This is a genomic window from Paenibacillus sp. AGC31 (assembly GCF_057334655.1).
Window position 1 is genome coordinate 230,685 of record NZ_JBHFJH010000001.1, and the last position, 49,069, is coordinate 279,753.

Annotated in this window: 43 protein-coding genes (1 of these 43 running past the window's edge); 14 read left to right on the plus strand and 29 right to left on the minus strand. The window is 45.7% G+C overall.

The features are described from left to right. Positions 1-1,209: the 3' portion of a right-handed parallel beta-helix repeat-containing protein gene (locus ACE04G_RS00925; RefSeq protein ID WP_449003477.1), read on the plus strand. 279 nt of this gene lie to the left of the window's left edge; 1,209 of the gene's 1,488 nt are visible here — the last part of the coding sequence; its start codon lies beyond the left edge, outside the window; the stop codon is at positions 1,207-1,209. A gap of 130 nt (positions 1,210-1,339) precedes the next feature. Here the strand turns inward: ACE04G_RS00925 and ACE04G_RS00930 are convergent, their stop codons facing one another. Then, the gene (locus tag ACE04G_RS00930) at positions 1,340-2,323 is read right to left on the minus strand and encodes a sensor domain-containing diguanylate cyclase (RefSeq protein WP_449003476.1); all 984 of its coding nucleotides are present in this window, start codon (positions 2,321-2,323) and stop codon (positions 1,340-1,342) included. A 25-nt stretch (positions 2,324-2,348) separates the two neighbouring features. Beyond that, on the minus strand, positions 2,349-3,155 hold the full coding sequence (locus tag ACE04G_RS00935; RefSeq protein WP_449003475.1) for an alpha/beta fold hydrolase: 807 nt from the start codon (positions 3,153-3,155) through the stop codon (positions 2,349-2,351). A gap of 218 nt (positions 3,156-3,373) precedes the next feature. Between ACE04G_RS00935 and ACE04G_RS00940 the strand changes: the two genes are divergently transcribed. Both ACE04G_RS00940 and ACE04G_RS00945 read left to right on the plus strand, forming a co-directional pair. After that, entirely contained in the window at positions 3,374-4,588 is a 1,215-nt protein-coding gene (locus ACE04G_RS00940) for an MFS transporter (RefSeq protein WP_221824451.1), read from the plus strand. After that, positions 4,581-5,144 carry a TetR/AcrR family transcriptional regulator gene (locus tag ACE04G_RS00945; RefSeq protein ID WP_221824453.1) on the plus strand — a complete coding sequence of 188 codons (564 nt, stop codon included), beginning with the start codon at positions 4,581-4,583 and terminating at the stop codon, positions 5,142-5,144. The genes ACE04G_RS00940 and ACE04G_RS00945 overlap by 8 nt, the downstream gene beginning before the upstream one ends. Before the next feature lie 85 nt (positions 5,145-5,229). Here ACE04G_RS00945 and ACE04G_RS00950 read toward each other — a convergent pair whose 3' ends face one another. Beyond that, positions 5,230-6,807, minus strand: coding sequence for a DUF1593 domain-containing protein (locus tag ACE04G_RS00950; RefSeq protein ID WP_397376295.1), 1,578 nt, complete (start codon positions 6,805-6,807; stop codon positions 5,230-5,232). 349 nt (positions 6,808-7,156) lie between these two features. Here ACE04G_RS00950 and ACE04G_RS00955 point away from each other — a divergent pair, with 349 nt between their 5' ends. Both ACE04G_RS00955 and ACE04G_RS00960 read left to right on the plus strand, forming a co-directional pair. Further along, complete coding sequence (locus tag ACE04G_RS00955; RefSeq protein WP_449003474.1) at positions 7,157-7,807, plus strand: hypothetical protein; 651 nt, start codon at positions 7,157-7,159, stop codon at positions 7,805-7,807. Positions 7,808-7,841: 34 nt separating this feature from the next. Beyond that, on the plus strand, positions 7,842-8,399 hold the full coding sequence (locus ACE04G_RS00960; protein ID WP_221824458.1) for a DUF1697 domain-containing protein: 558 nt from the start codon (positions 7,842-7,844) through the stop codon (positions 8,397-8,399). Between the two features lie 134 nt (positions 8,400-8,533). Here ACE04G_RS00960 and ACE04G_RS00965 read toward each other — a convergent pair whose 3' ends face one another. The 3 genes from ACE04G_RS00965 to ACE04G_RS00975 all read right to left on the minus strand — a co-directional run bounded on the left by ACE04G_RS00965 (position 8,534) and on the right by ACE04G_RS00975 (position 11,442). Further along, positions 8,534-8,977 (minus strand): Hsp20/alpha crystallin family protein, encoded by a 444-nt coding sequence (locus tag ACE04G_RS00965; RefSeq protein WP_221824460.1) that lies wholly within the window; start codon positions 8,975-8,977, stop codon positions 8,534-8,536. A 191-nt stretch (positions 8,978-9,168) separates the two neighbouring features. Beyond that, positions 9,169-10,371, minus strand: coding sequence for an MFS transporter (locus tag ACE04G_RS00970; RefSeq protein ID WP_221824462.1), 1,203 nt, complete (start codon positions 10,369-10,371; stop codon positions 9,169-9,171). Positions 10,372-10,482: 111 nt separating this feature from the next. Then, positions 10,483-11,442, minus strand: coding sequence for a helix-turn-helix transcriptional regulator (locus ACE04G_RS00975; protein ID WP_339305237.1), 960 nt, complete (start codon positions 11,440-11,442; stop codon positions 10,483-10,485). A 231-nt stretch (positions 11,443-11,673) separates the two neighbouring features. Between ACE04G_RS00975 and ACE04G_RS00980 the strand changes: the two genes are divergently transcribed. Further along, positions 11,674-13,260 carry a choice-of-anchor I domain-containing protein gene (locus ACE04G_RS00980; protein WP_449003473.1) on the plus strand — a complete coding sequence of 529 codons (1,587 nt, stop codon included), beginning with the start codon at positions 11,674-11,676 and terminating at the stop codon, positions 13,258-13,260. A gap of 136 nt (positions 13,261-13,396) precedes the next feature. Here ACE04G_RS00980 and ACE04G_RS00985 read toward each other — a convergent pair whose 3' ends face one another. Both ACE04G_RS00985 and ACE04G_RS00990 read right to left on the minus strand, forming a co-directional pair. Further along, entirely contained in the window at positions 13,397-13,609 is a 213-nt protein-coding gene (locus tag ACE04G_RS00985; RefSeq protein ID WP_237177136.1) for a hypothetical protein, read from the minus strand. Between the two features lie 146 nt (positions 13,610-13,755). Next, on the minus strand, positions 13,756-15,999 hold the full coding sequence (locus tag ACE04G_RS00990; protein WP_449003472.1) for a carboxylesterase/lipase family protein: 2,244 nt from the start codon (positions 15,997-15,999) through the stop codon (positions 13,756-13,758). Positions 16,000-16,722: 723 nt separating this feature from the next. Here ACE04G_RS00990 and ACE04G_RS00995 point away from each other — a divergent pair. Together ACE04G_RS00995 and ACE04G_RS01000 are read left to right on the plus strand one after the other, a co-directional pair. Then, positions 16,723-18,375, plus strand: a complete 1,653-nt coding sequence (locus ACE04G_RS00995) for an alkaline phosphatase (protein WP_449003471.1) — start codon at positions 16,723-16,725, stop codon at positions 18,373-18,375. A gap of 164 nt (positions 18,376-18,539) precedes the next feature. After that, positions 18,540-18,905: a VOC family protein gene (locus ACE04G_RS01000; protein ID WP_076328197.1), complete on the plus strand. Its 366-nt coding sequence runs from the start codon at positions 18,540-18,542 to the stop codon at positions 18,903-18,905. Between the two features lie 118 nt (positions 18,906-19,023). Here ACE04G_RS01000 and ACE04G_RS01005 read toward each other — a convergent pair whose 3' ends face one another. The 5 genes from ACE04G_RS01005 to ACE04G_RS01025 form a co-directional block, all read right to left on the minus strand. Beyond that, the gene (locus ACE04G_RS01005; protein WP_336765112.1) at positions 19,024-20,247 is read right to left on the minus strand and encodes a GNAT family N-acetyltransferase; all 1,224 of its coding nucleotides are present in this window, start codon (positions 20,245-20,247) and stop codon (positions 19,024-19,026) included. A gap of 58 nt (positions 20,248-20,305) precedes the next feature. Further along, entirely contained in the window at positions 20,306-20,995 is a 690-nt protein-coding gene (locus ACE04G_RS01010) for a DUF4274 domain-containing protein (RefSeq protein ID WP_221824475.1), read from the minus strand. A 138-nt stretch (positions 20,996-21,133) separates the two neighbouring features. Further along, positions 21,134-22,612 (minus strand): methyl-accepting chemotaxis protein, encoded by a 1,479-nt coding sequence (locus ACE04G_RS01015; protein WP_336765110.1) that lies wholly within the window; start codon positions 22,610-22,612, stop codon positions 21,134-21,136. Positions 22,613-22,913: 301 nt separating this feature from the next. Next, positions 22,914-23,957, minus strand: coding sequence for a pectate lyase family protein (locus ACE04G_RS01020; protein ID WP_036617386.1), 1,044 nt, complete (start codon positions 23,955-23,957; stop codon positions 22,914-22,916). A 286-nt stretch (positions 23,958-24,243) separates the two neighbouring features. After that, on the minus strand, positions 24,244-25,086 hold the full coding sequence (locus ACE04G_RS01025) for an AraC family transcriptional regulator (protein WP_449003468.1): 843 nt from the start codon (positions 25,084-25,086) through the stop codon (positions 24,244-24,246). 114 nt (positions 25,087-25,200) lie between these two features. Between ACE04G_RS01025 and ACE04G_RS01030 the strand changes: the two genes are divergently transcribed. After that, positions 25,201-27,186: a beta-galactosidase gene (locus ACE04G_RS01030; protein ID WP_449003467.1), complete on the plus strand. Its 1,986-nt coding sequence runs from the start codon at positions 25,201-25,203 to the stop codon at positions 27,184-27,186. Positions 27,187-27,308: 122 nt separating this feature from the next. Here the strand turns inward: ACE04G_RS01030 and ACE04G_RS01035 are convergent, their stop codons facing one another. The 7 genes from ACE04G_RS01035 to ACE04G_RS01065 form a co-directional block, all read right to left on the minus strand. Then, positions 27,309-28,451, minus strand: a complete 1,143-nt coding sequence (locus ACE04G_RS01035) for a DUF4179 domain-containing protein (RefSeq protein WP_449003466.1) — start codon at positions 28,449-28,451, stop codon at positions 27,309-27,311. After that, positions 28,441-28,989, minus strand: coding sequence for a sigma-70 family RNA polymerase sigma factor (locus ACE04G_RS01040; RefSeq protein ID WP_256720093.1), 549 nt, complete (start codon positions 28,987-28,989; stop codon positions 28,441-28,443). The genes ACE04G_RS01035 and ACE04G_RS01040 overlap by 11 nt, the downstream gene beginning before the upstream one ends. Positions 28,990-29,168: 179 nt before the next feature. Further along, complete coding sequence (locus ACE04G_RS01045) at positions 29,169-29,570, minus strand: hypothetical protein (RefSeq protein ID WP_221824485.1); 402 nt, start codon at positions 29,568-29,570, stop codon at positions 29,169-29,171. Between the two features lie 36 nt (positions 29,571-29,606). Further along, on the minus strand, positions 29,607-29,933 hold the full coding sequence (locus ACE04G_RS01050) for a hypothetical protein (protein WP_221824487.1): 327 nt from the start codon (positions 29,931-29,933) through the stop codon (positions 29,607-29,609). A gap of 14 nt (positions 29,934-29,947) precedes the next feature. Next, positions 29,948-30,592, minus strand: coding sequence for an SMI1/KNR4 family protein (locus tag ACE04G_RS01055; protein WP_221824489.1), 645 nt, complete (start codon positions 30,590-30,592; stop codon positions 29,948-29,950). 28 nt (positions 30,593-30,620) lie between these two features. Further along, complete coding sequence (locus ACE04G_RS01060) at positions 30,621-31,301, minus strand: hypothetical protein (protein ID WP_221824491.1); 681 nt, start codon at positions 31,299-31,301, stop codon at positions 30,621-30,623. 28 nt (positions 31,302-31,329) lie between these two features. Continuing rightward, entirely contained in the window at positions 31,330-31,797 is a 468-nt protein-coding gene (locus ACE04G_RS01065) for a DUF6386 family protein (protein WP_221824493.1), read from the minus strand. 188 nt (positions 31,798-31,985) lie between these two features. Here ACE04G_RS01065 and ACE04G_RS01070 point away from each other — a divergent pair, with 188 nt between their 5' ends. Further along, positions 31,986-32,363, plus strand: a complete 378-nt coding sequence (locus tag ACE04G_RS01070; protein ID WP_036617371.1) for a PilZ domain-containing protein — start codon at positions 31,986-31,988, stop codon at positions 32,361-32,363. A gap of 69 nt (positions 32,364-32,432) precedes the next feature. Here the strand turns inward: ACE04G_RS01070 and ACE04G_RS01075 are convergent, their stop codons facing one another. Further along, positions 32,433-33,776, minus strand: coding sequence for a uracil/xanthine transporter (locus ACE04G_RS01075; RefSeq protein ID WP_260632980.1), 1,344 nt, complete (start codon positions 33,774-33,776; stop codon positions 32,433-32,435). Positions 33,777-33,826: 50 nt separating this feature from the next. Further along, positions 33,827-34,414 (minus strand): ankyrin repeat domain-containing protein, encoded by a 588-nt coding sequence (locus ACE04G_RS01080; RefSeq protein WP_221824495.1) that lies wholly within the window; start codon positions 34,412-34,414, stop codon positions 33,827-33,829. 184 nt (positions 34,415-34,598) lie between these two features. Between ACE04G_RS01080 and ACE04G_RS01085 the strand changes: the two genes are divergently transcribed. Next, positions 34,599-35,501: a LysR family transcriptional regulator gene (locus ACE04G_RS01085; protein WP_221824498.1), complete on the plus strand. Its 903-nt coding sequence runs from the start codon at positions 34,599-34,601 to the stop codon at positions 35,499-35,501. Between the two features lie 71 nt (positions 35,502-35,572). Here ACE04G_RS01085 and ACE04G_RS01090 read toward each other — a convergent pair whose 3' ends face one another. The 6 genes from ACE04G_RS01090 to ACE04G_RS01115 form a co-directional block, all read right to left on the minus strand. Next, positions 35,573-37,477 carry a beta-glucoside-specific PTS transporter subunit IIABC gene (locus ACE04G_RS01090; protein WP_405130631.1) on the minus strand — a complete coding sequence of 635 codons (1,905 nt, stop codon included), beginning with the start codon at positions 37,475-37,477 and terminating at the stop codon, positions 35,573-35,575. Between the two features lie 128 nt (positions 37,478-37,605). After that, positions 37,606-38,457, minus strand: coding sequence for a BglG family transcription antiterminator LicT (licT, locus tag ACE04G_RS01095; protein ID WP_036668684.1), 852 nt, complete (start codon positions 38,455-38,457; stop codon positions 37,606-37,608). 233 nt (positions 38,458-38,690) lie between these two features. Beyond that, complete coding sequence (locus ACE04G_RS01100; protein ID WP_449003465.1) at positions 38,691-40,115, minus strand: glycoside hydrolase family 1 protein; 1,425 nt, start codon at positions 40,113-40,115, stop codon at positions 38,691-38,693. A 50-nt stretch (positions 40,116-40,165) separates the two neighbouring features. Continuing rightward, positions 40,166-41,848 (minus strand): S-layer homology domain-containing protein, encoded by a 1,683-nt coding sequence (locus tag ACE04G_RS01105; RefSeq protein ID WP_449003464.1) that lies wholly within the window; start codon positions 41,846-41,848, stop codon positions 40,166-40,168. A gap of 135 nt (positions 41,849-41,983) precedes the next feature. After that, positions 41,984-43,441, minus strand: a complete 1,458-nt coding sequence (locus ACE04G_RS01110) for a glycoside hydrolase family 1 protein (protein ID WP_169481317.1) — start codon at positions 43,439-43,441, stop codon at positions 41,984-41,986. Positions 43,442-43,730: 289 nt separating this feature from the next. Further along, the gene (locus ACE04G_RS01115; RefSeq protein WP_083657375.1) at positions 43,731-44,024 is read right to left on the minus strand and encodes an antitoxin Xre/MbcA/ParS toxin-binding domain-containing protein; all 294 of its coding nucleotides are present in this window, start codon (positions 44,022-44,024) and stop codon (positions 43,731-43,733) included. Between the two features lie 147 nt (positions 44,025-44,171). Here ACE04G_RS01115 and ACE04G_RS01120 point away from each other — a divergent pair, with 147 nt between their 5' ends. From ACE04G_RS01120 to ACE04G_RS01130, 3 genes are all read left to right on the plus strand, one after another. Beyond that, positions 44,172-45,236, plus strand: coding sequence for a suppressor of fused domain protein (locus tag ACE04G_RS01120; RefSeq protein ID WP_449003463.1), 1,065 nt, complete (start codon positions 44,172-44,174; stop codon positions 45,234-45,236). A gap of 26 nt (positions 45,237-45,262) precedes the next feature. Then, positions 45,263-46,024, plus strand: a complete 762-nt coding sequence (locus ACE04G_RS01125; protein ID WP_449003462.1) for a helix-turn-helix domain-containing protein — start codon at positions 45,263-45,265, stop codon at positions 46,022-46,024. Between the two features lie 112 nt (positions 46,025-46,136). Continuing rightward, on the plus strand, positions 46,137-46,916 hold the full coding sequence (locus ACE04G_RS01130) for a hypothetical protein (protein ID WP_449003461.1): 780 nt from the start codon (positions 46,137-46,139) through the stop codon (positions 46,914-46,916). Positions 46,917-47,023: 107 nt separating this feature from the next. On the opposite strand, the gene ACE04G_RS01135 is transcribed toward ACE04G_RS01130, so the two are convergent. Further along, entirely contained in the window at positions 47,024-48,775 is a 1,752-nt protein-coding gene (locus tag ACE04G_RS01135; protein WP_336765101.1) for an ABC transporter ATP-binding protein, read from the minus strand. Between the last annotated feature and the right edge of the window lie 294 nt (positions 48,776-49,069).

A 49,069-nucleotide genomic window follows, 5' to 3' on the forward strand; every position in this document is an offset into this window, starting at 1 on the left:
TCTTCCGCTAATCCAACCCTATTTTCAAGTTATCCTCAGGAGCAGGTTATCATTGATGGTAAGGGTTTATCTGTCCGGGGCATTGAAGGGTTAATTGAAATTGAAAATGCCAGTTATATCACGATTCAAAATCTCGAAATTCGTAATTTTACAACCACACTTGGGGGCCAAGTTCCAACCGGGATCTATGTCCACGGAGCAGGTGAGCATATTCAGCTGTTAGGCAACACCATACACGCGATTGCTAATTATGCAACTCCTGAAGGTCCCGATTTGCGGGGCAGGGATGCCCACGGGATTGCCATTTATGGCACAGAGCACCCTCAAGCATTACGCGATATCATTATCAAGGGTAATGAATTGTATGATCTTACACTTGGTTCAAGCGAGTCACTCGCAGTCAACGGTAATGTTGATACCTTTGCCATACAGGACAATATCATCCATGATTCCGACAATATTGGTATTGATCTGATCGGGTACGAGGGTACGTCCGAGGACGACACGTACGATCAGGCTCGGAACGGCATTGTACGAGGCAACGAAGTATACGATATTACGTCCAATAACAATCCCTCCTACGGTAAAGACCTGCCCAATGATACCAACTCGGCGGGCGGCATCTATGTTGATGGCGGGAAAGATCATATCATCGACCAGAACCGGGTATACCGGAGCGATATCGGAATTGAGATTGCCTCAGAGCATGCCGGACGTTCAACCAGCAACATTACCGTTCGTGATAACCTGATTTATTCCAACAGATTGACGGGTATTGCCATGGGAGGTTATGACGAGGAACGAGGAGCTACCGAGGATAGCAACATTATGTACAATACACTTGTGGGGAATGATACCCTGAATGCAGGCAATGGACAGTTATTCATGCAGTCACGGACAAAGAACAATACGTTCATGCGTAACATTCTCGTATCGGGCAGCTCGGAAGTACTGATATACAACGAATATACTAGCAATACCGGCAATGTGTTTGACCATAATGTCTATTACTCACCAGGTGAGCAGGAAGACGCCCTGTGGGTTTGGAAAAATAAATCCTACTCCGGCATCGCCGCCTACATCAAGGGATCTGGCAATGATGCACATTCCATATATGTGAACCCAGCATTTATGGATGAACCCAACGAAGATTTTCGTCCTCAGGCGAACTCTCCGGCTAAGGCGTATGGTTACCTTGCTCCGCGATAAATTAACCCTGAGTCTGCCATCTCAACTTAGTCAATCTGTGTCACGCAAATAAAAGGAGCCTGTGCATGTGGGATTATCTCCCTCATCATGCACAGGCTCCTTTTTGCTTTCTTTTGATGCAATCCAATCCTTAACTTCTTACCATCTGAGTTGCATGTGTCACCCGGTTTCGTCCTCCGGTTTTGGAGGCATACAGGGCGTTGTCCGCTCTTTGGAACAAGGTCTGTTCCGTATCTTCCTCTACTACAGTGGCCGCACCGATACTCACAGTAATGTTATATTCACCCCAGTCGGCTGAAGCAACCTGTGAACGATATCGTTCTGCAATACCAATCGCCTGCTCCTCTTCACAATCTGGAAGAATGACAACAAATTCCTCTCCACCGTAACGTGCAACCACATCCGTACTTCGCGATACCGTTTGCAGCAGCCCTGCCAGATTGCCGAGCACCAGATCTCCGATCGGATGTCCGTACGTATCATTAATGCTTTTGAAATGATCAATGTCCACAACGAGAAGGGAGAAATAACGTTGTTTCTCCTGGAACATCATTAAACTTTCAAGCATTTTTTCCTGGAAAAACCTGCGGTTCTTCAATCCTGTCAACAAGTCGGTGGAGGCCAGTGTCTCCAACTGATCATTCACTTTGATTAACGCCTGCTCTTTAATTTTATATTCCTCATGCAGTCGTTCAAGCTCCTTGTTCGCTTCTTGCGTCGCTTGATACAGCTCCTGTAGCTTCGTTTTGGTATGCAAAATATCCTTCTCATGTTCGATTCGCTTACGCATGACTACAACGACACAATCTACCACGCTTTCCCCGTTACGGGTCTGGCGAACACCGTTAAGCAGAACAGGAACAGCCTGCTGATCACGGGTACGGAACGTGAAGTACATCTCGTCCACATGTCCATATAACTGGATGTAGGGATAGAAATACGTATGGAAAAACACCTTGTTGCTCACCGACATGGTGGATTCAATATGTTGCCCTATGAGCTCATCGCGTTCATATCCAAGCATCGTAAGCATAGTTTGATTCATCGACTGTACGACACCCGAATCAGAGATAGAGAAGTATCCACAGGGAGCCAGATCTAATTGTATATCCATGGAATAACTGCCTTTCTTCCGCGTTTTATGCGCTCGTTAAATAATCCTTGATCATTCGGATGGTTTCTTCCGGTTGACTTAGATGCGGATAATGTCCCTTAGCCGTCATCTGTTGCAACCTACTATTCTTCAGATGAGCGTGTAAATAATCCCCTACTTCTACCGGGGCAATGCTGTCATCCGAGCACTGAAGAATCAATGTTGGCACAGTTGCCTGCTCCAGATCAATACGACAGTCAGATAAAAACGTCACTTCGGCAAATTGTCTCGCAATATGCGGATCTCTGGAGCAGAAGCTTTTCTCCAACTCTTCCGTCAGCTCTTTCCGTTCCGGATTGTTCATCACAATGGGTGCCAGATAACTCGCCCACCCAATAAAATTCATCTGCATCATCTCAAGCAATTCATCGATATCATTCCGATCGAAACCTCCATAATAATTCGGCAGATCATTCACGTAACGTGGGGAGGGCCCTAACATTATAATTTTTTTGAAATATTTGGGGTTCTGAATTGATGCCAGCATACCAATCATACTGCTGACGGAATGCCCTACAAATATGGTGTCCTTTAGCTCAAGCGCTTCCATAATTTCCAGCACATCCTGGGCGTATCCTTGAAGGTTGCTATATTTGATAGCATCATAATAGTTAATTTGAGATTCGCCAGATCCAACATAATCAAACAACACCACACGGTAGTTCTCCATAAAACCTGGAATAATGTAACGCCACATATCCTGATCACATCCAAAACCATGAGCAAATACAATCGTTTGGCTACCCGAGCCAAGTACCTTAACATTATTTCTTACAAGTATATCAACCGTCATTGCATATCACCTCTCCGAGGTAGTATTCACTTGAATCATTTTATCTGATTATTATACCGGAAAATGTTGGGATATGGTTTAAAAATTATTAATAACTTCTCTCACCTACCAAAAAATCATGAACCCTGCTCTGAATACGCACTTTACAATCTGACGATCGTCAGGTAAAATCGGTTCAACATGTCGCGCGACAGAGATCAACATTACGGAGGAAAACCATGATTACTTCAACACACAGCCCAACTCCTCAGCAACTCTGGGGTAGATCATTCCTATTTATCATGTTAGCCAACGCATTATTGTTTATGGCCTTTGAGATGTTGCTTCCCACCTTGCCTTTGTTTGTCTCAAGTCTTGGTGGCGAAGCCTCCCAAATCGGGCTTGTTACCGGCGTATTTATGTTTTCCGCCATCTTGATTCGACCCTTCACTTCGGTTTTGGCAGCTCGAATAGATAAAAAGGTTCTGTTAATTATCGGTATCACTATCTGTGCATTAATGACAGGCGCATACTACCTATCGTCAGGTATTTGGATGATTCTTGTATTTCGAGTAATCCACGGATTCGGATTTGGTTTGGCAACGACATATTTTGCAACGATTGCCACTGAAAACATACCAAGAGATCGCCGGGGAGAAGGTATGGGGTATTTCGGCGTAGGGGAGACGGTCGCTATATCCATCGGTCCATTGATTGGAACAAGCTTGTTGTTTAGGTACGACTACCAGAGCCTGTTTATGGGAGGTATGTGCATTTTGCTGTTAGCTCTCCTGATGACAGTGTTTGTATCCAGAAAGCCGAAAACAGGAGGTAGTAGCGAGTCCCTGCAAACTCATGTCCCTTCGGTGAAACTGATTGAAAAGAAGGTACTCTTCCCTTCCCTTCTCATTATGCTCGTTGGTATTGCAGCCGGTTCGATCATGTCTTTTGTGGCTTTATTCGCTGCGGAAAGAGGGTTTGAGAATATAGCCTGGTTTTTCTTCATCGTCGCCATTGCCAGCTTCGCCGTTCGACTGTTCTCGGGGAAAATGTTTGATCGATGGGGACCAGGTTCCGTGTTGTTACCTTCTGCCGTGTTTGCAATCGCGGGGCTACTGGTTCTGATTATCGCCCAGAGTGATGTGCAATTCCTGATCGCCGGTGCGTTATACGGCTTTGGTTTTGGTGCCATATTCCCGGCGATTCAGACCTGGTGTGTGAATCTTGTAGAAGAACATGAGCACGAAAGTGCGATGGCTTCCTTCTTTAACTTCTTTGACCTCGGAATTGGTGGTGGTTCGTTGATTCTGGGCGTGGTGGCTTCTGCATTTTCCTATACGGTGGTGTATGCTATCTCTATAGGCATTTTTGTGGTATATATCTTGTTATATTTGGTATACTCCCAAAAACAGCAGAGGTATACAGCTCGCCAACTGGAGGTAGACATTGAGTAAAAAACGAATCAAGGAAATTGCCATTCAACATTTTAATCGTCTGGGTTACGAGGGGACCAAGATGGCGCAGATTGCCGAAGAGGCAGGCATCCGCAAGCAATCTCTGGCTTATCATTATTCATCCAAAAAAGAGTTATTGCTGGAGTTATATGAGGAAGTTGTGCAGGAGGAACAACAGTTTGTACGCCAATTTTTCAGTAAGTCTGTTACCCAAACTCTGGATCAGCAGTTATATGCCTTTTTGCATGAACACAAAAATCGCTTTCTAACTCATCCAAACGTCGCTTTTATGTATATCCTGTCCTTTATCACACCACTGGAGGTGCATGATTTTGTACTGGCCCAGTATCGAACGTACCTCGGGACACTGAAGGAAGAGCTGGCAGCCGTATTTACCAGACATTCCGATATACGCCTGAGTCCGGAAGAAGCCACCGTAGCCTTTGTCACCGTGATGGATGGATTGGATGTACAGCTCGTGTATGAGACACGGCAATCCTATGAACTAGCTTTGGCGATCACCTGGAATGTCTTCTGGTCAGGCATCCAACGTTAATGAATCGATTACGATGAGATTACACAAATAAAAGGGGCGTCCCACCAGCCATGTTGATGACTTTTGGGACAACCCCTCTATTTCTTTATTTTACGGTTAGGATCACACGTTGATAATGCTTCAACTGATGCTCTCCATCATCTTGTACTTCGGCAACGATATGAAGGGTATCACCCGATTTGGCATCGTCAGGAACGGTAAATGTCACCGCTTCGGTGTCACTGCCCTGCAATTTTATCGTATCCACCTGCTCATCCTTGGCAAGTTCACGATGTAATCCAAGCTGCAGATCACCCGCCATTTCAGGCTGAACTTTGTTCGGTGTTACTTTGGAATCCTCATATGTGTCCGCTTCGAAATATCTCCACCACGTATACGTCAGTTGATCTCCATCCGGGTCTGTGCCTTCCGCGTGAAGAGTAACTTCCTCCCCAGGACTAACACTCAGATCCAACCCTTCTTTAATCGTTAATGACGGATTATGGTTGGCACCTTCGTAAGTGTCTGCAACTGCCCAATCTGCACGTGCTGCAAAATCATCCTGGATATCGTCAAACCATCTCATCAAAGAGTACTCGGCTTCATACCGTTTCGTATAGGGATCGTAATCAAGCACATTGTTTCTAAACAGCTTGTCGTTCACGACGCCAAAGCGTCCACCCCAACCGCCGTAGGAAGGGTCTTCCATACTGCGCAGCCCATTATCGATCAGATAAAAGAAGGAAGGAGAATCACCCTCGGATATAAAATCGTACTTGTCATATTGTGGATTGTTCTTGAGATATTCAGCACTTCCCCGCTGTTCTTCGGCCAGTTCGCCTTCGATCATTTTGCCGTCACCCATCGATGCATACATATCCATCAGCTTGCCATGTCCATTCAAAATATTCTTGATCATCCAGTCACCATGAAGTTTGCTGTTCACTTCTTCGGCATGCATCTTCCATGCATAGGCAAAATGCCAGAAGTTCGATTGGTCATTAAGAATGCGGATATCCGGCCAATTCTTCGCAATGTATTCGTTGTAGCTGTCATCCTGATCCAGAATGATATACAGGACCAGTTTATCACTGACTTTTTTGCGAATCGTTTCCCACTCAGCCGTGTCCTTGTACTGTTCCTCAATCGATTTCAGCGCTCGGGCTGTGGTATTGGTGCCACCCCAGGTCTGAACAATCAGATCACGGGAGTCATCGTCGAGGAAAAGAGTTTCGAGGAACTCGGAACCTTCGGTTTCCTTCTCCATCTCCCCTTTATCGGAAATATTACCGATCTTGGTCATCGCTCGAAGCTGTTCTGGCTCCGGATAGCCCTCCGCATGTTTGGACAAGTTGGGATATATCTCGCCATAGGCATCGATCATGTCGTATACCCACTGTGTGCCTGTCCACCGGAACGGTTTGATCCCCGCTTCCTCGTCTCCAGCATAATGATACACCGAACTGGTTAGTACAATTCCGGCGAGGTCCATCTCATTCGAATACAAGAGAAAACGAATGACCGAGTTCATATCATCCACTTCACCGTCGGTTGTAATCACTGTTCTGCCTTTGGCAGTTTGGTTGTTTGCAGGTTCCTGGGTTTCATTCTCTGTCTGTTCTGTCGGCTGATTCGGTGTGTCACTTGCGGTTTCTGGCGCTTTGGATGCGCATCCACTAATCACCAGGATTACACTGAGACAACCTGCGGCAAAAATATTAAACCATTTTCTCTTGTTATAATGCTCCCCTTTCTTCTGTACAGCGTGACGTTAGTTGGGTTGGGATCAATGCAAAAAAAACCCGAACAACAATATGAATGGAACAAAGTCCACGAATAGTGATGTTCAGGTTTTGCCTGCCCGAAGCAGTAACAATCCTTAATTGAGTGAAAGTATATCATGTCCACTCATGAATGTAAACGTATTCAAATGTTTTTTTGAATTTATCTTTGATATAGTATAATGCTTATAGCCAAGAATCAAACGAATCGGCCTGTTATTATATCAATGTTATTAGGAGGACTCAGACATCATGCAACAACTGGATGCGGCCTTGAGCCGTTTGGTGGAACAGCAGGATTTATATAATGAATCTTATGGACTTTTCCAAAATCATGATCTGCGTCCACGCGAACAACATCACCAGCCGGAAGTGGATACACGAATACCTCTTTCTCCAGAACTTCAGTATCTGTACAGTCATTATGAAATGATGGATGCGGATGCGGAAGGTACATTCAAAATGAAAAATGCCGCCGTCGAGATCGGTGATGCCGCAACTATTTCCTTTGTGGCACCTGAACATCTGCTTCGTCAGCAACTGGGGTTCCGCTGGATTGGCATGAATGAACCTTATGAGGAGTCCTCCACTTGGCCAAAAAATCACGTCGTCATCGCAAACTTTAACGATGATCCGTTAATTGTAGATACTGAATCGCCGAACTCTCCTGTATATGCGGCTTTTACAGGGGGAGAACCAAACCGTGTTGCTGATTCGCTGTCAGACTTTTTCAGTGCACTAGCCATCCTGATTGAAGCGGCGCGCACCTATGCCGGAGAAGTAAAAGATGAGGAAACCTATGAAACCAAGCCCGAGTATCTGGAGCAAGTTGAACCTTTATTGCAGGATCTATTGGGAGAAGAGTATACTGCACATCTGTTCGAGTATCTGTCCTTTTGTTAAAACAGTGAATTGAAGGAATTGGAGGGGCATCCCTATGAACTATGTAGCCTTGTTGCGGGGCATTAATGTAGGCGGGAACAATAAAATCAATATGAAGCAGCTGAAAGAAACGTTTGAACAAGCAGGCATGCTGGACGTCGTTACCTATATCAACTCTGGCAATATTATTTTTGCCGATCATCAGGAACGTGCCGATGCAAATAGGGAGATATCCCTTTTGTTAGAACAGGCCATCGCCGCTGATTTTGGCTTACAGATCAAGGTAATGGTGCGGAATATGGATGAAGTTCAATGCGTTATTCAGGCACTGCCAGAAGAATGGGTTAATGATGACACCGCCAAAAGTGATGTGATGTTCCTCTGGGACGAGATCAATGAGCCCACCGTGCTGGACCAGCTGCCCATCAAACCGGAAATCGGCACACTGATCTATGTTCCCGGAGCCATTTTGTATTCAGTCAGCAGAGAAGATGCATCCAAAAGTGGCATGAACAAGCTTGTGGGGTCCAAAGTCTATGCTTATATGACCGTAAGAAACGTGAATACCACACGTAAGATATATGCCCTGATGCAAGCAGCAGCAGAGAAATAACTCGGAACCAGCACAATGGATAGTCAGTTGTGTATCGTCCAATTCATATGAAAAAAAGCATGCAGAAAACATCCTTATGGATGTCTCCTGCATGCTTTTCACCATGTTAGGAAACTATTTTTTTCCACTGTGTATTAGTCAATCTGAATGCGTCTGCGAGATTGATCATCACCAGGACGTTTCGGAATCTCGAGCTTCAGCACACCTTCTTCCAATTTGGCCTTAATGTGCTCCTCATCAATATGATCAACATAGAAACGTCGGATAAATTCACCGGATCGGCGTTCCTGCCGAATGATGCGATTGGAGTCATCCTTCTGCTCCACCACATCATTGCGTTTGGCACGAATAATCAATTCATTACCTTGAACCTGAATGTCTATATCCTCTTTGGCGATGCCCGGCAGCTCGGCTTCAACCGAATATTTGTCTACTTCTTCACGAATGTCGGTCCGAAATGGCTGGGAGCCAGTTCCAAAAGGGGAGAGGAATGAGGTCTCAACCATGTCATTGAAGGATTTCAACATGTGTCCGAATGGGTCTTCATTTCGTTTACGAAACGGAATCAGATCAAACATGAAAATCAGCTCCTTTTGTGTGGTTGGTGTATTGTTGTTGCTTACATGGATTATTATAATACCAGCGCAAATCAGGCTCAAAGTCCGTAAAAGTCGAAATAAAACGATTATCTTACACCTTAGTTCACTATTTTAAAATAGATCCTTTTTTCTTTCGTTTTGACCTTTTTTGACCTTCTGACTTTTTCTGACTATACCGAATGAATGGCGTCCGCTACAGTATTGGATTCATTTTTCCGCATTCCCAGCATCATGATTGCCAGCAAGACGACCAGAACAGCTACGAACATAAATGGAATATGTCTATCCACCTGGTAGAGTGTCGTTGTAAGTAACGGAGTAATGACGGCAGATATCCCTTGAATCGCTGCTACCAACCCTGCCGCACCTCCCTGCTGTTCTTTGCTGACCGCGAGCGAAGCACCTGCCATGAACCCCGGCATCATCAGACCCGAACCCATGCCGAACAGGAAGAATGAGAAATAATACATGGGTAACACATTGAAGACCAGAAACAGGATCATACTTGCGATCAAGAAAAGGGACCCGAGCATAATCATTGGACGTGGCTGCCATTTCAACCATTTCATCTGAATGACCTGCATGATCAACATGGCTGCTCCAGAGAACATGAGTCCAAACGAAACCATTTGGGCCGTCGCGGCTGGTGATAGAGCCAGTTGATCCTGAAAATAAAATCCCCCGACAACTTGCAATGTCATGATGCCAATCATCGTAACCAAACCCGCAGCAAGATACATTCGTAATCCACGTTGAAACGGGTTGACTTTAGGCGGCTTTGCCTGAATGACCGGTTTGGCTGCTGGAATTAATAACAAAGCGATAATAAATGCAGCGATCGCTATAAAAATGCCAAAATAAAGAGGCCACAGCAGACCGATGATAGTAAATGCTCCTGCAATGGCGGGTCCAAATACAAGGCCAAGTCCATTCGCAGCGCTGATCATGGCCATCCCGCTTGCCCGCTCCTTCCCTTCTGTCACATCACCCATATAGGCCTGGGCAGAAGAGAGAACGGCCGGAATAAACATGCCGATCAGACTGCGCGTCACAATCAGAAGGGTAAGCAATACGCCTCCTCCGATCCATGCATTCAATCCTCCATACAATGCCATAGCAAATAACGCACAGCTAACAGCCATACCTATGAATCCAATCAATATGACGGGTTTTCTGCCCTTCAGATCACTGAATCTGCCCCATACCGGAGCCATAACAGCCATCATAATGGACCCCAGCGAAATAATAAGACCGGAATGGCTTTCTTTCATGCCTAACTCCCGAATAAGCGGTGGCATAATGGGTGCAATCAGCATCAGACCCAACATGGCTGCGAATACGCTAAAAAAAATACTTCCTCTGATTCTGTTCATGCTTATACACTCCTCTATATTTCAGTACAGTATCCACTGTACCTGGAGTATACAAGGCTGAGAGAATCCCCACTGCCTCTATACGGAAAAATTCACGGCAAGACGGATTTATTAATAAATCTTTTTCATTTCAGAGGGCTTCACGCCGAATTTGCGATAAAATTGCTGCGAAAAGGCACTGACATTACTATAACCGACCGCAATCGCGGCCTCGGTGACGTTGTTATCCTGATTGCGCAACAACTTCATGGCGTTGTCGAGACGAACCTGACGCAAATATTCGAACACCGTGCTTCCGAAAAGTGCCTTGAATCCTTTTTTTAATTTAAAATCGTTAAGACCCACCTGTCTGGACAATGCTAGCAAAGATGGAGGATCTACCATACTAGCCTCCATAATCTCCCGTGCCGTATGTAACTTCCGGATGTCCTCTCTGGAGAATCCCGCGGGAATTGGCGCCAGATCAAACAATTGGATCATAAATCGATTCAAGATCTCCAAGGCTGTCGCTTCCATCATTAAGGAGGATCGATAACTATTGTTTAATTCCACAATCAAACTGTCGATCATCGTTCGTATCCGATTATCCAATTGAAATACAATTGGCTTAAACACTTTTCGCCCTAACACCTGATTAAACGCAATCGACTTGAAACTGCCCAGTTGCGCCGCAGCATAATTGAACAGAGAAACCGGAATCCCCAGCGAAAAGGACGTATACAGCTCCCTTGCCGGAGGATGAAACCACGCTTTGAAATCATGCATAAAAATAAGGGCCCCTTGCCCTATCGATAATGAATAATCCTGACCGGATATATCCACATTTCGCTCTCCTGACAAGGCAAATTGCAATTCCACAATGGGTGTCTCGGACGCAAAATACGTTGGATACGGCTGATGATATTCAACCTGGGAATATAAAATCTCAATGCCACTGTATGTCGTTACTCTTTTAATATTACCACTGCCCGCCTTGGGAGAGAGCAGATACGTATGTTCATCCTGCTGACTGTAAGGTTCCTGGGTCAGGTAATGCTGATATACTACGCCTAATGCATCATCTGTGCGCATGGGTATTCACCTCGCCTATATCTTGATCAGACTTGTCAGTAAAGAATATCTGAATTAATTGATAATGATTCTCAATTAATTCTACAGCAATTTCTTCTTTTCGGCTAGTTGGAAAGGTAACATGTTTTACACAAATCGCAGACTTCTCTTACCTCTCCTTAACATAAGCTCCCTATACTAAAACAATTGTACAACTCATTACACACGAAACGATAAAGGGGATCTGGAACATTGAAAAAGAGAAATCAATGGCTCGCCGTTCTGTCGATGACTGCCATTCTTACCGCAGGAGCAACCAGCTACACATCAATGATTCATGCCGCTGACGCAACTAAAACCACCAATGATCATGTCGTACTGCGCACAGCCATCCAAAATATGCAGGGTACGGTCACATGGAACGGAAGCAGTCGCAGTGTTGATATCCAGATCGCAGATACTAAAGTACAACTTCCTGTAGGGACGTCTTCAGCCACCATCAACGGTGTGAAAACCCCTTTGGACAGTAAAAGCTACATCACCAAAGGTACAACGTATGTATCTTCACAAACGCTAAAATTAATTACGGATCAACTGATCCTGAAACAAAATAAAACCGGTTTTGAACAGACCGCATCGTTTCAGATGCCTGGTGGCAAAGCGGAAATATCAGCCTCTACGCCAGATGGACAGCGCCTGCTCGTAACCGAAGCAGACAATGGCAGCATTTCCGTACTGGACATTGCTGACTTGAAAAACATCAACGTATTAAAGACAGTCAGCTTCCATGACCTCTCCGCCAAAGCTGAAGTTACAAGCGTAACCGTGTCCAAAGATGGTAAATACGGTCTGGCTGTCATTCGTACAGGGGACACAGACAGTGAAGCAAACAAAGGGTTGCTTGCCATTGTGGATCTGACAACCTACAAAACCGTCAAAACGTATGAACTGGGCATTGGTCCTGACTCGATTGCACTGTCACCTGACGGTCTGCATGCGGTGATCGCGATAGAGGATGAGGAGCTGAATAAAGCTACCGATGAAATTGACTATGCCAACACTAAACGTCCGGGTAGCATTATGGTAGTATCTTTTGCTGGCGGGAATGTATTGGAGGGCGAGATCACCAACTTACCGGTCTCTCTGGACAATGTAAAAGGTGCCATCTATCCGCATGATCCACAACCAGAGTATGTTGCCATTAGTCCAGATAGTAAAACAGCAGCCATCACGTTACAGGAAAACAATGTCGTTGCCATTGTAGATCTGGAGACAAAAAAAATCAGCTCAATCTTCGCTCTGGGTACCACTTCACATCATGCAGATCTGAAAGATGATGGTATCGTTCAGTTTAAAGAGACGTTGACCGCTCGTTATGAACCGGATGGAATTGCTTTCTCGGCAGATGGTAAATACCTGCTGACAGCCAATGAAGGGGACTTGGGCAAGAATGAATTTGAGGACGGTGTAAAAGCAGGCGGACGTAATATTGCTGTCTGGGATCTGCAAGGCCAGCGAATGTACGATAGCCAAAATCTCATTGACGAGGCAACCGCTATGGTCGGCTTGTATCCGGATGATCGCAGTCCCAACAAGGGAAGTGAAGTGGAGAACCTGACCGTTGCTACCGTAGACGGTACAACATATGCAGCCGTAGCTTCTGAACGGGCAGATGCGATTTTGTTCTTTGATCTTGCTGATCCGGTCAATCTGGACTACCTGGGTCTGATCCCTACAGCCGGAGAATCACCGGAAGGAATTCATCGTGTTAACGGACGCAGCCTGTTTGTGAGTGCAGATGAAAGCACCGGAACACTTAGTTTTTTTGCCAAGAAATAGATCAAGTGTCCTTGGTATGCAAAGGCTGAATTGAACGTTTCACACTGTATTGAGCGGGAAGGGGCGAAGAGCCCCTATCCTCTCATCCTGTTGTACCCACACCATTCCGCGTATCCACAACTAGTGGTTCGAAAAGTTAACGAGACTTTATATTTTCCAATTCCCGCTTGTTCCGCTCTACTTCCTCTTGTAATACTCGTACTTCCATCCTTAATGCGGATACTTCCTCTTTGACGCCAGACCTCTTCATCACAAGATAGAAAACCAGATATAATACAAGACCAATCATAATAAAGAAAATTAATAGCGTTATAATCCCAGCAATACCAAAATTACTAACTCCATCCATAATGTAAGTTTTCCCCTTTCCCATATCATATTAATTTATATTTACAAGAATACCATAATTAAGCATAACGAACAGTACAAAAAGCCAAGAGAGCATGCTCCCTTGGCTTTCAATTTATCTATATATACCTTCCTATCCGGTAATCCTTATTCCCAGAAGAAACGACCTGCGAACACTTTTTCCGTCAACAGTTTGTACGTTTCTTCAGGCAATTCTTTTTTCATCTTTGCCATAACGGCGTCTTTGCCTTGATTATATTGTGTGGACATGCCAATCTCTGCCGTTGTATTGCTTGCATCCAGACGCATGATTGGGGCTTGAGCATCTTTCGTCCAAGGTGTCCATGCCGCCAGATCAGGTGATCCACCCGTACCTGGATTGCCTGTGTACAGGAACTGCTTCAGATATGCTGCCATCGCGGCGGACAACTGATCACGTCCTGGTTTGTTTGTATCGCTAAAGTACCCATCAGGGAAATAGGCAGCAATTCCGTCTGCGTGTCCTGTATAGAAGTCCATATCCGCACCATGTGGTGCACCCAGTAACGTGAGCAAACGCTTAGAGATGACCCCAGGTTGTGTGCCCCATGCAAAACGATACGCATATACCGGTGGCTGACCTGCTTCATTTGTCAATTGCTCCGCTACACGCTCTGCATTAAAGCCTGCATAAGCTTCACTACCGTATTTCAACGCAGCAGCATATTGTTCCGCCTTGGTTTTATCAGTAAACAGAGTCTCATCCGTGATGGATGGAGAGAAGTTTGGATCACCAAAGGCAAAACCGGAGAACTCCGTTTCCAGGCTGCCGAGCAATACAGGAACTTTCGTATATTTGCCATTATTGATGGCGTCAAATCCTTCTTTTGGAATCACTGTGCCATCACGGAACAGATGCGGGAATGGGTCCATACGGATTGCCGTTGCACCAAACGCTGTGACCAACTTGTCCGCAGGCAGTGCACGCAGGTAACTCTCCAGCTGTGCCTGAGATTGCTTGCCAATCCATGCTTTTGCTTCTTCTGCGTCAGCCGCTTTCCCCTCTTGCACGAGTAGCTTCACAAGCACATCCTCGGACTTTTGCTCGCCTTCTTCCGGTGATGCTGTCGTCAATCCTCCGCTGAAAGCAACTGCTTTTTGATACAGTCCTTTGCTAAGCGGAGAGATCAGGGTTGCCAGCACATCACGTGCACCAGCAGATTGTCCGGCTAATGTAACATTACCTGTATCTCCGCCAAAACCTTCGATATTATCCTGCACCCACTCCAATGCACGGAATGCGTCAAGCAGACCATAGTTACCTGAGTCATCCAGGGCATTCCCTGTTTTCAGCGCTGCATTTTCGAAGAATCCAAGGGCTCCCAAACGGTAATTCACTGAGATGATAATGCTGTTGGTACTCCGTGCAAGCTGTTCACCTTGAAAATCTTTGCCTGATCCGGTCATATTCCCGCCGCCGTGCAGGAACACCATAACCGGAAGTTTCGAACTGGTTGTGTCGGGACGCCAAATATTGAGATACAGCGAATCCTCGCTTCCCGCTGTCGTCTTGCCGGAGATCTGCAAGCTGTTCGCTGCAAATTCCTTAGCCGATCTGGTTCCTGTCCATGATTCCGGTTCTTGCGGGGCTTTCCAGCGCAGTTCACCTACTGGCGGTTTCGCGTAAGGAACACCGAGCCAACCGAGCGTGTCATATTGCTCATAGGTTTTGCCATCAATCGCGCCATACTTGGTCTGTTGCACCGTTTGAGGTTGGAACGCTCCAGCTTCTTTATGTTTCAACCAGTTCTGCTCCAAAGTTCCACTGCCATTCTTGAGCTGTATCTGCAAAGCCTGTGCGGTTGCCTCTGCCATCAGGCGATTGGTAAGTTGACTCTCGCCCTTCCCTTGTAGCGCCTTGATTCCTTTCCCAGCCGCATAAGTAGAAGCCGCTCCCTGCTCATAATCCGAACCCGCTTCATATCCAAGCACCTTCAGCAGCATTTCGGCATACCCTTCCGCTGTAAGCGGTGCATTAGGTTCAAACTTCTCCGTTCCTGTTACGATCTCAGACACATACGGATGCTGCTTCAAGTAACCAACGACCGGTTGTAATACTTTGCCTGCCTTAGCCGCATCGTCATACGTTTCCGATCCCTGATAAGCGAGTGCTTCTTTCTCCAATCCGGACAAACGCAAGTAAAGTATTGCGGCCTGAATGCGTGTAGCCTTTTTGTTCAGATAAGCTGCATTAACACCTTGACCGCTGCCGCGAATAAGCTCGGACTGGATCAGCTTGTCCATCGCTGCTGAAGAAGAAGGTCCTGTATTGCCTGCTGCATAAGCTGGTAGAGCGGTTACACATAACCCCAGAATTGTTGCCACTGCAATCGAACGTTTAATGGTTTTCATGTCATAAATCTCCTCGCTGTCGAATAGTGTGTGATGGGATAAGTTCATCGGAATGTCCATTTGGATGCGTATCTAAGAATCAGTATTCCAATGTCTGGATGAGTCTATATCTCTATTTATGAAAAATTAAATCTGCTGCGCTCCTTTCTGCTCGAAATATCTGCTACGGCGCTTGCGGTCATGCCATCAGGCATTTTTTTATATAAAAAAACCTGAACCGAAGGCAAACAGACATCGCTTTAGCGTGGTCTACTGCCCTCAATTCAGGTTTTGCCTGCAATCAGTAACAACCCTGAGGAATGAGGTTCATTCCATATGAAAATGTAAACGCAATCAATCGTTTGATGAACAAAGAACCAACGAATGAACTGACACAGGTATTGCCCTAAACACGGTTACAATCCTGTTGTTATGGTGATGTTAGCACATAATGTAAGCGTTCGCAACATCTTATTTCTAATCGTCTTCACAGGACTTCTGACAGGGCAACATAAAAAACTGCTTTCTCATGCGTGTTTAAACTCAACTTACAACATGATGATCTAAAATACTGTCTCTTAAATCGTCGACTCCTCACGTTGTCCAGTTCACCTGAATTCCAGCATCCTTCACTAATCGTAAATTTTACATATAGTTAACCCATTTCATACGTTAGTTTAGCAATTGTTGTATACACTTGGTTAGGGATACCAAACTATACATATATTCTAGGAGGATGCATTCATGTTAAACCGGTTTAATGTCCGTGCAGCCAAAATGATGCTCGCGGTGACAACAATTGTTACGGCTACACTCGGAGGTAGCAGTGCAGCGTGGGCTGTGGAAGACACCACCTCAACGACATCTGCATCACCGATTAAAAATGTCATTATTCTGATTCCTGACGGCATGGCTAACGATGCGACTGCCCTGGCTCGTTGGTACAAAGGCTCTTCCCTGACGCTGGACTCCATGGCAAGCGGTATGGTTCGCACACACTCTGCAGATGCGCCGATTGCGGACTCGGCCCCTGCCGGAACAGCTTTTGCAACAGGTTATAAATCTCATACCGGATTTGTTGGTGTATTGCCGGACAAGGCTACCATGCCTGGACAGAAGGCTATTACGCCTGGAGACGAAAGAAAACCGGTCGCTTCCGTACTGGAAGCATCCAAACTGGCGGGTAAAGCAACTGGCATTATCGCTACATCCGAGATTATGCACGCCACACCAGCGGACTTCTCCTCTCACTATCCGGACCGTAAAAACTATGATGCACTCAGCAAACAACAAGTCTACAATGGCATGGATGTTGTGTTGGGTGGAGGTAGCAAATATCTTGAGCCAGCCGGACGTAAAGACGGCGAGAATCTGATTTCATCCATCAAGGCACTGGGTTACGATTACGTCACTACACCAGCTGCAATGAAAACATCCGATTCGAACAAGCTGTGGGGTATGTTTGCACCCGCAGGCATGGCTTATAATATGGACCGTGATCCTGCGAAGCAGCCAAGCCTTGCCGAGATGACATCCAAAGCCATTGAAGTACTGTCCAAAGACAAAGACGGCTTTTTCCTGATGGTCGAAGGCAGCAAAGTGGACTGGGCAGCTCATGCCAATGATCCGATTGGTATTATCAGTGACGTGCTGGCTTTTGACGATGCCGTAAAAGTAGCCATGGATTTTGCCAAAGCCGATGGAGAGACGGCCGTTGTGGCTGTTACGGACCACGGTAATGGTGGACTCACCATTGGTAACAACGCAACTTCCGGCACTTATGACAAAGAGCCATTGTCCACATTTATCGGACCTTTGAAAAAGGCCAAGCTGACAGGCGAGGGCGTTGAAGCGAAGCTGAATGCCAAGCGCACAAACATCAAAGCAGTGATGAAACAGTACTATGGCATTACGGACCTGACTTCCGAGGAGATTGCCACCATTAAAGCGGCCGAGCCGGGCAGTCTTAACTATGCAATCGGTCCAATGATCAGCAAACGTGCAGGGATTGGCTGGACAACCGGTGGTCATACAGGTGGAGATGTTGTGCTGTACACGTATGCTCCGAACAATGACCGTCCATTCGGTGTGATTGATAACACGGATGTCGCCAAATATATGGCTCGTGTACTGGATCTGGATCTCGACAGCGTGAGCAAACAATTGTTTGTACCTGCCAAACAGGCATTTACAGCCAAAGGCGCGACGTACAAACTGGATCTGACGGACGCCAAAAATCCGAAGATCCTCGTAACAAAAGGTAACACCCAACTAGAACTGCAAATCTACAAAAATATTGCACTGGTAAACGGCAAAAAGACAACTTTGGAAGGTGTCATTGTTTATAACGGTGTAGAGGCATTTGTACCCCAGACAGCCGTTGATCTGATTCAATAATTCGTTAGAACTACTGGGACTACAGGAGATTACAACATTTGGCTGCCGAATATTTCGGCAGCTATTTTATTGTTTTCTGATAAGCAGTAGGTTCCTGCTAGCGCCTATCGTATAATGAACGTAACAAAAATACATATCATGCAAGAAAAAGGAGAGATTCACCCATGTTGATCAAATTAAACTGGATCACGCTGAGGGTCAGTAATTTGGAAGCTTCACTCGGGTTCTACCACGATATGCTCGGACTTCCAATTCAGCGCAGATTCGAAAGCCGTGGACGGCAGATTGCCATGCTGGGCATGGAGAATGAAGCCAAGCTGGAACTGATTGAGGGCAGTGAATCCATTCTTAAACCAGAGGCCGGCGTGTCGATCGGTTATGAGGTGAACTCGCTGGATGAAGCCATGGAACGACTGGCAGAACTGAATATTCCGATTGTGCGCGGCCCCATTCAGCCCAATCCGCATCTGCGGTTTATTTACATTACAGATCCAGATGGCTTCGAGGTGCAACTCGCAGAGCATGTCTAATTAAACGACTGCGCACAAGTGTGCGTATTCGATGACCAGTTGGTTGTGCATGTGTGCAGTCAAACCAGATGCAAGCTCACACCTGCATCGGGCAGCGTATGCACGTTTTTGTGTCTGTCTACAGCTTCATGCGGCGCATGAGCGGCACACCTATGCGATTCAACAACCGATCAAGCAGCAGCCAGCACCAGCGTCTGCCCCATGGAAGGTGGCGCTCATACACAGCCGAATACTCAAAATCCGCCACAGCACCACGATTGCGTTTGAACTGCGCAGCCCCGGCGCTCTCATGTAACAGATGGCCGTTCTCGCGAGCCTGTCCGATCAGGCATGCCGATAACATGCGGTATAGTCCGACGGACTGGGGCACCGCTGTATCGTAACCGAAGAGCGGCGTTGTCATGATTCCATTTCGGCAGAAATAACCCATGACCGCATCCAGTCGTCCTTCCTTCCGCAGTCCATACAGTCTGAGTGTTCCAGATGCCATCGCAGCAGCAATGAACCGTTCCGTAAACTGGGGATTGTGATAGGAGTATTTTTCAAGGTATAACAGCTTGTATAGCTCCACGATTCGCGGAATATCTGCATCTGTCATATCTGCTTCGTAGACGAATTCGTATCCATGCTTGCCCAATAATTCGTAATCCCGCTTCAACAGCCAGCGCGACTTCGAGTTGCCAAAATTAGGATCATGTGCTTGGTACAGGTAGATTTGTCGGCTCGGAATCAGTCTACACCCCGCTTCCGTTAGCCTCGCCGTCAGATCGGGATGAAGTCCCGGACACAAGGAGCGAAATACAATGACATGCTCAGGGTATCGCTCTTGTACCGATGCAAGCAGACATTCCGCCTGTTCACCGGACATGGCTGGATACAGATTGGTGGACAACAACCAGTTGTTCACATGCACAACTTTGTTGATCTGCGATTGCTTCATTCCCCAACCTATTAGACCGAGCAGCACAGAAAGACCTTTTTCCAACACAGGCTTCTGCAACATGGTCAATTCCTGCTTGGCGTAACTCACATAATGCGTATATGGCGAACAAACGTAAGCATTATCATACTCTGTATCATTCACCGTCAGCGGAATAACGAGATCATCGATCCGGGCGAGCAACAATGTCGTTTCCACGTTGGACATAAAGCTTCGTGATCCTTGCTGCATCATAGGTTCCAGATAAGCCCTGGCATATCTGCCATCCTCCGAATTGGGCCAGTCCATGTCTTTGAACAAATGTTGATCATAAAGAAGCACGCGTTCAGCGCGGTTATGATTCCTAATCTCATATGTACGGTCATCGTAGGCCGATCTGTCTTTCATTCCATTATTCTTCAACCTTTTACTCCCCCATGAGGTACCATCTTCTCTTGAACTACTCATTCACGTTCCAGTGCTACCCTCTCCAGAGTAATTGCTCTGCAAGCTGACGAAACTTGGGTCCGTCTTCTCTCTCGTTGACCTCATCTTCATCCATCTCCATCCAGTAGTCCGCATCCAGCAGTTCTGCCATATCCAGCCGCGTAATCTCTGCACATTCGGGATGTTCACACGCTGCAATCATCGGTTCAGGACTATCGTCCCAGTTGTATCCATTCACGATGGCATGCAGGAGTACAGCTGAATCCAGTGCACGGATTTGGGCAGCTGCCTTGTCTGAAGACTCCTCGTACAGAATTTCATCTACAATACTTTGCTCCGCCTGAGTTAGCTTGAGTCTGACTGCACCTTTGGTGTCCAGTAACATATCCGCTATGTCCGGATTACGTCTCGCGGCGTTCCAGGCACTGGCCTGAATTCCAAGGAGAGCGTCCAGTTTGACTCCATGTTCAATCAATAGCTGAATAGCTTCAATTTGCTTAAACTTCACAGCTTTTTTCAGCGCGGTATCCCCAAGCTTGTCCTCCACTTCCAGGTCCGGGCCGGATTCCAGAAGACACCGGATTGCTTCAGTTGGCATACGATTTGTCAAAAAGAGCATCAGCGGTGTACGTCCACGATCATCCTGTTCGTTGATATCCAATACACCGACGGCTGCTCTGACTTGTTCCACATCTTTGGATTTGCTAATCTCCAACCAATTCACGGTTCGTTCTCCTCCATCCTCTTCACACTCTACACAACACTGTATAGGAAAAAAATGTCGGCATCAAGCTGTACTCCAGATGAAAAAAGCCCGTCCAGTACGCAAAATACGCACCGACAGGCCCTCAACTATTTATTATTAAAGTTTATTCCCAACGGAAGAAGCCTGATGATCCGAGACTAACTCATTCAGGTTCACAATCAGTTGCTCCAATTCTCCAAAGCTCTCTACCATCTTCTGTGTCAGGTTACGTTGTTCTTCCATGCTCGCCAGAATCTCTTCTGTCGCTGCACTGGATTGCTCCGTTACACTCGAAATCTCGGAAACTTCATTCACAACTCTGGTGGAAGATTCCTTCATGGTCGCCGAACTAGTCTCGATATCTGTCGCTTGATTCAACACATGCTGAGAGTTGCTGTTGATCGTACGGAATACTTCCTCTGCCGTATGGACGCTATCTCTTCCTTGTTGTAACGATTGACGAATGCGTTCGAATCGATCCGTCAGTGCCTGCGTCTGCCCTTTTAATCGAGACAGGATGGTTCCGATATCACTTGCGGACTGACCCGAGTTCTCTGCCAACTTGCGAACTTCCTCTGATACAACAGCAAACCCGCGTCCATGCTCACCCGCACGAGCGGCTTCAATGGCTGCATTGAGTGCAAGCAGGTTTGTCTGACTCGCAATATCCACTATGCTGTTCAACATAAGCGTCATGGATTCACTTTCCTCGTTGAACTTTCGCATGTCATTTGCAGTTGTATTGATCGTTTCATATAGATCTTGCATTTGGATGTTTAGCTGGTCCATCTGTGTACTTCCAGTTTGCGTGCTTGTTGCCATACTTGCGGACAACTTTTTCATCTGCTGGGAATACGAAGCAACGTCCTTGATATGCTGATCCGACACAGACAAGGATTCCGAAATCTCGGCCACACTGGTCGCCTGGAACTCAACACCTTTTGCAACCTCACTGAACCCAAGCGTCACCTCATTGGTAATGGAGCCAGTCGCATTCACTTTTTGCTTCAATTGATCCGTATAACGTGATAAACCTTCGACCGATTCCTTCACACGTTCCAGCATGGTTTCCACTCTTTGTTTAGAGTGCTCCACCTCATTCTGGCGTACTTCACTTTCATGGAAGAGCCTTTGATTCAATTGTGAGACCAGCATCAAGACGGCTCCTGTGAGAGCAAATAATCCCACATTGACGATATTACCCATTAGCTCAGCAGAGTCAACGGTATTCATAACAAATAACTGAAGAACACTGTTAACTAGTAATACCGAAAATCCAACCACAAAAAATTTCTTGTTAGGAAATAACAGTAGAACTGCGGTTATCACCAAACTTAACGCAAAATTGACCGTTCCCCAACCGACATAGACTCCACATATTGTTAGTAATACGGTAATCAGCCATGGAATGAGATGAATATGTTTCTTTTTCACATTAGCGTATGTAATCCATACAACAAAGATCAGAGCTACTCCATTGGACACAAGTAACTTCGGCATCATAAAGGCCAGACCCATACCAATGGCAATAATAATCCACAAAATGATACCGATTAATTTGTTCCTTTTCCAAATAATTTCGTCCATACGATCCATGCATACCCCGTCCTTTTATGTAGGTTAAATGTGAACTGTAGGGCCTTTCTGTACTACATCTACTAGTCTTTGGTCCTGCTTATGCACAAATCGCAAAAACGCAGCGCCTTAACATAGTACATATTAACTTCACAAGTATGAAATCAGCGCTACTTTATGTATATCGGTATTGTTAATTAAAAATTTATATGAACTGTAAAATGATATGTAAGCATATCATTTTACAAACAAAAAAGGCCTGTCTTATACGTTATGGCGCACAAGACAGGCCTTTTGGTCGTGAATGGATGTGCAGCAAATCTTACTTTCCGAATACAAGTGTCGTATTGGAGGAGCCTGCATACTTGGTGACGAACTCACGCGCGTAGCTGGCACTCTCTACCTGATAACTGTAATTGGAGCTTGGTCTCCAGTTCGTTTTAGGAGAAGTCGGACTATTAAGCGCTGGTGTACTTCCCGTATCCGTAAACTCACCTTTTCCTTTGTCATCCAGGATGCCACCCTTTTCAGCACCAGCACCAAAGTAGTTGTTTTCGGAATAAATCCGTGCTTTTTCACCAATTGTGATGGCCTGATTAAAGTTGTTTGCATAGTTGTTTTTGAGATGGAAGTAACCATATCTTAAAAGTCCAGGACCACGCACATACAAATTTTCGAAGTAATTGTTGGACATCGTCACATGAGGCACACCATTGTAACTGCTGTTCCCATCATTCGGATGACCGAGGATGACGCCATACTTATGGTTCGCAAATTTGGAATTGCTAATCGTAATATAGTCCGCGCGATCGCCAATATACAGAAGTTTGTCCAGATCACTACCGCCAGAGCTGTAGCTATGACCAGCAAACGTCACATGATCAATCCAGTAATTGGAGCCTGAAGTGATATACATCTGGATATCATCATTGGCATTAATATTGGAAGCGTGTTCAAAAGTCAGATTTTGAAAAATCACATTGCTTGAACTGCTTGTGGATCTGAAATGAATATTCGTTAATGTATGTTTGCCAAAGGAACCTACAAGTGTCTTGTTCGCTCCGAATTCAACCTTTTGCAGCGTAGAGGAAGAAATATTCTGTTCAACGACTACAATCTTGGCTGTAGAGCCCGCCATATGTGTTCTCAAGTCATTGAGATTACTAACGTAAACCACCTGACCGTTCTTGCCACCTGTCGTGGCTGACTTGGATACACCATTTTCATTCTTGGCACTGCCTGCAAAACCAGTCAACCCGTTCGTACCTGTGTTTGGATAACTGGCCGCACCATATGTAGACGGGGCTGTGGAGACAGTTAGCAACAATAGAGTTACAGCGAGTAAAAGCATCGAAAATTTCTTCAAAATTTCACCATCCTTTATAATATTATCCTCTAAGACAACTCGATTATATCGTGTAACTTTGGCTGTGACAATACAATAATTGCAAAAAGACAACAATATTATCTTTTTCGCAACAGCAGATCAGATATAGTGAAAAACAAAACCAGGCCATTCTTTCATACAAAATAGAGCCGCTAATTAGCGGCTCTATTCACGAGTACTATGTGATACAACTCGGAACTGATCCGCCCTCGGGTCAGTTCCTAAAGCCTCTGACGAAAACCATTAACTTGGGGATAATAATATGTTACGACTTCTGATAGCTGCGGCGGAAGGTACCGGGTGTGATTCGTTCCAGCTTCTTGAAGATGGCTCCATAATAGCTGGTCGATTCGAAGCCGACTTGACGAGCAATATCCTCCATCCCGCGTTGCACATTATCGAGCAGCAGTTCCTTGCTCTTGTTGACTCTTACCTGATTAACATAACTGATGGGACGAATACCTGTCGTCTTCTTAAACAAATGACAGAAATATTCTGGTGTGACACAAATCAATCCAGCCAGCATTGGCAAAGTAATCTCTTCAGCATAATGCTGTTCAATATAGTCCAGAACCGGTTTTAATCGCTCATACTGCTGCCCGACCGTATCACTTCCCTCGACAGATACGCGTTGAATAATCTCTGTCAATAAGGTGTAGAGAATGGCGGAGCAAGCGTAATTGCTTAATGTCTGCTCTTGTGGTGTTAAGGCAGCTTGCAGCAGCTCCCGCATTCGGGATAGAAGGTATTCAGGCTGTGCAAGCGTGTATACGCATGTGTCAACAATGCCAACGGTTTCAAACAAGCTTGCTGACCCGTTGCCATCAAAAATGATCCAGTCGACTTCCCAACTGTCGGATAGCGCATAGTATTCGTGCTTCTGTCCAGGGAACAACAGCATGCCCATACCTGGCTTGACGATATGTTCCGTTTCACTTAGCTTGAGCTTGCCCACACCGCTGCGGCATTGTATCCACTGATAATCCTGAATGCCTTGATCTCGGCGGATATGCTCCTGTTCATGATGCAGGCCGATGCCAAGTAAATAAAAAGGGAGCAGCTTGTCTCGGGTAGATAACACCGGGAAATTACGATTGGGATGAGGCATACGACTAACTCTCCTGATCTTAATATTGTTATATCATATTAATTATTTAAGATATTCACTCGAATTAATATACCATATAATCGCAATATATTGATAAATAAAGGAGATCACAGGATGACAATTAAGATCGGAATTGATTATTATCCAGAACAATGGACCCCGGAGTTATGGGAGAAAGATGCCATACTTATGCAAGAGACAGGGGTTGCAGTTGTGCGAATGGCGGAGTTCGCCTGGAGCCGAATGGAACCGACTGAGGGTAATTATCAATTTGAATGGCTGGATGCGGCTATAGAAGTATTCGCTTCGCGTGGTATGGAAATTGTGTTATGCACCCCCACCAATACCCCGCCAAACTGGATGACAACCCGTTATCCGGATGTGCTGCCCATGGATGAACAACTCCACATTATTCGGCCAGGTGTGCGTGGACATCGCTGCAACAACAGCCCTTCCTTGAGAATGCTGGGTTCCAAATTTGTGGGAGCGATATCACAGCGCTATGGTAAGCATCCAGCCGTCATTGGCTGGCAAATCGATAACGAGATGCACTACCAGGAGTGCCATTGTGATACATGTAATCGTGCATTTGTCGCTTGGCTGCAAAAGCGTTATTCCAATCTGGAGGATTTGAACCGGGAGTGGGGTACAGTCGTCTGGAGTGGTGAGTACAGTAGCTGGGCTGAGGTAACAACACCGCTCGGACCCAGCAAACCGATGAATCCTTCCTATCTTCTGGAATACAAGCGGTTTTGTTCCGACAGCGTAGGTTATCTGCTGGGATGGCAGCTTGAGATTTTACGCCGTAACTGTCCAGGCCAATTCGTGACGCATAACATGTGGCAATATCCGAATAGCCTGGACTATTATGATATGCACAACGAATTGGACTTCGTCTCTGTTGATTATTATCCGAATGAGCTGTATCGCGATTATGGCGATCGGTTTCCGAGGAACGGCGCGCTTACGCTGGACTTGGTTCGCGGCATCAAACGCCGGAATTTCTGGGTAATGGAACAGCTCAGCGGAGCACAGGGAGCCTGGATGCCGATTCAGCGCACCCCCTATCCTGGCTTGATCCGTGCTCGCTCCTGGCAGACAATCGCCCGCGGTGCAGATATGGTCGTCCATTTCCGCTGGCGGAGTGCAACTGTCGGAGCCGAACAATTCTGGCATGGGCTGATCGACCACAGCAATGTTCCTGGACGCAGGTTCAGGGAGTTTGCCGAGCTTACTCGCGAGGTGAACCAGTTAGGAGAGTTGCTTGCCGACTCGACCATTGTTACCCAGGTTGCGATTCTGCATTCGCATGATCAGCATACAGCGCTTTCCCTTCAGCCGCAGGCGGAAGGAGGAATACACTATATAGACAACTTGTCCTCCATGCATAATGCATTTCTGAAAATGGGCGTAGGTACAGACGTTATCAATTGGACCGAGGAGCTCGACGGGTACAAGCTGGTCGTTGTCCCTTCCCTCTTCCTGTTAAGTGAAGAAGTAGCACAACGACTGGAGCGATTCGCAGCCAAGGGTGGAACGGTTGTCCTCACCAATCGGACTGGTGTGAAGAACATGAGAAATGTGTGTGAGATGCTTCCTCTGCCTGGGCTACTGGCCCAAGCGGCGGGTGTTGTCGTAAGTGAATATGATGCAATCGGCAACAGTGAGCATCGGATACGGAACGCGGAAGGCAAGACATTCGCTGCGAAGCAATGGTGTGATCTACTGGAACTGCGAGGGGCAGAGCCGATCGCCTGGTATGATAACGACTTTTACGAAGGTATACCAGCGGTTACTGTCAATAAGTTTGGTGAAGGTGAAGTGTATTATGTCGGCACTTGGCCGGAGCCATCGTATTTCTATCAGTTGTTTGAAGGCATTCTGAAGGAAAAGGATTTGGCGCCCAAATTCCAGCTGCCGGAAGGTGTCGAGCTGTCGATTCGAACAAAGGGGGAGCAAAAATTTCTCTTCCTGATCAATTTGACGAATGAGCAACGAGAGATTACGCTGGACGTTCCGTATCAGAGCTTGTTGACCAGCGAGAGGTTGGATCAAAATTTGACTCTTCCAGCTCTGGGAGTAGATATTTTAACTGTATAAGATCCGCCGTTTTCATATTTAAGAAGGGATGTCTCACAAGGCTTACGACCTTGAGGGACATCCCTTCTCTTATTTCACTAACGTCCACCTAATCTGAATAAGAGTATTGCCAGTTAGTTTTCTTATTTGATTTTGATTTTCAGTTCATCTTGCTTGGCTTCTTGTAAATCATCATAGACCTTATCTGGTTTGCCACGAATTATTAATATCATTGACTCCGGATTGTCCAGCAGATTGCTGCTGAAAGAATACATCATTCCGTCCTCCGTTCCGCTCCCGCCTACCATGGATAACTTGGTCTGCTTCCCATTCCTGGAGATCGAAATGATCTCGATAGGCCAAACGATCTCGTTGAGCGACAACTTCGTTTTGTAATCCATCTCTTGATCAGGTGCATGGACAAATTTGACCCGAGTTACTAGCGGAGACATCTCCACCTCCGACAATAAGACCTCATAGCCTCCAAGAGTAAAAGTCCGATTAACGTTAATGACTTCCGTTTTGGGGATAGAAAACTTAGGATCCAGCGCAAAAGAAAGATTCATTTTTTTGGAATATTTATATTTCCGTTCCTTTTCCCCGTTTTCTGAATATTCCACCACATCTGGAACAACGGAAGAAAGCTGGAACTGAAGATTCACTTGCTCAGGCAGCGGTTTATTTCGATTACGCTCAATTGTATTCCGGCCATAAATGGTATGCTTATCCTTCGAAAAATGTATACCTCCTATATTTCCGTTATCAAGGACATAACCTGTTCTTGCATCCGTCATCTTGGTATTGACTATCGAATAAATCTCTTGCGAAGCATCCGTCTTGGCGGTATACAATACGGTTATCCTGTTCTCATCTGCCATAACCGCATTCACGGTAAACTGATATATGCCCGATGTAACCGTCCGATCCACAAGTTGCACATAACCATGATTGAGCGTTGAAGTAATCGTAGCACGGTCCATATCCGAAGTTAGCAGGCCACGAAAGGGCTCTAGCACTCCCCAATGGGTTACAGGCTCAGTATATGTTGCCTGCTCTTGACCATAACTCCCAAGCGGACCTAAGAGAAACCAACCCGCGGCCAGGGCCGTGACCAGCACTGCCGTAATCCATTTGATATGAACGGTCCTACCTGATCGTTTTGTTCTGCCCTTCGCGAGACCACGTTGAATCGCAACAGTCGTATCCGCCGGATTCCATTGCTGTTTCTCTCTTTTTACCTGATATGCATCTGCAAGAAGTGCTTTCTCCTCCGGGTTAGTGGTCATGCCAATCCCTCCTGTTCTTCATCAACTTGCGCAACTGTTGGAGTCCCTTGTGCTGCCAGGTCTTGATCGTTCCTTCCGGTTTGCCGAGGATGGAGGCAATATCCGTCAGTGTCATGTCGTTATAATATTTTAGCAATAATACATGGCGATATTTCGGTTTCACCTTTTGCAAAAGAGATTCCATAGCGATTCGATTATCATCAACGCTAATCATCCAAGATGCCGGAATGCTGTCCTCCATATCCTCCTTCGCCAGAGGTGTCGCCCGCTTGCGGCGCCTCTGTTCATCGATGCAGACATAGATCAGAATTCGAATGATCCAAGATTTGAACGCCTTCTCATTGTTCAGCGTACGACGTTTGATCCAAGCACGGCACGTCATCTCCTGCACAGCTTCCAGCGCATCTTGCTGGTTACGCAGATAACTGTAGGCAATGGAAATGAGCGTATCTTGATGTTCCATAATGGATTGCACAAATTCCGTCTCGTCTTCGGTCTGTACATAGATCCTCTGGTTCATCTCTGCTTTTGTTTCCACCCCGCATCCCTCCTTCTCTCTCTTTCTGTGGTATAAGACGGGTGAGTGAAGCAAACGGTTTTTAATATTTGTTCATCAAAAAAAGCTCCGCCATCATCATGAGGGAGCTTGATTACATAACAATCGGCCGCCGATATACTGAATTACTCACAAGCATGAACAATCCAAGATCAACTAACTTACAGGTTGCCGGTGACTTCGATCCCGTCGGCCAATTGCAGATGGTTTCTCACCCAAGCTATGAACTGATTCAAAAAATTCCGTAATTCAGGCTCTGCAACCACCTGTTGATCCAGCTCTGATAAAATCCCCACCCACACATCCTTCGTAATCGGATTCTCCCAGCAGGGATCAAGAGCCTTCATCTTTTCTCCAGTTCGTGGGTCAGTTAAGGGAAATGAGCGATCCAATGCGGGTCGAATATAGTCAAAGTCTTCATTATATATGAACAGCATGTCTTCCATCTCTACTTCAACCGATTCTTCTATGTATAAAGGGGATAAAACAAAACCCACATTCCGCTGTGGACCTTGATACTGATACATGAGCGCAGGAATTGTTCTCTTTGATTTGTTAGTCATATATGCTCCTCCTGTTTCAGGCAAATCTCTTACCGATCAGAGTTCAAACCAGATTAAACCACCATCAACCTGGCTGGTTTCTCGCTCCATCTGATGCATCCAGCCCCGCGCCTCTTCACCCCAGATATGAAACAAACAGTAGATATACGAATCCCCATCCACAATCTCTTCTAATCCGGAAGCCTCTTCTATCCACACTTCAAGGGCTCTAGGCCAGGAAGGATCTTCACGTTTCAATACAAAGCTGTTGGCTTGGTGTTCTAAGCTGTACATGTTGGTAAACGTTAATGAACTTGCCAAACGCTTCACAACTTCAGGTAAAATTGCAGGTTCTGTTGTGCTAATTCCATATTCCCAGCCCATATGTACAACCTCCCTCAGACTTCTTTTGCTCCAGATGATTGCTTTTGTTCATGCATTTGATGGATTGAACGATCCAACCACAACTCATACCAGTCCAGAAAATGTAATCGATTCGTATTGCCCCAATATTGATCAGGATAGATTCCATTGCGGTTAGCCCGGTCATCAACCCATATCTCTCCGTAAGAGGCTCCCTTAACAATTAGATTCATCGATATGCCACAACCAAAATCACTGATGCGCAGCATGCCTGCCGACCATTTTGGATCAAAATATTCGTGTTCCAGCGCTTCCCATTCCTCTTCTTCCTTGCTGTCATCGAACCAGTCATAGTTCCAGTTCCATGCTTCCGTGAATTGGAAAGGGTCCGAGACCGCGTTCAGCTCATCGTCATAACCCAGCACAGCGTATACACCGTCATTCGGGTTTTCTAAACCATAATAAGGCCCTCCACCCGTTCCCATATGAAGAAGCCATACCTTATAGTCCTCCGGCAACTCAATTCGCCATTTCTGTTCAAATTGCGTAATATCCTTCTGGGTCCACACAGACGCCATTTCATATTCATGGTTTTCTGCGCCAAACAGCTCCAGATCCGGGTCCAGACTTCGGAGAGTGATCAACTTTTCACGCATACGTTCCAGTTGTACAGTGTACATAATCTACCTCTCCTCCTTTGCTACTCCATTACGTTTGTTCCACGGCGTACCCGCGTTGCTGTAACTCATCCAGTGCTGCTGCTACATCTCTCTCAGTACACAACTGCTTAATCAGTCTGGCGGTCACCGGTTTTCCTTCATATACTTCAGCTACGGCTTCCAACGGCAGATCCGGCAAGTCATAGTACCCTTTGGACCAATCAGCGTAATCTTCCGGGTTCTTCTCCACATATCCCAGCAAAAATTCTGCGCCACCTCTAGCGTCCACTTTGTCTTCCTCGGCCATCGCCAGCTGAATCCAGTTACCAACCTTCCATGGCAAGTCGTTCCCTTCCTGCCATAGGCAAAAGGTCACATCCTCCAGATCCAACGTTTCCTCATGATCTCGCAGTACAGCCATCAAGGCCTCTGGTACTTCATCATACATGCCCGGATAGATTTCTCCGTCCTCACGAGCATGTGGGCTCAAGGGTGACTCATGATCAAATCCTTTGATCAGCGTGCCTGAGTTCGTAAACAATACATGCAGATGATCACCTGCGCCGTTATTGATGCTTCCCCATGCCACACCTGGCTGAAGTTCAGCTTCATAATGATGAACGCGTAACCATTCTTCCTCCGAAAAGATGATATCCAAAGCAGCGAGTATTCTCATCCGTTTACGCAGGGCATCTGCATTCATCATCATTATCTCGTTCCAATCCTGCATATGAATCCCTCCTGTTCGTATATGTACACTATATCCGTATTAATTCATCCAGCGTGTTATTTCCCTGAATACTTGGTGTCATGACAATGGTGATCCGACTGGCTTCTCTGGAGACGATACACGCATAATTTCCGGGCTTTAACTGCAACAGAACCCCTTCACACGTCTCATCCGGCTCCAATTCACCCCCAGTGACATCATCCGCCGCTCCCAGATAGACGTGCCCAGACGGAACTTGCAGATGATACCCCTTTCCCCGTTCCGCTGCGTGATCTGGATCTGAATCCTCCTCTTCACCCTCCAGGCTCCATTCCACCTCATACACTCCATCCGCACCCAGATTCAGGAACAGACAATGACCTGCATTCACCTCAGCCAGCTCATCCACTGGAATGGACCACCAGTCCGAAGTATCCTCAAGCCGATGTTTTAACGCTGCCAGATCATACAGGCACAATGTTGCCGTATCTGTAACCATTCGAAATGTTCCTCTCATATTCACCCCTCCCTTCTGTCTGATCCAGGTCTGACCTCAGAAATATATTCCATCATTATATCAAGCCTGATACACGTGTAAAAGGAACCCATGGACCATCTCTGCTTGCGCAACTCTTCATTTCTCGCTCCAAATGGTCGATATAAGCATAACTGACTTTTTTTGAACCTGATGGAGGAAGCCAAGCCATGTCAATTAACAATAGAAAAGAACCCTTTCGCTACACATTGAAGGAACCAATCCACTTTGAGATCTATATTCTCAGCATCAACGGGGTTAACGCACCCGCCAAACCCATCCAGGCCGAACTCTGCGATATCAGTCGATCCGGCTGTCAGCTGTCATTTCCGCTGTCCCTTCCTGTAGAGAATAACGATATTCGGATTGGAATGAATATGCTGCTCTTTGAAGACCCTCTATATATGGAAGGCACTCTCCGCTGGGGTCAAGAAAAAAATACCTCATGGCATTATGGTGTTCAACTCGAAATGCAGGATGGGAACCAGGACCGTCTCTCTAGAGAGATGCGAATGCTTGCAGGACAAGGCAAAATTATTGTGAAATAGTTAGATGCCATATAGCCTGATAACAAAAAAACAGCCCAATCAAATTGGACTGTCGCAAGATGAAACTCTTTATGCCGCTTTACTAACTGTCGCTGGTTGTTCCATTTTGGACCAGTTCACGGTTTTTTCAAGAACCAGTGAGACCAATACCCCAATGACGAGACCATTACTTATGATCGGAATGAGGTACATGGGCAAAGTTTGAAAGGCCTCCGCAGGAATATTCATGACCGCAACTCCCGTAAGGACCGGCAGCGCTACACGATAGATCGTTTTAGAATTAAACGTTGTACCTTCAAGTGTTCTTAGTGCCGTGCCAAACATCTGAAGATAAGCCACGAACAAAACCGCACTGCCGACGCTTGGTGGTATTTGTGCAAAAAATGCTGTCACTGAAGGTGTAAGACCTATCACACATAACATCCCCGCTCCAATTATCAAGGCAGCACGACGCAGAATGCGAGTACTCTCCAAGAATCCGATCGATGATGCAAATAAACCAAAGGGCAGCACACCTACACAGGCTGACAACATCGTGAACAGACCCGTTAGCGTATAGGAATGCCTATACTGACGGCTTGTTGTTTCTGTCCGGTATAGTTTCTCAACTGTGCTTAATGTGGTGATCGAATTCGTCATGTTCACCAACCCCACGAAAAATGCAGTAATGACAATACCCGGTTCCCATCTGGGTGCTCCCCATGGAAACAGTTCGAGTCCAGCCGGGGCCTGATTAGGCTGTCCGCCATGTTGTCCAGGAAACAATAGACTATAAGCGATCCAGCCTGCCACAATCCCAATCAGGATCGCGTAGTTCCCCAGTTTCCCCCTGCCCTTTAATTGAATCCATGCCACCAAAAATGCAATGACAACGGACAATGCGGCAACAGGCAGATCGAAGCGACCAAACTCCGTATATCCAATCATACCTTTGAAAAAATTCATGGTTAATTGAATCGTCATTAGAAACAACATGGCACTCTTCACCATAGGTGTGAACAGCTTTTGCAGCACTTGCGCTGCTCCCAGCCAACCCAGAATCACCATCGTTAGTCCCGCTAATAGAAAACCTGCAGCCAACCCACCGCCAATACGCTCCAGACTCATACCGGCCGATGAAGCAGATACCGTCAAACTTAGCGTCAATCCCCACCATAACCCTGACGGACCATCCATAATCGCATATCGATGACCGAATACAGCTTGAAGAATACACACTGCTCCGGTAAGGATAAATGCGTGCTGCATGGAGGCAGCGATGGCATCCGGAGACAGATGAAAATTATGTCCAATGGATAGCGGAACAACAACTGTATTGGTAAACAGGAAGAAAAACCACTGTATACCTGCCAAAATCAGTGAAGATACGTCCTTCATATTCTTTTGTGAAAAATGCTCTTGATGTCTGTTCATTCGTTTGGAATATCCTTTCACTGTTCTGTATCATAAATGTATAAGTCTCTTCAGACTTGGGTTAATAGTCGTTCCATCACGGCATACCGATGTCGGCTCGCATGTGCAAGTGGTGTAATCCCGTCCCGATCCGCAATCTTTGGATCTGCACCATATTGCAAAAGCAAGGCAACAATCTGTTGGTGACGCGGCCCACCATCTCCCAAAATGACCGCTTCCAGCAAGGCTGTCCACCCCAGGTTGTTGATATGGTTCACATCCACATCACTGCGTGTAAGCAGAAGCTCCACAATGTCCACATGGCCCCGATCCGCTGCCGGGATAAGAGCTGTGCCGCCAAAACGATTCGTTAACTTCGTATCTGCACCTGCTGTAATCGCCAATTCGACCATGTTATACATACCCTCAGCACTCGCGTATAACAGCAGGTTGTCCAATCGTGCATCCTGAAGGTTAATGTCGGCTCCGGCGTCCACTAGCATCCTTGCCGTGTCTATCTTGTTACCGTGCACCGCAGCCATCAGAGGTGTCCGCCCCAATGCATCCCGTTCGTTCAACCGGTTACCCTGTTGTGTGATAAATCGAATGACCTCATCGGTATGGCCCGCTTGAGCAGCATCATGTATTGTTTTAACCACGTTGTTTTATCCTCCAATTCAAGGTCTTTCTCATGCAGTAATATTGATATAGAAACCAAACCCTGTTAGTCAGGTATGCAAATCTAATGTATGGTAACATAAGATCGTAGTATATTAAAAATACATGTTTTGTTGGCTTTCCATACGAATTACATATACATTGCAAGCGAAGGAGAACAACCACTTGGATATCAAACAATGTCGCTATTTCATTGCCATTGCTGAGGAGAAACAGATTACAGCAGCAGCCCGAAGACTTCACATGGCTCAGCCACCCTTAAGCCAGCAGCTTAAGTTAATGGAGGAAGAGCTTGGTGTAATGTTGTTTGAACGCAAAGGACGTATGATGGAGCTAACGCAGGCGGGTCGCAGCTTCTATGATTATGCGGTTACCTTGACCAAATATATGGAGGAAGCTGTAATGGAGATGCAAAGTTTCCGTCATGGCATCCGGGGCAAACTTGCGATCGGCATCAATACCATATCGGATCGCCTGATCCCGCAAGCACTGCAACAGTTTCGCACCACCCACCCACAGGTTACCTATAAAATTCAACAAAATGAATCTGCGCAATTATGCCGATTGCTGGAAGATGGCAAAGTTGAACTTGCCTGTGTACGCATGCCTGTCCAGACTGAACGTTATGAGGTGCTGCATCTGCCACAGGAGCCCCTTTTCTATATTTCTTCGACACCACTTGATAGTCCGACAGAGATGGGACCAGGAGTGGAGATGGGGACTTATTTTGAACAGCTTACAGGTATCCCTCTACTGCTTCCAAGTACAGAGGGACTCGGCATGTTCGAGTTGATTCTGGACAAGTTCCGGGAGCATCAGGTTACCCCCTCCATCATGGGTGAGTGCTCAGACATTAATATGTTGCTCGAGCTGGTCCGACTCGGCTTCGCCAGTTCCATCGTGCCTCATACGGTACTGCAGCTATACCAAGAGCACCCTTTCCACGTATATTGCATTCAGGATCAGCATTCCACGGTTGGCTCGGCGCTGGTCTGGCTACAAAACCGCTATCTGTCCAAGCCTGCACAACATTTTGTGCAATTGGTGCAGGATATGCTTCCCGTGTAAAAGCTATAAGCAAAAAAACAGCAGCTTTACCGGATTACACTCCGGTGAAGCTGCTGTTTCATTTTTTATGGTTAAGCTTTAGCTGTAAACAACAAGTCTTTTTCTTTGATCGTAGTGCGACCAGCAGATTCAATGGACTCATACTGATGCATATTTGTAATAATAACAGGTGTAATCGTCGTGTAACCGGCTTTTTCGATCTCTTCCCGGTCAAACTCCATCAATACATCACCTACGGTAACCTTCGCACCTGCTTGAACTTTAGGAGAGAAGAATTGACCTTTCAGCTTCACGGTATCAATCCCGATATGAATCAACATCTCTGCGCCTGTATCACTTACCAGACCAATGGCATGTCCACTCTTCGATAACGAGAATACTGTACCGTTGATCGGAGATACAACACGTCCCTCAGATGGTTGAATCGCGAATCCTTTACCCATAATCTCTTCAGAGAATGCAGGGTCTGGAACTTCGCTCAGCGGTTTAACTTCACCTGTGATCGGGCTGAATACTTGCTCATCTTGTGCTTTTGCTTCTTCAGTTACAACAGAAGTCGTTACTGCTGATTTTGCAGGCTCAGCTGCTGGTGCTGCTGGCTCAGTTGCATTTTCTTCTTGGAAGCCCAGGATATACGTAATGATTGCTGCAGCTACGATGGCAATCAAACCACCAACCAGAGCATAAATCAAAGTGCTAATTGCTGGACTGACAAATGCCGCAATACTCGGCAGACCTGCAAGTCCTGTAATAACATAAGATTTAACATTGAAGATTCCCATAAATGCACCAGCAATAGCACCCCCGCTGAGAGCTGCGATAAATGGTTTTTTGAACTTCATGTTGATACCATACATCGCTGGTTCCGTGATCCCCATAATAGCCGTAAGACCTGTGGAATAGGCAAGGGATTTGGTTTTGCTATTTCTCGATCTGAGTCCCACCCCAAATGCTGCGCCACCTTGTGCAAGGTTAGCTGCAAACATCAGTGGAATAATAAAGTCGTACCCCAGTGTTGTCATTGAACCTACAACGATTGGCAACAACGCATAGTGCATACCCGTAATGATCAGCAGTGACATCGTACCACCAATCAGGATACTTGCGAAGATGGACATGTTATCGAACAACCATGAAATACCACCAGACAAACCATTACCAAGAACAGTACCGAGTGGTCCTACAGTCATCAACGTCAGAGGAACCATAATTAAAAGGGTAACTGTTGGAACAATGAGTAACTTAAGTGAAGCATGTATAACACGATCAACGGCTTTCTCTACATATGAAGCAATCCAAACTGCCAGAACAATCGGAATAACTGTAGAAGAATACGTTGCCGCTATGACTGTAATCCCCATAAAGGATGAGTTGTGACCATCTGCCAGTAATGCTGTAATGGTCGGGTGCATAATGCCCGCAGCAAGCGCCGCAGCAATATACATATTACTACCCAGCTTACGTGCAGCACTTATCGCCAGAATGATTGGCAGGAAGTAGAATGCACCGTCGCCGATTGCTGACAAAATGATGTAGGTTGAGCTGGTATCGGACAACCATCCAAGTGCGACCAGGATCGCCACGATCCCTTTGATCATACCTGCACCCGTAATCGCAGGCAGGATTGGTGTAAACATACCTGAGATGAAATCGAACAGCGCACTTATTGGATTTCTCTTTTTCTTTTCCCCAGTTGAAGCACTTGATGTTGCATTATCTGCGTTTGGAGATTTGGACATGTTGCCAACAAGTGCGTTATACACGATAGGTACATCGTTACCAATGATGACCTGGAACTGTCCACCGTTCTCCATAACACCCATAACGCCTGGTGTATTTTTTAGCGTCGCTTTGTCCGCTTTTTTGTTGTCATTGAGGTTGAATCTGAGTCTTGTCATACAGTGTGTGACTTGATCGATATTCTCTTCGCCACCAACAAGCTTCAAAATATCCTTGGACAATTGTTGTTTATCCATTGTGTTTTGCTCCTTTTATGTGTAATGAAGGTTAAAAAAAAACCTAAACACTGAATAATGACAAAGCAGAAAAGCTTATCATTATTCAACGTTTAGGTTTTGCCTTTTTAGCAGTAACAATCCCAACTTTATTCAATTGTTTGTTCATTTCTGACAACTCGTTCAATATGAATGGTCAGATACAGTATTTCTTCCTTGGACAACACCCGATTATAGATCTTACGCGTATAGTCACTGATCCTTACTGCACATGCATGTGCTTCCGGATACTGCTTGCTCACCAAGTCATGAAGGGGATTATCTTCTTCTTTATCTTCAATCGCCGTTCCTTGCAACACACGTTGGGCAAAGAACTTCAGATGAGTTAAAAATCGATAATAACTCAATGAATCTTCATCAAGTTCAATCACAAAACTACGTCTTACAATGTTAAGTATGTCCTTAACAATGTTTGTAATACTGATCGTTTCCCTCATCTCACCGTTCATCTGGGCATTAACCAGATGCATTGCAATGAATGCGCATTCGTCTTCGGGCAACAGGACACCTAACGTTTCCTCAATAATCTGTAGCGCCTTGAGTCCAATGGCATATTCCTTCCGGTACATGCGCTTGATCTCCCAGAACAATGCGTTACGGATCTGCAATCCTTGACGATGTCGATCAATGGCAAAATGAATATGATCCGTCAGTGAAATGTAGATGCTTTCATGCAGCTTCTCACCTAACACCGTCTCGGCATAACGGATAATCTCATCCGAGCACTCGACATATTCAACCGGGATATCAGACAGAAGTGTTTTGAGTTTCTGTGATACTTCCTTACTTTCAAGCGAGAATATTTTTTCGACGAGACTCTCGTCAATCGATTCACCAGTATGCTTTTTGAAGGCAATTCCACGTCCCATAACGACCAGTTCGTTTCCTCCCGGATCAATTACGGTAACTACGTTGTTGTTCAGCACCTTCTCAATTTTCATTTCTTCACATCACCTTGCACCGTCAAAGTAGTAAAAGGCAAAACCAAAGCAGGTCACGAGATATGCCCTGCTTCTGGTTTTGCCTGATTGAACAGTAACAATCCAGTATTCATTAGCCTTAGGCCCATCTTACCATATAATTATCCATATGACAATGTTTTTGTGAAAGCGGTTAATGTGCATTAATGTGACATAAGAAGGTGCGTGTACAACCATGCTTTAAGAACTAATATTTACACGTTGTTGTTCTTAAGACTTGCGCCATTCGTACCAATAACTTCTTTGTACCAGTGGAATGATTTTTTCTTGTAACGATCCAGTGTTCCTGAACCGTCATTGTTGCGGTCTACATAGATGAAACCATAACGTTTCTTCATCTCTGCTGTTGAAGCACTTACCAGGTCAATACAGCCCCATGACGTGTAACCCATCACTTCTACGCCATCCTCAAGAGCTTCGCCCACCTGTACCAGATGGTCATTCAAGTATTGAATACGGTAATCATCGTTCACCGTTTTATTGCCATTTTCGTCCGTGATCAGCTCATCAACTGCTCCCAGACCATTTTCGACAATAAACAATGGTTTTTGATAACGGTCCCAGTATTTGTTCAGCGTTACGCGTAGTCCTTGCGGATCAATCTGCCAGCCCCACTCGCTCGCTTTGAGATAAGGGTTTTGCACACCTGCGAACAGGTTTCCTTTTCCTTCAACCCGTTTCTCCTGATCACCTGTCTCACAGATACTTACATAATAACTGAACGAGATAAAGTCTACAGTATGCTTCAGAATTTCAGCATCGCCATCTTCAAACTTGATATTGATATTATTCGCTTTGAAATAACGATTAATGTATTTCGGATAGTAACCACGTGCATGGATATCAGCAAAGATATCATTGCGCTGTTCCGCATGCATCGCTGCAACCACATCATCCGGGTTCGGAGTTAACGGATACGTAGGCATGCTCAGTACCATACAGCCGATTTTCGCTTCAGGCATAATTTCATGACCCAGTTTCACAGCCAAGGCACTGGCTACCAGTTCATGATGGATCGCTTGGTACAGATCCTGTTTGGACAGTTCTGCTTTTGGCGTGTAGATCCCACCACTCATGAATGGTTCCTCCAGGATGGAGTTGATTTCATTAAACGTCAGCCAGTATTTAACTTTGCCTTTGAAACGGTTGAACAGCACTGTTACATAACGCTCGTAGAAATCGATCATTTTACGGTTTACCCAGCCATCATACGTTTTGGACAAATGCAGCGGTGTCTCATAGTGAGAGATCGTTACGAGTGGTTCAATCCCGTATTTGTGGCACTCATCGAACAGGTCATCGTAGAATTGCAGACCTTTCTCATTTGGCTCCATTTCATCACCTTTAGGGAAGATACGGGACCAAGCGATGGATGTACGGAACACTTTGAAGCCCATTTCAGCAAACAGTTTAACATCCTCTTTGTAGCGATTGTAGAAATCGATCCCGATCAGTTTCAGGTTATCCTCTGTAGGACCTTCCGTTCTAGGCGTTGTAATCCCGTGAGGCATGACATCTTGAACAGAAAGACCTTTGCCATCTGTATTATAAGCTCCTTCAAGTTGGTTGGCTGCTACAGCGCCGCCCCATAGAAAGTCTTTCGGAAATGGTGTAGTCATATCAATCATTCCTCTCATTATTTATCACTATAATAGTTTGGTTATAAAACTTAGTTGGTTGGCAATTGTTCCAATCGTTGTAGAATCAGCTCCAGCTGAGCACCTGTAACCGACTTCGATGACTCAAATTGATCTTTGGACATACCGGACATAATACCGGCTTTGGCACTATTCTGAACGGCTTCATAAGCCCAATGCTTATCATTCAAATCCTTGAACAATACTACAGTTGACTCGCCTGCAGCATTCCAACCGCGACTCGTCAAAATATGGTCTACGATCACTGCCATCTGTGCACGTGTTACTTCCTCTCCCGAGGCAAACATCTGATTGCTGACACCTTTCATCAATCCTGCCTTGGTCACTGTCGCAATGGCCTGACGAGCCCATTCAGGAGCAGAATCTGTGTACGGGTAAGCAGATTCGGATACTTCAGGAAGATTTAACTTGTTGGCAAGCACGAGGGCGATCTGCGCTCTTGTCACAGGCTCCGTTGGTTTTGTTCCATGCTCTATGTTACCTCCATCCTGTTCCCCTGAAGTCCCTTTGCTTAGTTGGAACAGGTCGGCAAGTACTTCTTTGTTGTCAAAAGCCGGTACCCATGACCAATGCTTCATGCCACCGTACAGTCTTTGGCTATCCATGTATGCATCGTCATACAGCATCATATTGACATGCTTGGCTCCAAGCTCAGTCAAAGCCTGATAAGCCAAAGAGCTTGTCCGGCTGTCAGTGGTTGGATCATTTTGGGCATGCATAATCCATACTGGGACATCCACAATATCTTTCAGTTCTTTTTTGAATGCTTCTACAGATCCGGTGTAATCCGCTACCGTATCCTTGGCCGCTACAATAATCGCTCCAGCAAACAGATCGGGATATTGTGTCAAGAAACGGAAGGCACCACCACCGCCACTGGAAACACCAGACAGATAGATTCGATTCGGATCAACTTCACCTTCAGCAACCAGCTTCTGAATCAACTCATACTGCGCCACGAAGTACGCCTGCATCTGGGCCAGTTGCTGCGGGTTATCATAGATTTTGAAGCTGTAATTCTCAGGATACTGTACGGCCAGTACGGAAGTATCATACCCTGATTCCGTCCAGACTACAGCTCCACGATTTGCAGTAAGATGGCTGCGCCCGTCCGTACCAACTTCGCCACCACCATGGAGCCATACCATGAGCGGCTTTGGTTCTTCGGACGTGCTTCGTTTCAGTTGATAGGACAAGTTCGCACCATTACTGCCTGTAAATTGTCCGTTTTCAAACTCATCGACCGTACGAGTTTTGACTACATTTACATTTTTATCGTCAAAAGAAAGTTCAGGATACGCCTTGCTTGTGACTGCAAATGCCGACTTAAATCCACCTGGATATTTAAAAGGCTTTACCGCCATATGGATGGTATGATCCGTAATTGTCAATTTTATTCCGTCATCTTCATACTCATTCTGTATGATCTCTTCCGCTTCATTTAAGGGATAGCCATCATAATTTCCAGTAATTTCGAAGTCTGAAGCTTTCAGATTCTGATATTTCTCCGGATTCGCTACAGTAATGTCAAAGGACTCTACCATCTCTCCAGGATCACCAACATAGGTATTGGCCTGGATTCGAGTAATCTGGGTGCTTTCCGCACCAACGGTGGCTGGCCAGATCACACTCAGACTTAGTGTCAGGGCAAGCATCCATCCCATACTTTTTGTGTTCATACTCCATCTTTTCAAAAGATATCCCTCCATATGTAATGTTTGCAGCACATAAAAAAACGGACAAACGCTAATCAGCAGGCCCTCAGGAACATTAAATTCCATTAAACACTAACTGTTATATCAGGTTTGCCCGCTCAGAAAACGTGAGAACTACAGTTGCTCACCATTACTGGAGATTACGTTTTTGTACCAGTCGAATGAATCCTTTTTGGAACGCTTGAGAGTCCCGTTACCTTCGTCATCCAGATCCACGTAGATGAAACCATATCGTTTGGACATTTCGGAAGTGGACATACTCACAAGGTCAATCGGGCCCCATGCTGTGAATCCAATCAGATCCACACCGTCTTTGATAGCTTCTTTCATTTGTTCGATGTGTTTTTTCAGGTAATCCACTCGATAGGAGTCATGGATCGAACCGTCTTCTTCAACACGGTCATATGCACCAAGACCATTTTCTACGATGAACAATGGTTTCTGGTAACGATCCCAGAAGTTGTTCAGGGTTACGCGCAGACCGATCGGATCGATCTCCCAGCCCCAGTCGGATGCTTCCAGATAAGGGTTTTTCACGCCGCCAGTCAGGTTACCCGATGTTTCTTCCTTGTCTGCAGATGCAGATTTGGTTACGGACATGTAGTAGCTGAAGGAGATGAAATCAACGGTATTGTTCAGCAAGATCTCATCATCGCCTGCTTCTTTTTGAATCACGATGTCGTTTTCTTCAAAATAACGAGCCATGTAGTTCGGATATTTACCACGAGCATGCATGTCTGTGAAGAAGAGGTTAATCTGATTCTCGTGTTGAGCCAGACGAACATCTACTGGATTACATGTTGCTGCATAAGTTTCCATACGAGCAAGCATACAACCTACTTGGGAACCAGGCATAATCTCGTGAGCAAGCTTTGTTACCAATGCACTTGCTACAAATTGGTGATGCAGCGCTTGATAAGTGGTTTGCAGTTTGTTGTCCACTTTATCGATCAGAATGCCGCCGCCAGTGTACGGGCTGAACAGCATGACGTTAATTTCATTAAACGTCAGCCAGTATTTCACTTTATTTTTATAACGGTTGAACACCGTTTCTGCATATCGAACATAGTGCTGGATCACTTCACGGCCTGCCCAACCGTTATATTTTTGCGTCAAGCCAAGCGGTGTCTCATAATGAGACAATGTAACGAGCGGCTCGATGCCATATTTCAACAATTCGTCGAATACTTCATCATAAAATTTCAAGCCTGCTTCATTCGGCTCTTGATCATAACCGTTCGGGAAAATACGTGCCCAGTGAATGGACAAACGGAATACTTTAAAGCCCATTTCAGCAAACAATGCAATATCTTCTCTAAAGTGATGGTAGAAATCGATACCAAAACGTTTCGGGAAACGTTCTTCGATTTTGCCGGAGAGGATCTCTTCGATTCGGGAAGAGGAGATTTCCATGGCATGTCCGCCTGTACGCTTCTCTTTGGGAACATGAGCGATCATGTCCGCTGTGGAGAGGCCTTTGCCGTCCTTATCGAATGCACCCTCCAATTGATTGGCAGCTGTAGCGCCGCCCCATAGGAAGTTTTCGGGGAATCCTTTTTTTGCCGTGGTCATGAACAACAACCTCTTTTCGAAATTTATTTTGGTTTTTCCAGGTAAAAAACTGCAATTTAGAGCAGAAAACAAGAAAAACCTAAACTCAAGGTAAAATAGCACCAAAAAAAGGAGCTTTCATTTCACCATCAGTTTAGGTTTTGCCTGTCTTCACAGTTACAATCCATCAAAAGATGTTATTGCGTATTCTGTTGTGTTTGCTCTTGTAATGTAAGCGTAACATATCTATTTTGCAAAATCAACTTCACTGGATCAACTGATCGTTCACACACTCTCACCATCGAAAAAATTAACGCGGCATACGCATAATCGCTGCCCTTAATGCCTGCGCTCCTTCCTCCGTTTCCAGGTAAACAGCGGGACTTTGGTCCCCTAAAGCCGGGATATCTTTCGCCATCCATTCAAAAGCGTACTCCCCCATTTCACACAAAAGCACCCGACTTATATCTGCCGGAATCCCTTGTAATCGCGCACGTTCTACCCATGCAGGATCCATCTTTTGTCCAAGTTCTTCGAACAATTCGGAAAATGAGTCCCAGCTTGCCTGATTAAACTCCTTTAAATAGATACCTTTCATACTCATGTAATTTCACTCCCTGGATTGCAATTAATAACTCCGAAGTCCTATCTGACACAATTCATCCTTAAGCCGCTTGAATCCGTTTCTGTAACAGGTAGACTTAATTTTAAATGTTTTTCGGGGGAAAGAACAGTCAAGGAGGATTCAATAATGACTCAGGAAGAAAACACATCCGGTTGGGATGCGATTGATCAATCCATGCGTGAATTGTATGGGGAACAGGAACCAAAACACTACGGCACTGCCCTTCCGTATATGCTCGGTGGGCCTGATCCACTTGATGGTATCAGCGTCTATGCGGTGAACACACCTATGCCTCACTGGCATTTTGTCACATATGGTTTCTCTGAATTATATGAAAAAGAGATGCAGGATGCATCCAAGAGCGGATATGGATTCGAGCTCACCTTTCGTCTTACACGCAGTGAAGCAGAGACTGATCCGCCAGCCTGGGCGCTGAATCTGCTACAGAATGTAGGACGTTACGTGTTCAACAGCGGAAATATCTTTCAGCCAGGAGATTACATGGACGCCAATGGCCCCATCTGTCTGGAATCCGATACTTTGCTGACTGCTCTCTCGTTTATTGAAGACCCGGATCTACCCGCAATCTCTACGCCTAATGGTTCAGTGCAATTTATTCAGATGGTTGGCATTACAGGTCGGGAATTGGAAATGGTTCAAAGCTGGAATGCTCGTGGATTCCTGTCTGTCTCCTCCATGTTCATGCCCAAATATGTGACGGATCTGATGAGAAATTCGTACGCAGATATTCCTTCGGTTATACAAGCGGTTGAGGATGGAATGGAGAAGGACGGGTCCAGTACAGCGTTTTTATTCATACAACAACTGGCTTGGGAGTCTCCTCGCAAAAGATTGCTGCAAAAATCGGTCCCGGCCAAACTCCAGCTTGGAGCCAAACAAGCCGTAATAGTTGGCACCATCCTTCGCAGCCGAATTTTGAAAGGTGCCTCCCTATCCTTGATTGGACCGGATACGAATATTCTGTTCGAAGCAGGAGAACAACCAGCCGTATTGGAATCGGACAGACAAGTTACCCTGACGGTAAACAAACAAATTGTTGAGGAGCTGGCAGAGAACCTTCATCCGGTTGAAGGGACATTCGAGGTGGTTTCGTTAGATCATCTTCTCGTTCAGATTGTTAGAACAGAGATTAAGGACCAGGAAGGACATGTCATTCAAACGATTGGATGAGAACTGTGCAGCAAGGAGGAAACAACATGCCTGCCATTACATTTGCCACACGACACGAAGAGTCCCCGACTTGCTCGCATGCAGCAGGAACGGCTCCGTTCGACTATTTACCAAAATCCAGTCTGGACAGACTTCGCAAAATCAATCATTTCCTGATTCATGCATTCCAGAACAGTATCTCGGATATCAAAGAAAATTTAACGGGCACCTATCTTTTTCTACTCACAGATACGGACGGTGTGTTACTCTCCATGGATTACAGTTCAGATCTTGAAGCTGTGGTGAAACATTCCCCTATATGTCCGGGTACGATCTTCACCGCAAAGAGCTGTGGAGTCAACGCCATATCAGAAACGATGGATAACAATAAACCTGCACTGTTGCTGCCGGAACAGCATGAAAGTCCTTATTTTCAAAGCTGGCATTGTTACGCCGCACCTCTGTTCATGGGATCACAACATTTTGGTTATCTGGATGTGTCCACCATTAATGCAGATATGCAAGGTGAACTAATCGCCATTGCCAAGCTAATTCCAGCGTACATGCAGAACTGTTACCAGAGTCAACAGACTGCTGAACTGTGCGACAAACCGGTGGTGGAGTTCACCGAGCGTCAGTTAACTATTCTTGAGATGATAGCCGGTGGCCTCACGGTAAAAGCCATTGCTTTGAAATTAAAGATCAAGGAATGCACCGTGAATCATCACAAAAAAGTGATTTTCAACAAATTAGGTGTGCAATCCAGCACAGAAGCTGTTTCAATTGCCAGCCGAATGTCTTATGTATAGAAGACCCCTATAGATTCCTATAGGTAGTATATGAGAACGTTTGTGCTACAATTTAGGAAGCAGGCAACATGTAGAGAGAGAAACACACACACACACATTTCAGGAGGGTAATATGACAATTCCAAAAAAAACTTCTTTATTCGCCATGCTTATTATGATTATGCTGGTTGCCGCCGCTTGCGGTGACAAAGCAGATAACACAGCCGCAACAGAAGAGCCTACCCCGACAGAAACAACGACTGGTACTGACTCTGATACAGCGAATACAGAAGAAACAGAGAAAACAGAACCAGCAAGCGAAGAGTCCAAGGAAACTGATAATTCCCAAGACGTTGAGCTGGGGACGACGGAAAAAGGTTCTTACACCAATGACTATTTCGGCGTATCTCTGAAATTCCCGGAAGCATGGGAGTTCCAGGATGCTGCAGGCATGAATGAGCTGACAAGTGCTTCATCCGAAGCGATTGCTGGTGATGATGAAACGAAGAAAAAACAAATCGAACTGTCTCAGACCAAAACATTGAATCTGCTTATGGCTTCAAAGTACCCATTGGACGGAGGTCAAGTTGGCCCTTCCGCTATGGCCATTGCTGAGAAAGTAAGCTTGTTGCAAGGCATTCGTACAGGTAAAGACTACCTGGAAGCAACCAAGAAATTCATGGTGGATAGCCAGTTCCCTTACGATTATAAGGAAATGACAACGGAAACCATCGGTGGTAAAGAGATGGATCTGATGCAAATCACGATGGATCCAGGTGACGGTTCAACCGTTACTCAAGATTACTATAGTACGATTATTGAAGGATATGCTTTCAACTTCATATTCACTTACGTGGATGATAAGACCAAAGCCGAGATTGATACCATCAAGAAATCGGTTCAATTCAAATAATCGCTTTTGATTACTGCCATTATACGAAACACATATAACACAACCCCGATAACGATCTATGGAGATCATTGTCGGGGTTCTTTTTTTACTAAAAAAGATTTCTTGCACTAACTAGATATGGCTACCCAGTGCCCTTCCGTGACTTCTACCCACTTGGAATGTTCCAGATTATAACGGTCCTCTACTTCAACATTTTCTCTAGTTGTTTCTTTGACAACATGTCTCTTTTTCTTCGCTTCTACCGCTGGGTCAGGCACAGGAATAGCAGACAGTAACGCCTTGGTATAGGCATGTTGCGGGTTGGAATAGAGTTCTTCACTCTCAGCCAGCTCCACAATTTTCCCGTTATACATCACCGCCACTCGATCACTGATATGTTTAACCATGGACAAGTCATGCGCGATGAAGAGATACGTCAATCCGAGTCGCTGCTGCAACTCTTCAAGCAGCTGTACGATCTGAGCCTGTATCGATACATCCAGTGCAGACAACGGCTCATCACATACGATGAATTCAGGTTCCACAGCCAGAGCTCGTGCAATACCGATCCGCTGTCTCTGTCCACCCGAGAATTCATGTGGATAACGCTGCGCATGGGTGGGATCGAGACCTACCATCTCCAGTAACTCCTCCACCCGCTTCTCCCGCTGAGCTGCAGTACCTGCAAGTTGATGAATATCAAGCGCTTCTCCAATGATATCCATAATCCTCATTTTGGGATTCAGAGAAGCATAGGGGTCTTGGAAGATGATCTGCATATGTCTACGCATCGTTTTCATCTCCGAAGCCGACAAGCGATTGAGCGGGACTCCTTTAAACAGTACATCTCCACCCGTTGGCTCATGCAACCGCAGAATCGCACGCCCCGTGGTTGATTTTCCGCTGCCAGATTCCCCTACAACGCCAAGTGTCTCTCCTTGACGAATATGGAAACTGATATCATTCACAGCCTTTAAGGTGTTGCCTTTCCCCAGATTAAAATGTTGTCTGAGCGATTTCACCTCAAGCAACGGCTGATCATCCTCGAGATCTCTCGGGACCAACGATACCGGTTTTGGCTTTTTCTTCTGATCCAGACGTGGTAATGCATTCAGAAGTCTGATCGTATACGGGTGTTTGGGATTAGCAAAGATCTCTGTCGTTGTCCCGGTTTCCACAATCTGTCCTTCCTTCATAACAACAACCCGATCACATATGCCTGCCACTACGCCCAGATCATGTGTGATCAGAATAATCGATGTACCCAGTTGGTCCTGCATATCTTTCATCAAATTCAGAATCTGGGCCTGAATGGTAACGTCCAGTGCGGTTGTCGGCTCATCGGCAATGAGCAATTCAGGACGACAAGCAAGTGCAATACCAATCATGACCCGCTGACGCATGCCTCCGGAGAATTCGTGTGGATATTGGTTGTAGCGTATTTCACTACGAGTTATCCCCACCCGCTCCATCATGGCAATTGCCTGTTTCTTGGCTTCCCTTTTGGACACCTTCTGATGTTTGATCAGACTCTCGGAGATCTGTTTACCCACTTTAATGGTCGGATTAAGAGAACTCATCGGGTCCTGAAAGATCATGCCAATATCACGCCCGCGGATGCTCTCCATCTCTTTCTGCGTTTTATTGGCCAGGTCGACCCCTTTAAATAGAATCTCTCCCTTTTTCATCTGCGAAGGCGGGGAAGCAAGCAGCCTCATAATGGAACGTGCGGTCACACTCTTTCCACTGCCCGATTCGCCTACAATGCCCAGCGTCTCGCCTTTTCGTACTTCAAAACTCACTTCTCGCACTGCCTGAAACTCACTCTCTCCAGAATGAAAAGAGACCGATAGATCGTTAACTTTCAATAAAGGTTCCATATCATCACCAGCTCTCATCCGTTTTTCACATTCACTCATCTCATATGTATACCATTTAAATCCTTGACAATTGTTTAGACCCTAAATAATATATACTATATCAATCGGAATAATGCAATTTAAACCTGAATGAGAGGAGGCACGCTTGGTTTGAATCTTGCAGAAGGCAGCAGACTCTCGCGGTTGGTGCACAATTTAAGTTTTATTTATGGCAAAATGCTACTTCATCCTTCCTACCGATATGTTCTGTTCATTCTTGGATTACCGATCAATCTGGTCGTGTTTCTAATATGG

Bases quoted from the DNA above. Each gene is read 5' to 3' on its own strand.
- ACE04G_RS00930 (WP_449003476.1), bottom strand. From the start codon at position 2,323: ATGGATATACAATTAGATCTGGCTCCCTGTGGATACTTCTCTATCTCT.
- ACE04G_RS00935 (WP_449003475.1), bottom strand. From the start codon at position 3,155: ATGACGGTTGATATACTTGTAAGAAATAATGTTAAGGTACTTGGCTCG.
- ACE04G_RS00940 (WP_221824451.1), top strand. From the start codon at position 3,374: ATGATTACTTCAACACACAGCCCAACTCCTCAGCAACTCTGGGGTAGA.
- ACE04G_RS00955 (WP_449003474.1), top strand. From the start codon at position 7,157: ATGCAACAACTGGATGCGGCCTTGAGCCGTTTGGTGGAACAGCAGGAT.
- ACE04G_RS00960 (WP_221824458.1), top strand. From the start codon at position 7,842: ATGAACTATGTAGCCTTGTTGCGGGGCATTAATGTAGGCGGGAACAAT.
- ACE04G_RS00965 (WP_221824460.1), bottom strand. From the start codon at position 8,977: ATGTTTGATCTGATTCCGTTTCGTAAACGAAATGAAGACCCATTCGGA.
- ACE04G_RS00970 (WP_221824462.1), bottom strand. From the start codon at position 10,371: ATGAACAGAATCAGAGGAAGTATTTTTTTTAGCGTATTCGCAGCCATG.
- ACE04G_RS00975 (WP_339305237.1), bottom strand. From the start codon at position 11,442: ATGCGCACAGATGATGCATTAGGCGTAGTATATCAGCATTACCTGACC.
- ACE04G_RS00985 (WP_237177136.1), bottom strand. From the start codon at position 13,609: ATGGATGGAGTTAGTAATTTTGGTATTGCTGGGATTATAACGCTATTA.
- ACE04G_RS00990 (WP_449003472.1), bottom strand. From the start codon at position 15,999: ATGAAAACCATTAAACGTTCGATTGCAGTGGCAACAATTCTGGGGTTA.
- ACE04G_RS00995 (WP_449003471.1), top strand. From the start codon at position 16,723: ATGTTAAACCGGTTTAATGTCCGTGCAGCCAAAATGATGCTCGCGGTG.
- ACE04G_RS01000 (WP_076328197.1), top strand. From the start codon at position 18,540: ATGTTGATCAAATTAAACTGGATCACGCTGAGGGTCAGTAATTTGGAA.
- ACE04G_RS01015 (WP_336765110.1), bottom strand. From the start codon at position 22,612: ATGGATCGTATGGACGAAATTATTTGGAAAAGGAACAAATTAATCGGT.
- ACE04G_RS01025 (WP_449003468.1), bottom strand. From the start codon at position 25,086: ATGCCTCATCCCAATCGTAATTTCCCGGTGTTATCTACCCGAGACAAG.
- ACE04G_RS01030 (WP_449003467.1), top strand. From the start codon at position 25,201: ATGACAATTAAGATCGGAATTGATTATTATCCAGAACAATGGACCCCG.
- ACE04G_RS01035 (WP_449003466.1), bottom strand. From the start codon at position 28,451: ATGACCACTAACCCGGAGGAGAAAGCACTTCTTGCAGATGCATATCAG.
- ACE04G_RS01045 (WP_221824485.1), bottom strand. From the start codon at position 29,570: ATGACTAACAAATCAAAGAGAACAATTCCTGCGCTCATGTATCAGTAT.
- ACE04G_RS01050 (WP_221824487.1), bottom strand. From the start codon at position 29,933: ATGGGCTGGGAATATGGAATTAGCACAACAGAACCTGCAATTTTACCT.
- ACE04G_RS01055 (WP_221824489.1), bottom strand. From the start codon at position 30,592: ATGTACACTGTACAACTGGAACGTATGCGTGAAAAGTTGATCACTCTC.
- ACE04G_RS01060 (WP_221824491.1), bottom strand. From the start codon at position 31,301: ATGCAGGATTGGAACGAGATAATGATGATGAATGCAGATGCCCTGCGT.
- ACE04G_RS01065 (WP_221824493.1), bottom strand. From the start codon at position 31,797: ATGAGAGGAACATTTCGAATGGTTACAGATACGGCAACATTGTGCCTG.
- ACE04G_RS01070 (WP_036617371.1), top strand. From the start codon at position 31,986: ATGTCAATTAACAATAGAAAAGAACCCTTTCGCTACACATTGAAGGAA.
- ACE04G_RS01075 (WP_260632980.1), bottom strand. From the start codon at position 33,776: ATGAACAGACATCAAGAGCATTTTTCACAAAAGAATATGAAGGACGTA.
- ACE04G_RS01090 (WP_405130631.1), bottom strand. From the start codon at position 37,477: ATGGATAAACAACAATTGTCCAAGGATATTTTGAAGCTTGTTGGTGGC.
- licT (WP_036668684.1), bottom strand. From the start codon at position 38,457: ATGAAAATTGAGAAGGTGCTGAACAACAACGTAGTTACCGTAATTGAT.
- ACE04G_RS01100 (WP_449003465.1), bottom strand. From the start codon at position 40,115: ATGACTACACCATTTCCGAAAGACTTTCTATGGGGCGGCGCTGTAGCA.
- ACE04G_RS01110 (WP_169481317.1), bottom strand. From the start codon at position 43,441: ATGACCACGGCAAAAAAAGGATTCCCCGAAAACTTCCTATGGGGCGGC.
- ACE04G_RS01115 (WP_083657375.1), bottom strand. From the start codon at position 44,024: ATGAGTATGAAAGGTATCTATTTAAAGGAGTTTAATCAGGCAAGCTGG.
- ACE04G_RS01120 (WP_449003463.1), top strand. From the start codon at position 44,172: ATGACTCAGGAAGAAAACACATCCGGTTGGGATGCGATTGATCAATCC.
- ACE04G_RS01125 (WP_449003462.1), top strand. From the start codon at position 45,263: ATGCCTGCCATTACATTTGCCACACGACACGAAGAGTCCCCGACTTGC.
- ACE04G_RS01130 (WP_449003461.1), top strand. From the start codon at position 46,137: ATGACAATTCCAAAAAAAACTTCTTTATTCGCCATGCTTATTATGATT.
- ACE04G_RS01135 (WP_336765101.1), bottom strand. From the start codon at position 48,775: ATGGAACCTTTATTGAAAGTTAACGATCTATCGGTCTCTTTTCATTCT.